Origin of the sequence: Deinococcus sp. NW-56 (assembly GCF_002953415.1) — a bacterium.
Taxonomy (GTDB): domain Bacteria; phylum Deinococcota; class Deinococci; order Deinococcales; family Deinococcaceae; genus Deinococcus.
On sequence record NZ_CP026517.1, the window covers coordinates 283236 to 338758 of the forward strand.

The 55523-nt window shown below is 69.7% G+C and carries 58 protein-coding genes and 1 pseudogene (2 of these 59 cut by a window edge); 24 read left to right on the forward strand and 35 right to left on the reverse strand.

All coding sequences use genetic code 11. The annotated features are described in order from the left end of the window. The 10 genes and pseudogenes from C3K08_RS18620 to C3K08_RS15260 form a co-directional block, all read right to left on the reverse strand. Positions 1 to 304, reverse strand: partial view of a hypothetical protein gene (locus C3K08_RS18620; RefSeq protein ID WP_234009243.1) — the 5' portion only. It extends 266 nt beyond the left edge of the window; only the first 304 of its 570 coding nucleotides appear in the window; it begins with the start codon at positions 302 to 304; its stop codon lies off the left edge, out of view. Positions 305 to 359: 55 nt separating this feature from the next. After that, a pseudogene (locus C3K08_RS18625) lies at positions 360 to 710 on the reverse strand (DUF4158 domain-containing protein); the annotation flags it as partial. 120 nt (positions 711 to 830) lie between these two features. Beyond that, positions 831 to 2072, reverse strand: a complete 1242-nt coding sequence (locus C3K08_RS15225; protein ID WP_104992308.1) for a S41 family peptidase — start codon at positions 2070 to 2072, stop codon at positions 831 to 833. Further along, positions 2069 to 2887: a hypothetical protein gene (locus C3K08_RS15230; protein ID WP_104992309.1), complete on the reverse strand. Its 819-nt coding sequence runs from the start codon at positions 2885 to 2887 to the stop codon at positions 2069 to 2071. The genes C3K08_RS15225 and C3K08_RS15230 overlap by 4 nt, the downstream gene beginning before the upstream one ends. A 75-nt stretch (positions 2888 to 2962) precedes the next feature. After that, positions 2963 to 3586: a hypothetical protein gene (locus C3K08_RS15235; protein WP_158680003.1), complete on the reverse strand. Its 624-nt coding sequence runs from the start codon at positions 3584 to 3586 to the stop codon at positions 2963 to 2965. Then, positions 3583 to 4200, reverse strand: a complete 618-nt coding sequence (locus C3K08_RS15240; protein WP_104992311.1) for a hypothetical protein — start codon at positions 4198 to 4200, stop codon at positions 3583 to 3585. The genes C3K08_RS15235 and C3K08_RS15240 overlap by 4 nt, the downstream gene beginning before the upstream one ends. Next, complete coding sequence (locus C3K08_RS15245) at positions 4197 to 4949, reverse strand: outer membrane beta-barrel protein (protein ID WP_104992312.1); 753 nt, start codon at positions 4947 to 4949, stop codon at positions 4197 to 4199. Before C3K08_RS15245 ends, C3K08_RS15240 begins: the two co-directional genes overlap by 4 nt. A 2-nt stretch (positions 4950 to 4951) precedes the next feature. Continuing rightward, positions 4952 to 5554 (reverse strand): C39 family peptidase, encoded by a 603-nt coding sequence (locus tag C3K08_RS15250; RefSeq protein WP_158680005.1) that lies wholly within the window; start codon positions 5552 to 5554, stop codon positions 4952 to 4954. A 1-nt stretch (position 5555) separates the two neighbouring features. After that, complete coding sequence (locus C3K08_RS15255; RefSeq protein ID WP_158680007.1) at positions 5556 to 5957, reverse strand: DUF4279 domain-containing protein; 402 nt, start codon at positions 5955 to 5957, stop codon at positions 5556 to 5558. 76 nt (positions 5958 to 6033) lie between these two features. Beyond that, positions 6034 to 6591 carry a polymorphic toxin type 33 domain-containing protein gene (locus C3K08_RS15260; protein ID WP_104992315.1) on the reverse strand — a complete coding sequence of 186 codons (558 nt, stop codon included), beginning with the start codon at positions 6589 to 6591 and terminating at the stop codon, positions 6034 to 6036. Between the two features lie 153 nt (positions 6592 to 6744). Here C3K08_RS15260 and C3K08_RS15265 point away from each other — a divergent pair, with 153 nt between their 5' ends. From C3K08_RS15265 to C3K08_RS15330, 15 genes are all read left to right on the forward strand, one after another. Then, positions 6745 to 7980: a sensor histidine kinase gene (locus tag C3K08_RS15265; RefSeq protein WP_104992316.1), complete on the forward strand. Its 1236-nt coding sequence runs from the start codon at positions 6745 to 6747 to the stop codon at positions 7978 to 7980. Next, on the forward strand, positions 7947 to 8627 hold the full coding sequence (locus C3K08_RS15270; protein ID WP_234009244.1) for a response regulator transcription factor: 681 nt from the start codon (positions 7947 to 7949) through the stop codon (positions 8625 to 8627). Before C3K08_RS15265 ends, C3K08_RS15270 begins: the two co-directional genes overlap by 34 nt. A 605-nt stretch (positions 8628 to 9232) precedes the next feature. Then, entirely contained in the window at positions 9233 to 9676 is a 444-nt protein-coding gene (locus C3K08_RS15275) for an acyl-CoA thioesterase (protein ID WP_104992318.1), read from the forward strand. Next, positions 9666 to 9890 carry a hypothetical protein gene (locus C3K08_RS15280; RefSeq protein ID WP_104992319.1) on the forward strand — a complete coding sequence of 75 codons (225 nt, stop codon included), beginning with the start codon at positions 9666 to 9668 and terminating at the stop codon, positions 9888 to 9890. Before C3K08_RS15275 ends, C3K08_RS15280 begins: the two co-directional genes overlap by 11 nt. 4 nt (positions 9891 to 9894) lie before the next feature. Continuing rightward, positions 9895 to 10314 (forward strand): class Ib ribonucleoside-diphosphate reductase assembly flavoprotein NrdI, encoded by a 420-nt coding sequence (nrdI, locus tag C3K08_RS15285; RefSeq protein WP_104992320.1) that lies wholly within the window; start codon positions 9895 to 9897, stop codon positions 10312 to 10314. After that, the gene (gene nrdE, locus C3K08_RS15290; protein ID WP_104992321.1) at positions 10293 to 12380 is read left to right on the forward strand and encodes a class 1b ribonucleoside-diphosphate reductase subunit alpha; all 2088 of its coding nucleotides are present in this window, start codon (positions 10293 to 10295) and stop codon (positions 12378 to 12380) included. The genes nrdI and nrdE overlap by 22 nt, the downstream gene beginning before the upstream one ends. 23 nt (positions 12381 to 12403) lie before the next feature. Beyond that, entirely contained in the window at positions 12404 to 13423 is a 1020-nt protein-coding gene (locus C3K08_RS15295; RefSeq protein ID WP_104992322.1) for a ribonucleotide-diphosphate reductase subunit beta, read from the forward strand. Continuing rightward, complete coding sequence (locus C3K08_RS15300; RefSeq protein WP_104992398.1) at positions 13416 to 13697, forward strand: thioredoxin; 282 nt, start codon at positions 13416 to 13418, stop codon at positions 13695 to 13697. The genes C3K08_RS15295 and C3K08_RS15300 overlap by 8 nt, the downstream gene beginning before the upstream one ends. Positions 13698 to 13764: 67 nt before the next feature. Then, positions 13765 to 13962, forward strand: coding sequence for a hypothetical protein (locus tag C3K08_RS15305; protein ID WP_104992323.1), 198 nt, complete (start codon positions 13765 to 13767; stop codon positions 13960 to 13962). Positions 13963 to 13998: 36 nt separating this feature from the next. Next, positions 13999 to 14217 carry a hypothetical protein gene (locus C3K08_RS15310; protein ID WP_104992324.1) on the forward strand — a complete coding sequence of 73 codons (219 nt, stop codon included), beginning with the start codon at positions 13999 to 14001 and terminating at the stop codon, positions 14215 to 14217. 116 nt (positions 14218 to 14333) lie between these two features. Continuing rightward, positions 14334 to 14480: a hypothetical protein gene (locus tag C3K08_RS18075; RefSeq protein ID WP_158680008.1), complete on the forward strand. Its 147-nt coding sequence runs from the start codon at positions 14334 to 14336 to the stop codon at positions 14478 to 14480. Continuing rightward, the gene (locus C3K08_RS15315) at positions 14477 to 14974 is read left to right on the forward strand and encodes an FtsX-like permease family protein (RefSeq protein ID WP_194165374.1); all 498 of its coding nucleotides are present in this window, start codon (positions 14477 to 14479) and stop codon (positions 14972 to 14974) included. Before C3K08_RS18075 ends, C3K08_RS15315 begins: the two co-directional genes overlap by 4 nt. A 61-nt stretch (positions 14975 to 15035) precedes the next feature. Beyond that, positions 15036 to 15755, forward strand: coding sequence for an ABC transporter ATP-binding protein (locus C3K08_RS15320; RefSeq protein WP_104992325.1), 720 nt, complete (start codon positions 15036 to 15038; stop codon positions 15753 to 15755). A gap of 352 nt (positions 15756 to 16107) precedes the next feature. Further along, positions 16108 to 16734, forward strand: a complete 627-nt coding sequence (locus C3K08_RS15325) for a recombinase family protein (RefSeq protein WP_104992326.1) — start codon at positions 16108 to 16110, stop codon at positions 16732 to 16734. Between the two features lie 45 nt (positions 16735 to 16779). Next, a protein-coding gene (locus tag C3K08_RS15330) for an IS630 family transposase (protein WP_234009264.1) occupies positions 16780 to 17803 on the forward strand; the annotation gives its coding sequence in 2 pieces (ribosomal slippage) (positions 16780 to 17235 and positions 17237 to 17803; 1023 coding nt in all). A 32-nt stretch (positions 17804 to 17835) separates the two neighbouring features. On the opposite strand, the gene C3K08_RS15335 is transcribed toward C3K08_RS15330, so the two are convergent. The 8 genes from C3K08_RS15335 to C3K08_RS15365 all read right to left on the reverse strand — a co-directional run bounded on the left by C3K08_RS15335 (position 17836) and on the right by C3K08_RS15365 (position 22624). After that, positions 17836 to 18246: a hypothetical protein gene (locus C3K08_RS15335; protein WP_104992327.1), complete on the reverse strand. Its 411-nt coding sequence runs from the start codon at positions 18244 to 18246 to the stop codon at positions 17836 to 17838. A gap of 147 nt (positions 18247 to 18393) precedes the next feature. Next, positions 18394 to 19014: a hypothetical protein gene (locus C3K08_RS15340; RefSeq protein WP_104992400.1), complete on the reverse strand. Its 621-nt coding sequence runs from the start codon at positions 19012 to 19014 to the stop codon at positions 18394 to 18396. A gap of 120 nt (positions 19015 to 19134) precedes the next feature. Further along, positions 19135 to 19395 (reverse strand): hypothetical protein, encoded by a 261-nt coding sequence (locus tag C3K08_RS15345; RefSeq protein WP_104992328.1) that lies wholly within the window; start codon positions 19393 to 19395, stop codon positions 19135 to 19137. Between the two features lie 133 nt (positions 19396 to 19528). Beyond that, complete coding sequence (locus C3K08_RS18080) at positions 19529 to 19681, reverse strand: hypothetical protein (protein ID WP_158680009.1); 153 nt, start codon at positions 19679 to 19681, stop codon at positions 19529 to 19531. Positions 19682 to 19740: 59 nt separating this feature from the next. Continuing rightward, positions 19741 to 20205: a hypothetical protein gene (locus C3K08_RS15350; RefSeq protein WP_158680010.1), complete on the reverse strand. Its 465-nt coding sequence runs from the start codon at positions 20203 to 20205 to the stop codon at positions 19741 to 19743. 296 nt (positions 20206 to 20501) lie between these two features. Continuing rightward, complete coding sequence (locus C3K08_RS15355) at positions 20502 to 21443, reverse strand: DNA adenine methylase (RefSeq protein WP_104992330.1); 942 nt, start codon at positions 21441 to 21443, stop codon at positions 20502 to 20504. Beyond that, complete coding sequence (locus C3K08_RS15360; protein ID WP_104992331.1) at positions 21440 to 21961, reverse strand: hypothetical protein; 522 nt, start codon at positions 21959 to 21961, stop codon at positions 21440 to 21442. The genes C3K08_RS15355 and C3K08_RS15360 overlap by 4 nt, the downstream gene beginning before the upstream one ends. Positions 21962 to 22039: 78 nt before the next feature. Then, positions 22040 to 22624 (reverse strand): hypothetical protein, encoded by a 585-nt coding sequence (locus tag C3K08_RS15365; RefSeq protein WP_104992332.1) that lies wholly within the window; start codon positions 22622 to 22624, stop codon positions 22040 to 22042. A gap of 149 nt (positions 22625 to 22773) precedes the next feature. Between C3K08_RS15365 and C3K08_RS15370 the strand changes: the two genes are divergently transcribed. Next, positions 22774 to 23547, forward strand: a complete 774-nt coding sequence (locus C3K08_RS15370; RefSeq protein WP_104992333.1) for an IS982 family transposase — start codon at positions 22774 to 22776, stop codon at positions 23545 to 23547. Here C3K08_RS15370 and C3K08_RS15375 read toward each other — a convergent pair. Together C3K08_RS15375 and C3K08_RS15380 are read right to left on the reverse strand one after the other, a co-directional pair. Beyond that, a complete protein-coding gene (locus C3K08_RS15375; RefSeq protein ID WP_104992334.1) occupies positions 23544 to 24548 on the reverse strand; it encodes an IS4 family transposase in 1005 nt (334 codons plus the stop codon). The two genes, C3K08_RS15370 and C3K08_RS15375, sit on opposite strands and share 4 nt — an antisense overlap. Positions 24549 to 24587: 39 nt before the next feature. Beyond that, a complete protein-coding gene (locus tag C3K08_RS15380) occupies positions 24588 to 25067 on the reverse strand; it encodes a BTAD domain-containing putative transcriptional regulator (RefSeq protein WP_104992335.1) in 480 nt (159 codons plus the stop codon). 421 nt (positions 25068 to 25488) lie between these two features. Here C3K08_RS15380 and C3K08_RS15385 point away from each other — a divergent pair, with 421 nt between their 5' ends. Continuing rightward, complete coding sequence (locus C3K08_RS15385; RefSeq protein ID WP_104992336.1) at positions 25489 to 26796, forward strand: hypothetical protein; 1308 nt, start codon at positions 25489 to 25491, stop codon at positions 26794 to 26796. 243 nt (positions 26797 to 27039) lie between these two features. Here C3K08_RS15385 and C3K08_RS18840 read toward each other — a convergent pair whose 3' ends face one another. The 4 genes from C3K08_RS18840 to C3K08_RS15405 all read right to left on the reverse strand — a co-directional run bounded on the left by C3K08_RS18840 (position 27040) and on the right by C3K08_RS15405 (position 32613). Further along, on the reverse strand, positions 27040 to 30081 hold the full coding sequence (locus tag C3K08_RS18840) for a hypothetical protein (protein ID WP_104992337.1): 3042 nt from the start codon (positions 30079 to 30081) through the stop codon (positions 27040 to 27042). A 75-nt stretch (positions 30082 to 30156) separates the two neighbouring features. Beyond that, positions 30157 to 30729: a hypothetical protein gene (locus tag C3K08_RS15395; protein ID WP_104992338.1), complete on the reverse strand. Its 573-nt coding sequence runs from the start codon at positions 30727 to 30729 to the stop codon at positions 30157 to 30159. Beyond that, positions 30726 to 31622, reverse strand: coding sequence for a hypothetical protein (locus tag C3K08_RS15400; RefSeq protein ID WP_104992339.1), 897 nt, complete (start codon positions 31620 to 31622; stop codon positions 30726 to 30728). The genes C3K08_RS15395 and C3K08_RS15400 overlap by 4 nt, the downstream gene beginning before the upstream one ends. A gap of 112 nt (positions 31623 to 31734) precedes the next feature. Further along, positions 31735 to 32613 (reverse strand): hypothetical protein, encoded by an 879-nt coding sequence (locus C3K08_RS15405; protein ID WP_234009245.1) that lies wholly within the window; start codon positions 32611 to 32613, stop codon positions 31735 to 31737. A gap of 581 nt (positions 32614 to 33194) precedes the next feature. On the opposite strand from C3K08_RS15405, the gene C3K08_RS15410 reads away from it, so the two are divergent. Further along, positions 33195 to 35402, forward strand: coding sequence for a hypothetical protein (locus C3K08_RS15410; protein WP_158680011.1), 2208 nt, complete (start codon positions 33195 to 33197; stop codon positions 35400 to 35402). A gap of 181 nt (positions 35403 to 35583) precedes the next feature. Further along, entirely contained in the window at positions 35584 to 39252 is a 3669-nt protein-coding gene (locus tag C3K08_RS15415; protein WP_104992342.1) for a protein kinase, read from the forward strand. Positions 39253 to 39294: 42 nt separating this feature from the next. Here the strand turns inward: C3K08_RS15415 and C3K08_RS15420 are convergent, their stop codons facing one another. The 6 genes from C3K08_RS15420 to C3K08_RS15445 all read right to left on the reverse strand — a co-directional run bounded on the left by C3K08_RS15420 (position 39295) and on the right by C3K08_RS15445 (position 46390). Next, positions 39295 to 39717 (reverse strand): universal stress protein, encoded by a 423-nt coding sequence (locus C3K08_RS15420; RefSeq protein ID WP_104992343.1) that lies wholly within the window; start codon positions 39715 to 39717, stop codon positions 39295 to 39297. A gap of 56 nt (positions 39718 to 39773) precedes the next feature. Beyond that, positions 39774 to 40619, reverse strand: coding sequence for a universal stress protein (locus C3K08_RS15425; RefSeq protein WP_104992344.1), 846 nt, complete (start codon positions 40617 to 40619; stop codon positions 39774 to 39776). A gap of 63 nt (positions 40620 to 40682) precedes the next feature. Further along, positions 40683 to 43493 carry a cation-translocating P-type ATPase gene (locus tag C3K08_RS15430; protein ID WP_104992345.1) on the reverse strand — a complete coding sequence of 937 codons (2811 nt, stop codon included), beginning with the start codon at positions 43491 to 43493 and terminating at the stop codon, positions 40683 to 40685. Between the two features lie 35 nt (positions 43494 to 43528). Beyond that, positions 43529 to 44443 (reverse strand): hypothetical protein, encoded by a 915-nt coding sequence (locus C3K08_RS15435; RefSeq protein ID WP_104992346.1) that lies wholly within the window; start codon positions 44441 to 44443, stop codon positions 43529 to 43531. Positions 44444 to 44478: 35 nt separating this feature from the next. Beyond that, positions 44479 to 45480, reverse strand: coding sequence for a universal stress protein (locus C3K08_RS15440; protein ID WP_158680012.1), 1002 nt, complete (start codon positions 45478 to 45480; stop codon positions 44479 to 44481). A 295-nt stretch (positions 45481 to 45775) separates the two neighbouring features. Then, positions 45776 to 46390: a MarC family protein gene (locus C3K08_RS15445; protein ID WP_234009246.1), complete on the reverse strand. Its 615-nt coding sequence runs from the start codon at positions 46388 to 46390 to the stop codon at positions 45776 to 45778. A 547-nt stretch (positions 46391 to 46937) separates the two neighbouring features. Between C3K08_RS15445 and C3K08_RS15450 the strand changes: the two genes are divergently transcribed. From C3K08_RS15450 to C3K08_RS15460, 3 genes are all read left to right on the forward strand, one after another. After that, positions 46938 to 47408 carry a MarR family winged helix-turn-helix transcriptional regulator gene (locus C3K08_RS15450; protein ID WP_104992349.1) on the forward strand — a complete coding sequence of 157 codons (471 nt, stop codon included), beginning with the start codon at positions 46938 to 46940 and terminating at the stop codon, positions 47406 to 47408. A gap of 64 nt (positions 47409 to 47472) precedes the next feature. After that, positions 47473 to 47904: a DoxX family protein gene (locus C3K08_RS15455; protein ID WP_104992401.1), complete on the forward strand. Its 432-nt coding sequence runs from the start codon at positions 47473 to 47475 to the stop codon at positions 47902 to 47904. Between the two features lie 64 nt (positions 47905 to 47968). After that, the gene (locus tag C3K08_RS15460; RefSeq protein ID WP_104992350.1) at positions 47969 to 48832 is read left to right on the forward strand and encodes a VOC family protein; all 864 of its coding nucleotides are present in this window, start codon (positions 47969 to 47971) and stop codon (positions 48830 to 48832) included. 32 nt (positions 48833 to 48864) lie between these two features. Here the strand turns inward: C3K08_RS15460 and C3K08_RS15465 are convergent, their stop codons facing one another. The 5 genes from C3K08_RS15465 to C3K08_RS15485 form a co-directional block, all read right to left on the reverse strand. After that, positions 48865 to 49926: a GAF domain-containing protein gene (locus tag C3K08_RS15465; protein ID WP_104992351.1), complete on the reverse strand. Its 1062-nt coding sequence runs from the start codon at positions 49924 to 49926 to the stop codon at positions 48865 to 48867. Between the two features lie 142 nt (positions 49927 to 50068). Then, complete coding sequence (locus C3K08_RS15470; protein ID WP_158680013.1) at positions 50069 to 52369, reverse strand: PAS domain S-box protein; 2301 nt, start codon at positions 52367 to 52369, stop codon at positions 50069 to 50071. Positions 52370 to 52519: 150 nt separating this feature from the next. Continuing rightward, positions 52520 to 52999: an Rrf2 family transcriptional regulator gene (locus C3K08_RS15475; protein ID WP_104992353.1), complete on the reverse strand. Its 480-nt coding sequence runs from the start codon at positions 52997 to 52999 to the stop codon at positions 52520 to 52522. A gap of 96 nt (positions 53000 to 53095) precedes the next feature. After that, positions 53096 to 54010 carry a ParB/RepB/Spo0J family partition protein gene (locus C3K08_RS15480; RefSeq protein ID WP_104992354.1) on the reverse strand — a complete coding sequence of 305 codons (915 nt, stop codon included), beginning with the start codon at positions 54008 to 54010 and terminating at the stop codon, positions 53096 to 53098. Continuing rightward, positions 54007 to 54777, reverse strand: coding sequence for a ParA family protein (locus C3K08_RS15485; RefSeq protein WP_104992402.1), 771 nt, complete (start codon positions 54775 to 54777; stop codon positions 54007 to 54009). The genes C3K08_RS15480 and C3K08_RS15485 overlap by 4 nt, the downstream gene beginning before the upstream one ends. Positions 54778 to 55193: 416 nt before the next feature. On the opposite strand from C3K08_RS15485, the gene C3K08_RS15490 reads away from it, so the two are divergent. Then, positions 55194 to 55394, forward strand: a complete 201-nt coding sequence (locus C3K08_RS15490) for a trypco2 family protein (protein ID WP_158680014.1) — start codon at positions 55194 to 55196, stop codon at positions 55392 to 55394. Positions 55395 to 55424: 30 nt separating this feature from the next. Next, positions 55425 to 55523, forward strand: the beginning of a protein-coding gene (locus C3K08_RS15495; RefSeq protein ID WP_104992356.1) for a hypothetical protein. The gene runs 132 nt beyond the window's last position; the window shows 99 of its 231 coding nt (coding positions 1–99); the start codon lies at positions 55425 to 55427; its stop codon lies beyond the right edge, outside the window.

Below are 55523 nucleotides of genomic sequence, written 5' to 3' on the forward strand. Positions count from 1 at the left end.
CCTCGCGCACGGGGTCCGGCTGTCCCCCGATCAGGAGCACCCGGCGACCCTGGAGGAGGGTGCGGGCCTGCTGCACATGCGCGGGGTCCGGCGCACAGGGCGGGGGATCGAGCGGGACCGGACGGGGAGCCTCGTGCGCGTGGTCCTCACCCCCCGGTGCGTCCGCCTGCGGGCGGCTCAGGCGGAAGGCGTGTTGCAGGTCCCGCAACTCCAGCGAGAGCGCATGGCACGCCTCGGGGGTCAGCGGTTGGGAGGGGGCCAGTCGGCCTCCCGCCAGCGGCAGGATCAGGTCGTGCGCGGGCACCTGCAGCGACCGTCACCAGCCAGTCGCGCAGCTCCGCGCCCTGGTGCCTGGAGAGCTCGCTATATCCCAGCCGCTGGCACAGGGCCGCGAAGTGCTCGCGCCTTGTGGGGTCGCGGGCCGCGTACTGGGTGTAACAGGCCGGGTCTACCCGCAGTTGCTCAGCGAGGAACGCAAGCACTTCCCCAGGCGGTGTCTCACCGGGGCGCAGGGCACGCCCCAGGTGCCGCAGCACGGTGAGCTGCACGGCAAAGCCCAGCTTGTTGAAATCTCGCCGCCGTTCCCGCACGAGTCGTAGATCGGCGGCGTCGAGCAGGTAGTGTCGGGAGAGGAGACGTTCGTCCGTCTGCGGGAAACGGGTGAACTGGTTGCGCTGAGCCGCCGTGAACAGAGGAGAAGGGTGGGCCATTATCCCGCTTTCAGGTCCGGCGTCAGAGAAGTGCCTATCAGTGGCAGACCGCTGCCGCTGGACACGCGGAACCCCATGGAGCCATCTCCAGGATGGTGGTCAGGCCCGCCCAGTGAAGTGCTATCTGTTCAGCAGCGTGGCGGCCTGCTCCACCACGCTGTCCTGGCCCGTGCGGGCGAGTCCGGCCAGATCCACGCTGGCCCCCACCCGCGGCGTGATGCGGGTCCCCAGCGGCTGCTCTCCGGCGTCCAGCATCCGGGCGAAGGTCAGTTGCAACCCCGAGCCATCGGTCAGGGGAATGAAGCGGGTTGCGGTGTCACCCACTCCGGCGGTGGCCTCACCGATCACCTGGGTCGAGGGGCGTCCCAGCAGGGTCCGGGTGAGGAACTCGGCGGAACTGGCCGTGCCTTCGTCCACCAGCACCACCAGCGGTCCCGTGTACCGGGCCGGAGTCTTGATCCTCGGCTGTTCCTGCGCCTTGCCGTTCACCAGATACCGGCCCGCGCCGTATCCGATCTTCGCCGCATCGACACGAGTTTTCAGGAACAGCGGCGCGGGGTCGGTGAACGCCCCGGCGCTCAGCAGGAACTCCTCGACGCGCCCGCCACTGTTCCAGCGCAGGTCCAGGATGACCCCCTTCGTTCCCGCCGCCTGCACTTTCCGCAGGGCGTCGTGGACCTGCTGTCCCACGCCCGGCGTGTTGAAATGCCTCAGACGCAGTACCGCCAGCCCATCAGCCCGCAGACTCAGGCTGACCGGCGTGACCTGGAGGGACGCTGCCGTGAGCGCTGTGTTCATTGCCTTTCCCTGCCGCGTCCCCTCGAAGCGGGCGGGTGTGCCCCGGGCCGACGCCCGGCCCAGGGCAGCCTGTCCAGCCTGACCGTCCAGCGCCACCCCGTTCACCCTCCGCAGCACGTCCCCCACACGCCACCCGGCCCGCTCGGCGGCGGACCCGGGCAGCACCTCCAGCACCACGCGTCCACCCGTACCCAGGGCCTCGGTGACGGCCCCGAAGGTCCGGCGCTGTCCCTGTTCACCCAGCAGGAGCTTGCCGACCTCCTCCAACTGGGACGGCGTGTAGAAGTTGGTATGCGCGTCCTTCAGGTCGCCCAGCATCTGCTCGATCAGCCCATAAGCTTGCTCCGCCGCACACTCGGTCTTGCCGCCGCAGAGTTGCTGCACCTCCGGCAGGTACTTGCGGCGCAGGTCGCTGGCCCGCAGGTCCGACGGCCCGTTGTAAAAGGAAGCGAGCTGGTAGATCACCTCGTCGAACAGGTCCTGGGCGGTGACGGTGGGGGCGGGCGCAGCCTGCACACTGGCGGTTAGCGCGAGGCCCAGGGTCAGGAGGCGCTTCTTCCTCACTCCGGCACCTTGAACGTATCGGCGGGCAGCGTCACGTTGATCTGGGTATCCAGGTCCTTGATGACGTAGAGCAGGGTGCCGTTCGGCGCGAGGCCCAGCGTCATCCCCGGCACCTGCACGCCGCCGATCTCCTGGAAGTTGCCGTAGACCGAGATGACCTCGCCCAGGCCCTCAATTGGGTACCGCTCGGCCACGATCAATCCCTGAGAGTTCAGCAGGTATGTTGCCTTGACGCTCCTGGTCACCACCTCCAGCACAGTTCCCCGGATGTCCCGACCCTCCACCTTGAGCCAGGTCTGTTCACCCAGGTTCTTCACTGAATCACGGCCCTGGTTGCCCAGCCGCAGGCCGGGGGCGCCATAGAAGAAGGAATCGGTGAGGCTCTTGGCTTCCTGGCGGGGCAGCGGGACCGTGCCCGACTGGGGTGTGAACACGAACGCGCCCTGGGGCGTGAGGAACTGCTCGTTGACGACTTGCCCGCCCTGGGAGGTGGTGGCCCGCGCCCAGCCGTTCGCGTAGTCCACGCTGCTGCTGATGGGCAGCACCAGCACCGGCTGGCCCTGGGCATCCACGAAGGTCATCTCGGACCGCTGCTGCATGGTGCGGAGTCCCCGGAGTGCCTCGCCCCCGTTGGCCTTCAGTGCCTTGTCTAATAGGGCGCGGCCATCCTGAGACTGATTCTGGGCGGGTTGCACGGCGGGGACAGCGGGACGGGCGACGGGCGGCGCACCGGCTCCCCCGGCCTGCACAGCACCGGAAAGCAGCAGGACGGAGAGGGTAGCGGCGGACAGCCATTGACGGGCGATCATCTTCATCCCCTGACGCTACCGGGCGGCGTGCGCCCCGCCTATGCACCAACGGCCTATATCGAAAGACATAGGCCGCGAACTTCAGGGAGCTGGACGAGGTGAGCCGTGACGGGCCAGACGCTCCAGTTTCGCCAGTTTGCCCCGGTCGGGCAGGACAAAGCGTGCGCCCACGGACAGAACACCCAGGCCCAGCGCCCAGGACCACGCCCAGAGCGCAGACGTTTCGGCCCGCACGGCCAGTGCCACGAACGTCAGCGGCACGGCCCATGCGCCGCTGGGCGAGAACGCCAGCCACCAGCGCAGAGGTAGATGTCGGCGCACCCAGAGCAGCGCGAGCGAGATCAGCAGGCCGCAGATGGGAATCAGGGCATTCCAGGCCGTCACCTGTCCCTTTTTCGAATGCTCGATCAGCAGGGACAGCCCCATCAGGATGAGGGAACCGAACAGCGCCCACCAGGGACTCTCGGTCAACTGGTTGCGCAAGCTGCTCTCCTCGTCCGCCCGCACGAATCTCCTGGCCAGTGCCGCTGCCGTCGCCTCCGCGTCCCCCAGCCGGGCCACAATCTCGGCGTGGCCGAGGCCCTCCTCGCGCCAGCGGGCCACCCTTGCCCGGAAGGGTGCCTGCGCCTCCTCCCGCTCGAAGGGCGCCAGCCGGGCCGTCACGAAGGTCAGCCAGTGGTCCGGGCTGCTGAAGGTCAATTTCAAGGCGTCTTGTCCTCACTGACCTGCTCTCGACGCTCCAGCTTCTGCCGCGACGGGGCGAAGGCGTAGGCCAGGCCAGTCACCAGCAGCATTAGGGCAAAGAGGACGGTGGCCTCTCCCGAAGTGGTGTCGTGGTCCCGGATCTCGGCAGTCATGAGGATCAGGGGGACCAGCAGGGCGAACGGGCTTGCCCCCAGTGAGGCCCAGACCCAGGGGGAGACGCGGCGGCGCAGCCACAGCAGGGCTGCCGTCACCGCCGCGGCGTAAGCCACCACCAGCAGGTTCCACGGGGACAGGCTGCGGTGTTCCCAGAACTCGAAGCCCAGGGAGAGGACCAGCACGGTGAGGCAGACCAGGGCTACCCGCCAGGGATTCCAGCCCAGCAGAGGACGAAGCCGGGCCTCCTCCTCGCGGGTCAGGTAGATGGCCTCCAGGCTTCGCGCGGCCAGACCCGGATCGCCCAGACGGCGCATGATCTCAGCGTTGTCCAGGCCCTCCCCGCGCCACCGGGCAATGCGGTCACGGTCGGCGGCCAGCGCCTCTTCCTGCTCGCTGGGGACTACGCGGGCCGACACGTAGGCGAGCCACTGCTCCGGGGAGGGGAGGTACGGGGTCAAGGGCGGTACAGGTAGCTCACGCTCAGACCGCTGGTCGTGCGGCCCCCGGTGACGTTCAGGGTCGTGCGGGCCTGGAGGCTGTTCTGCTCGTCTATCTTGTATGCCCCGCCCAGTCCCAGCGTGGTCGAGGGAACGGTCAGGGTGCCGAAGGTCAGACTCTGAATGGCATCCGCCCGCAGCGTCACGGCCTCGTTCACCACGAAGCCGACGCCCAGCCCAGCGCTGAGGGACGGCGCCCCCTCGCTACGCCAGGTCGCGGCCAGCGTGCCGTCCAGAATCACCGGGTCACGCAGCAGCGAGGCGGACGTGCTCCCCGTGACAGCCCAGCCGCCCCCCGCCAGAGGCAGCGCCACGTCCAAGCCCACCGCTGGGGCATACCGCCCGCCGAAGGTGTACTGCGCCCCTACATCCAGGCCGTTCCAGTTCACGTCGGACGCCGCAGCCACCATCTCCCCATTCAAGGTCCGGGTTCTGGCTCCCCCGATACCGGTGGACGCCGTGACAGCGAAGCGGTCGGTCACGTTGTAGGTCGCCGTGATGCCCAGGCCACCCGCCACGCTGGAGGTCAGTCCCTCCAGCGTCTGCTGGAGGTCGGGGGCATATCCGGCGCTGACGCTGAAACTCGCGCTGCCTGCCCCCGTCTGGGGCCGTTGAAGGGGGTCAATGGGCTGGAGGTTTTGCGCTCCCGCTGCGCCGATGGAAACGAGCGAGGCCAGCAGCCCCGCCCGACAGAGGTTGTTCTTGAACATGGTCAGGCTCCTGTCTTGAGGCGTTCGAGGCGTTCTCTGTATTTGGCGAGTTGCTGCGCCACCTGGGTCCGGGCCTGGGCGGCCTCGGCGTCCGAGGGTTCGGGAATCAGGATAACGCCGTTCCAGGCGTTGAGGAAATTGGCGATGGGCTGCGACCGCACGCCCCAACTGGGATCGGCCAGCAGCACGTTCTGCTCATCCACCGCCAGCACGAGGTAGTAATGTCCCCTGGGATAGACGACGTTCGCCACGACGGGGAGGCCCGCTTCCATCACGCCGCGCAGTTGCTCCAGCGTGAGCTTGTACCCCGCCGAGGAGACGCTCTCGGTGGTCAGGGCGTTGCGGAGCGAGAGCAGGGTGAGGCCCTCCACGACTTCCTTGCCGCGTGCCTGCATGTCCGCGACGGAACGCTCGGTGAACGTCTCCTCGGACACAGGCCGTCCGTAGTAGTGGGTGAGCAGAGTGGCGAGGGCCGCCGGGCCGCAGGTAAAATCGGTGGTCTGGCCGACGACAGCCTGGTAGCGGAGGGTGCGGTAATCCGAAGGAGCTGCTTGAGCATTTAAGCCTAAGGCATAACATAACAGCAAGCCCCATTTTGTTAGCATTCTAATTCTCAATAATATCGACATCTATATCAAACCTTAGGCGACTTAGAGAACTTAATGTCTCAGATGTCAGAAACACGGATGGCATAGGCGAATCTTTAGACTTGTCAAAATAACATAAAACAGTATAAGTAATATCACATTCTTCTTTGAATCTAGCTATTGCTTTTTCATTTGGGGTAAATACAGAGGTCAGCTTGGCAACTTGTTGGTCAAGATCCATGTCAGAACCATCTCTGGGAAGAGAGTACTCCCAACGATTTTTCTCTGAAATTCTCGGTATTTTATTGCTGAATCTCTCGCCCTTCTCAATGCAGCGTGTTGGAGAAACTCCAGCTATAGATGTAAAATCCTTGACGTTGAACTCGCCAGAGGCAACGAACTTAATCGATAGAGTAGACATAGTTGACTCCCGAATCATTTAGGCTGCATACACGTAAAGGTCATCGGCGCAAAAATCCTACGCCGATGACCTTATTTCAAGGAAGGTCCTTCAGATTGACACCCGTAGGCTCGCCTGGGCCTTTTCCTCCCTTGGGCTTGACATAGACATTGCCATCTCGATCCTTGTAGAGATCCTTGTCTGACACGCGTCCTCCAGACCCCGATTGCTTGAGTTCATGGGGATCAATGTCATTCTCCTTCAGCGTCCGAATATCGCCGCTGGTGAGGGGTTTTTGCTGAGCTGAATCGGATGTGAGGATAGCGCCAAGTGCTGCACCGGCTGCGATGCGGGCAACAGTTGTCACCACGACTTCCCCAATCACCGGAACAGCAGGTGCGAACCATAATAATTCTCCCTTCACCTCATCCAGCTCCGCATCACTGAGCGCCTGGGGCAGGTTGGACTTGGCAAAGGTGGTGGGCGTGGTGGCCTGCGTGGTGCTGCCGTAGCTCACGCGGAAGTCCTGGGCAGGAGCCGCCAGAGCCTTACCGGTCTGCACCCTGAAGTCCTGCGTGGAAGCAGACTGCGCGGCGGCAGCGCCAGCGGTGGGGGCGAGGATCAGGGCGGACAAGAGCAGTGCTTTCGTTTTCATACGTCAGCAATCTACTCAGCGTCCTCCCATCTACCATCTCCCAGAAGACATAGGCCGCCTATATCTTTCGACGTATGCCCTCGGCAGACGCGCGGCATCATCCTGGACTTTAAACTGTCCTGTCATGCCGTCCTTCCACCTCTCAGAATCACCATGACGGTGCGCGCGTATCTGAACCGCCCGGAGGTCCAGGCGTTTCTCCAACGTCCCCGGGTAACCCCCATCGTGCTGTTCGCGGGCCTGGGCATACTGGTCACCTTCCTGCGCAGCCTGGTCCTCAATCCAGCGGAAACGGCCACACTGCCTCTGCTGGACGCCGGGAGTGTGTTGCTGCGCCTGGTGGTGGCGGTGCTGTGGTTCGCGGCAGTTCTATGGGCCATCCGGCCCGGTGAACGTGTGCGGGCAGAGCAAGCCCTGCTGATCCTGGGCACGCTGGCGTTCTCCATCCTGGCGGTCTGGGTGGACCGCCCGGCAGCGGCCCTGATGGTCACGCCCCTCGTCGCCCGCTACTGGCTGACCCTGCGCCAGACCCTCGGCCTGTTCACGGCCCTGTTCGTCGGCAGCCTGCTGATCTACACCCTGATTCCCCCGCTGCCGACCCTCGCCAGCCCGCAGGAATGGTTCGGTCTGCTGGGGCTGGTGGTCGTCACGTTGACCCAGGGCGGCTTCACCTACGCGGCGTTCGAGTTCATGCTCCAGAACGAGGAGAAACAGGTGTCCCTGCGCCGAGCCTACCGTGAGTTGCATGCCTACCGGGCGCTGGAGTTGCAGCACGCGGCCCTGGAGGAACGCGCCCACCTCTCGCGGGAGCTGCACGACACGTTGGGGCATCAACTGACCGCCCTGCGACTGGAGGCCCAGCGCGTCCGCAAGCTCCAGCAGAAGGCGGGCGGCACCGAGCCGCAGATCACGGCTTCCCTCGATAACGTCATGGCGCGCAGCGGCGAGGCCCTGGAACAACTTCAGGAGGTGGTGTCCACCCTGAAGGTGCCGCAGCTTGACGGCACGCTGCACCAGGCCTTACGTGATCTGGTCCAGACCTGGCCTGTCCAGGTAAACCTGAGCCTGGCGGGCGAGGAACCCGAGTTGCCGTCCTCGCATAAACTCGCCCTGTACCGGGGGTTGCAGGAGGCCCTGACCAACGCCCAGAAGCACGCGCCCGGGCAGCCCATCGCGGCCCGGCTGTCCGGGGACGACCGGCAACTCTCCCTCTCCGTCCGCAATCCCCTGAACCTCGCCCGGCACGGCTGGAGCGAACACCGACGCGGGGGCGCGGGCCTGGCCGGACTGCGTTCTCGTTTTGAGGCGCTGGGCGGTTCAGTTCAGGTGACTCAGGACAAGGAGGTCTTCGAGGTATGTCTGACCCTGCCTATCCCCACCCAGGCGTGATGCCCCTGCGCGTCCTGATCGTGGACGACCAGCCCCTCGTGCGACAGGGTCTGGCCTCGCTGCTCGACCTGGAAGATGACGTTCAGGTGCTGGCCCAGGCTGAGAATGGACAGCAGGCCCTGCACCTCGCGGATGAGCTGCGTCCCGACGTAGTGCTGATGGACGTGCGGATGCCGGTGATGGATGGCATCCAGTCCACGGCGGAGTTCCGCCGGAGGAACGGCCCCCCGGTGGTGCTGCTGACCACCTTCGAGGAGGTGGAGGACATGACAGGCGGCCTGAATGCCGGGGCGGCGGGCTACCTGTTCAAGAGTGCGGAGATCGACGAGATTCTGGACGCGCTGTGGCGCGTCCACCGGGGCGAGAAGGTCATCCATCCCCGCGTCGCCCAGGCGCTCGCGCAGCAGTTGCGGGTGCCCGCCCGCCTGGAACCCAGCGGTGCCCTGACCGAGCGCGAGGTGCAGGTGATCCGCGCCCTGGCCGCCGGACAGCCCAACAAACGCATCGGGCAGCAGATGGGGATCAGCGAGGGGACCGTGAAGGTCCATGTAAGCAACATCCTGGCGAAGCTGGGCGCGGGCAACCGCACCGAGGCGGTGCGCCGGGCGATGGAACTGGGGCTGCTAGGGGATGAGACCGGAGGCTGAACCCACTGAGACCCGCAGCGTGGGGTGGCTACGGATGGATCGTTCGCCAGGAGAGGATCTCGGCTGCTCAGGGGCCGTGTTCTCAGCCGACTGCTGTATGGGGTTGTGTCAGGGAAGCACCGCCCACGCGCAAGAGGGTTAGACAGGATCGCCGGGCCTGTCCCCTGCTGGGCCTCATCCGCCAAAGGGGCACCTCCCCTGCGAGTGATCCTTGCCATTGATTGGGGCCTCCGGGTGTCATGCTTCTCTTCCAAGTCAAGGTCTGGACCTCTTGATCCAGAACGGTACAACATCTAGTATCCACTAGTGCTTTCACCTTGAAAGCCTCCGCAGGAACCGAGGGAAGTCCGGTCACGCCCCCAAGCCGTGAAATGGGGGTTCAGTCCGGCACAGTCGCGCTACGGTCACAGTCCGAACGCTCGCCTCGCGGAGAACGTCTTCTCGCGTGCCCCCGCGTCAGGGGCGTCAGGCGGATCCATGCTGCAAAGTTGACCTTGAACCTCACGTGCCCTGGGCGGGGTACGTCTTCTTTATTGGCATCTCTTGGCACCGGCCACCCGCCGGTGCTGCCGTCACCTTTTGCCGCTTCCACTGGAGCCGACCTGATGACCGAATTGCCTGGCAGTGTGAATGCCACTGCTATTCACCCGCCCCACTCCGCCCCGAACGAAACTCGGATTACGCATGTCGTGTTTCCAGGCACCACCAACCACCACGGCACCCTCTTTGGCGGCGAGGCGCTGGCGTACATGGACAGCGCCGCCTTTATCGCCGCCACGCGGCACTGCCGCCGCAAGGTGGTGACCCGGCACCTGGGCGCGATGGAGTTCCGCCGCCCCATTCCGCAGGGTACCCTGGTCGAACTGATTGCCCGCGTCGTCGCCACCGGGCGCACGAGCATGACTGTGCGGGTGGACCTGTTGATTGAGCAGATGGACAGCCCGGCACGTGAGCTGGGCTGCACCGGCACCTTCGTTCTGGTGGCCCTGGGAGACGACGGCCAGCCCACAGGCGTGCCACCCTTGGAGGGCGCGACCGATGGCCGCTGACCACCCTTGGCCCCTGCTGCTGACCGGTGTGGCCCGTGGTCGGGGCGGCACAGCGATGATGCTCGAACTGCTGGCCGTGCTGCACGAACGGGACCTTCTGACAGAGGAGGACGTGCGGCGGGTGGTGAATGCGCTCGCGGCCGACATGCGGGCCTTCGACGCGGAACTCGGCCAGCCCGCCTCAGCGTTGCCCCCGGCACTCCTGAGGGGTTGACCCCATGCAACTGGTCTTCGACTCCCTGACCGGGAATGTGCGCCGTCTGGCCGGGCGGGTGGCCCGGCAGGTCGGCGGTCTGGAGGTGCTGGACCTTCGCCAGGGCGAGCCCAGGGGCAGGTTCCTGCTGCTGACGTACACCTTCCACCGGGGCGCGGTGCCCGACTCCACCCGCGCCTTTCTCGCCCGGCATCACCACCACTTGCTGGGCGTGGTGGCGAGCGGCTCGTATCACTGGGGAGACCACTTCGCCCGCGCGGCGGACCTGATTGCCACGCAGTACCACGTGCCCGTCGTGGCGAAGGTGAACAAGAGCGGCACCGATGCCGACGTGACCCAGATTGCCCGGTGGGTGCTGGCCCACCAGCACGCCCCCTCCCCACTCACGCTTACGGAGAACGTATGGACCCCTGGACCGAACTGAACAACAAGGTGCTGGCTGGCACCCAGATCGACACCCGGCACGACCTCGGCGCCTTGCAGGTCTTCTTTCAGGAGAAGGTCAACCCGAATACCGTCTTTTTCCACGACCTGAACGAGAAAATCCGCTACCTCACCGAGCATGGCATTTGGGACGCCAGCGTCTTCGAGCGGTACGCGCCGCAAGAGGTGCAGGCGGTCTTTGACCGCGCCTACAGCTACAAGTTCCGCTTCCGGGCCTTCATGGGTGCCTACAAGTTCTACAGCGAGTACGCTGGCATGACCCCTGACCGCAGCCGGTGGCTGGAGCGCTACGAGGACCGCATGGCTGTCACGGCGCTGGCCCGCTCGGAAACCGCCGAGGACGCCCTGGAACTCGTCCATCACCTGGTGACTCAGACCTTCACTCCAGCCACGCCCACGCTGATGAACAGCGGCAAGGCGAACACGGGCCGCCTGGTGAGCTGTTTTCTCCTTCAGGACTGCACCGACAACCTGAATTCCATCACCAAGACGCTGTCCTTTGTGGCGGAACTCAGCAAGGGGGGCGGCGGCATCGGGGTGGACCTCAGCAACCTGCGAGCCCGGGGCGAGAGCCTGCGGGGGATTCAGAACGTCACCAAGGGCGTGATGGGCGTGGCGAAGATGCTCGACAACATGCTGCGGTACGCCGATCAGGCGGGGCAGCGGCCGGGGGCCGGGGCGATCTACCTCAGCGTCATGCACGCCGACTTTCTGGACACCCTGAACGCCAAGAAGATCGCCACCGACGAGGACGCCCGGCTCAAGACCCTCTCCGTCGGAGCCACCATTCCCGACGTCTTCATGGAAAAGGTCCGCGCGGGCGAAGACATCTACCAGTTCTATCCCCACTCGCTGGCGCAGGAGACCGGACAGGACTTCACGGACATCGACTGGACGCGCGACTATCAGGCGCTCGCGGACAACCCGCGCGTCCGCAAGAAGCGTGTCTCGGCCCGGCGGGTGCTGGAGGACATCGCCCTCACCCAGGGGGAGAGCGGCTACCCCTACCTGCTGTTCGAAGGCAACGCCAACCGCGCCAACCCCATTCCGAACGTGGGCAGCATCAAGATGAGCAACCTCTGCTCGGAAATCCTCCAGCCCACCCTACCCAGCACTTTTCATGCCTACGGCCAGGAGCACAAAGACCGGATTGGCCTGGACGTGTCGTGCAACCTGGCCTCGCTGGTGATCGAGCAGGCCATGGACAGCCGTGACCTCGGGCGGGTGGTGGGCGCGGCGGTGCGGCTGCTGGACAACGTGGCCCGCTCGACCAGCGTGCATGAAGTTCCCGCTGTGAAAAAAGCCAACGACGAGATGCGCTCCATCGGCCTGGGGGCGATGGGACTGCACTCCTTCCTGGCAAAAAGCGAGATCGTGTACGGCAGCCCCGAGGCGCTGGAGTTCGTGGACGTGTTCTTTGCCGCCGCGCACTACCACGCCCGCAAAACCAGCATGGAGATTGCCCGCGACACTGGCTTCGTGTTCGAGGGATTCGGGGGCAGCCGCTACCAGAGCGGCGAGCACTTCGCGCAGTACCTGGAGCGCGATTTCCTGCCGCAAACGCCGGAGGTGACTGCACTGTTCGGGGGCCACACGTTGCCCACCCGTGAGGAGTGGCGACAGCTCGTTCAGGACATCCGGCAGTACGGCCTCGCCCACTCCTTCGTGATGGCGGTGGCCCCCACCGGGAGCATCAGCTACGTGTCGCACGCCAGCGCCAGCCTGATGCCGATCACCGAGAAGGTCGAGACCCGCACCAGCAACAAGGCCCGCACCATCTACCCCATGCCGCACCTCAGTGAAACCACCGAGTGGTACTACGAGGAGGCCTACGACATGGACCAACGCCGCGTGCTGGATACGGTCGCCGCCGCGCAGCGGCACGTGGACCAGGGCATCAGTTGCACGCTCTTCGTGCCGAGCACGGTCACCACCCGAATGCTGCAAAGCTATTACCTGTACGCCTACCGCCTGGGCCTCAAGACCCTGTACTACACCCGTCTGCGCAAGACGGGCGTGCAGGACTGCCTGAGCTGCGTGGTGTAGCCTCCCCGACTTCAAGGAAACCCATGTCCCAAATGCCCTTTTCCGCGACCAACTGGTCCGACCCCGAAGACCACTTTTCCGCGACCTTCTACGAGAAGTACACCTCTCAGCTCTGGTTCCCCGACGAGATTCCCCTGACGAACGACGCGCTGGTCTGGCAGAGCCTGAGCGACGACGAGCGCTGGACCTACATTCACGCCTCGGCGGGGCTGAACGCGCTGGACACCCTCCAGGGCGAGGTCGGAATGCCCACGCTGCGCGGGCTGGTAGGCGGCCACATCCGCAAGGCCACCCTGCAATTCCAAGGGATGATGGAGGACATTCACGCCCGCAGCTACAGCCTGATGAACAAGACCTTCCTGACGACCAGCCAGGAGCGCGAGGTGTTTGGGTGGGTGCGGACCCAGCCGCACCTGCAATTCAAGATCGGCTTCATCGGGGACGTGTTCGCCGATCCTGACGTGTCCCGGCTGGGCCTCTGGAAGAAGCTGGTGGTGTCATGCATGCTGGAAACGGCGCTCTTTTACAGCGGCTTTTTCTACCCCCTGTACCTGGCCGGGCAGGGCCGCATGGTGTCAGCGGGCGAGATCTTCAACCTGATTATCCTGGACGAGGCGCTGCACGGGGTGTATGTGGCCCTGCTGGCCCAGGAGCAGTTCGACGCCATGAACGGGGCTGAGCAGACTTACGCGAAAGCCTGGTACCGCCAGGCCCTGGACACGCTGTACCAGAACGAGCTGGCCTACACCGAGGTGCTGTACGCCCGTGTGAACCTCACGGACGAGGTGAAACGCTTTCTCCGTTACAATTTCAACGTGCTGGCCGACAACCTCGGCCTAGAGCACACCTTTCCTGACGAGGAGATTCATCCGGTGGTCCAGAACGGCATCCGGGCGCAGGGGACCACGCACGACTTCTTCAGCGCTAAGGGCAGCAGTTACGCCAAGATCGGCGTGGAACCCCTGACGGACGGGGATATCGCGGAACTGTGGGGAGGCGGCTTCCCCGGCCAGTCGGCCAGTGGGCGGGTGTCGCATGACTGACCCGCCCTTCGTCCTGCTGACCCAGGACCACTGCCCCACCTGTGAGCGCCTGGAGCGGATGCTGGCTGGCCCCCTGAAAGGGCAGTTCATAGGGCAGATCGAGGTCGTGCACCGCCAGCAGCACCCAGCGGAGTTCGAGGCGCTCGCTCGGGCACACGGCCTGCGCACCACGCCCGCGCTAATTCATCGGCCCAGCCGTGAAGTGATGACCGCCCCGGCCGGGCTGGGCGAAGTGCGCCGCTTTCTCGACGCGGGGACGAAGCCCATCCCGTGAGCGACCTCACTGTCCTGCTTGACCGCAGCGCGGCGCACACGGTGTGGCTCCCCTGAAAGCCGTGTAATTGCTGGACCCCGTAAGCGTCCAGCTCAAAGCCACCGGCTGGACCCTGCTGAACAGGAGTACGACGGGCAAGACCGTCACGAGCCTCTGGCGTTTCGCGGACCAGGACAAGAACGAGCTGACCGGCGTGCTGACCTTACAGGAGACCGCTCCCGGCCGGTACTCGGCCCAGCTCGCCAGCCTGGCGTTCAGGAACTGACGGTCATTCCCGTGACAGCGCGATGAAAGGCATGGAATGAGCGAACTGCTTTCAAGTTGGCCGGTCAACCTGCCCCGTCTGGGCACTGACCCGGTGGGGAAGTTTCTGGGGCTGTCGGGTCTCTCGCAACGGATCTACCTGACAGCCCTGCGGGAGGTGGAGGGCAGTGGCGCGGGGGAGCTTGGCGAGCTGCTAGACCAGTTGCGAACCGACGAACGAAGCCGCGAGCTGATCGCCCGGCTGGAGCACCCCTGAAGGTCCATGAAAGGAGATTTCATCCTCGTCATGGTCTACCCCGTCGGTCTCAAGGTCGATGAAGCAGGCGGCATGACTCCACGGGAAGCGGACGCTGGAGTCTTTCTGCTCAAGGTGTGAACTCCAAGCTCCTGCTTCTGACCGCCGCCTTCGTGGGGAGTGCCAGCGCCGCTGCCCCGACCTCTATCAGTGACCGCACCTTCTCCCACACCTGCACCGGTGCCAAGAAGATCAGCGTCTGCTCCATACGGGGAGCACCGTGAATGCCGTCGCCCTGAAAACGGACGCGCCCACGGCCGACCGGCTCGCGCAGGTGAACGGGCTGGGTGTCCTGACCCGCGCCCAGACCCTCCAGGTCCTGCCCGGCTACAAGGAAGAGCAGGGCAGCCTGACGATGATCCAGGTCTTCCTGGTGGTCGTCGCCGCCTTTGTAATGGCCGTGTTCTTCTACGTCCTGACCCTGCAAAAGACGCCGCAGTTCGGCCTGTTGAGGGCCATCGGGGCCAGCACCCGCACCCTCGCGGGCAGCCTGGTCGCGCAGATGCTGCTGCTCACGACCCTGGCCGTCGCCCTGGCCGCGCTGATCACCCTGGGCCTCGTGACGCTGCTTCCGGCGGGGATTCCCTTCGCCCTTACGCCCTCCGTCCTGCTCGCCGCCTCGGCCCTCCTGATCGGTGTCGCCGCCCTCAGCAGCCTCTTGAGCCTCCGCAGCATCGCCCGGGTCGATCCCCTGATCGCCATCGGCACCGTCGCCTGACCCCCCCGGCCGGGAGACCCCCTCCCGGTCTGATCCTCTCGCCGCATTTCAGGAGCCTGACATGACTGCCACGTCCCAGCGCCCCCGCATCACCTCCGCGCCCCTTACCACGCCCGTCTTGTCTCTTTCCGAGGTCAGCAAGACCTACGGCGACGGCGAGGGCACCATCACCGCCCTGCACCCCGTCACGCTGGACGTGCGCCCCGGCGAGCTGGTCGCCGTGAATGGCCCCAGCGGCAGTGGCAAGAGCACCTTCCTGTCCATCGCGGGTGCGCTGCTGCGCCCCACCACCGGGCAGGTCAAGATCGCCGGGCAGGAGGTGACGGCGCTGCCTCAGGGGGCGCTGTCCGCCTTCCGCCTGGAACACCTCGGCTTCGTGCTGCAAAGCAGCAACCTGATTCCCTACCTGAACGTCCGCGAGCAACTCACCCTGGTGCCGCACCTCGCGGGGCTCCGTGGCCGCGACGTTCAGGCGCGGGCGGACGACCTGCTGGGGCTGCTGGGCCTCTCCGGGCGTGCCCGTCACCTCCCGGACGCGCTGAGCGGCGGGCAGCGGCAGCGGGTCGCCATCGCTCGCGCCCTGATGAACGACCCGCACCTGATCCTCGCGGACGAACCCACCGCCAGCCTGGACAGCGCCCGTGGCCGGGAGGTCGTCGAGTTGCTCGCCGGGCAGGTGCGTCAGCGGGGCAAGGCCGCCGTGATGGTCACGCACGACGAGCGGGTGCTGGACCTCTGCGACCGCGTGGTGAGCATCGTCGATGGGCGCCTGCGCGAGTAAAAGCACCCTACCTCTTGCGGGAACCTCACAGCAATCGCTCTTCCACGCCAACGCCTGCCACTGTGTAGTCAGGCGCTTTTCGATTCGGTCTTGGGAGTTGCACGGCGCGTGAGGACGCGAAACAGGATGAAGAAGAGACTGGGCACGCCGGTCAGCTCCAGGTGAAGAATGGCAGGTGGTGTTAATGAGGTCGCCGTCAGCGAACCTAACGTAGAGCCGCATGAGGCGGGCACAGTCAAGCCGCATTCCGACCTGCAGGTCAGCGTGTCCCAGTTGAACAGTCCTTTAAAGGGGACAGCTCACGGGTACGATGAACACGAGCAAAAACAGCTCTGAACTTCAGGGGGTTCAAATGGGACAGCGCGTCGCCATCTACTGCCGGGTCTCCACGGGGGACCAGTCCTGTGACCGCCAGGAACGGGACCTGCGAGCGTTCGCCGAGCGCGGCGGGTATGAGGTCGTGGGTGTGTTCAAGGAAACGGCGAGCGGAAGCAAGGACCAGCGGGCGCAGCGGGGCAAAGTGGTCGCGCTGGCGCGCGACCGTCACATCCAGGCGGTATTGGTCACGGAACTCACCCGCTGGGGACGCTCGACGACCGACCTGCTGCACAGTCTGCGGGAGTTGGAGGCGTGCGGCGTCTCGGTGATCGCGCAGACGGGCTTACAGTTTGACCTGAGTTCGCCCCAGGGCAAGCTGTTCGCGTCGCTGATGGCGGCACTGGCCGAGTTCGAGCGGGACCTGCTGCGGGAACGGGTGAAGTCGGGGATCGCGGCGGCACAGGAGCGCGGCGTGCAGTTCGGACGTCAGCCGGGTCAACGGGTCAAAGCCGAACGGTACACCGCGCGAGTGCTGCGGCTCCGTGCCGAGGGGCGGTCGTACCGGGAGATCGCTCGCGAGCTGCATCTGAGCAAGAACACCGTCATGGACATCGTGAAGCGCGCTTCAGCCGTTCGTCCGCGGGAGGACGAGGCGGCTTAGCGTACTACTGATCTTTGCGTAAATATGTAGCATATCCGTGTGACCGTGCCTCCCTGGCGGCCCAGCCGCCTCACCCGCAGTCAACTGGAAGAACGACGGCTCGCCGCTCAACCCGCCCTGAATGACCCTCGTCGCACAACCCGCGATCTGGCAGACCAGTTCGGCGTCGCTGAAGTCACCATCCGCGCTTGGCGAGCCCGGCTCAGACGGAACGGCGAGGAAGCGCTGCGCGCTTCCCGCGCCACCGGCCGACCCGAAAAGCTCACCGCCGCACAGCAGGAGGAGATCGGCCTGATCCTTGATGGTGATGCCCGATCACATGGCTTCGACACCAGCGGGTGGACCACACCGAAAATCCGGCATGTCATCGGCGTGACGTACGGCATCTGGCTCGATCGCGCGCACCTTTCCCGGAAACTGAAACGCTGGGGGTTCTCGTATCAGCGGCCCGCGGGGCGGGCCGTGGAGCGCAACGAAGACGACATCGCCACCTGGGTCCGCATCCACCGTGAGGCGCTGGGAAAAAAAAGTCACTGAGGGCGCCACGCTGGTGTTCTTGGATGAGAGCGGCTTCAGTCTGAAAACGACGAAGGTCCGTGCCTGGGGCCGGTGTGGACAGACCCCCATCATCCCGACCAGACTTCGCTGGGAGCACCTGTCCGTGATCGGTGCCATCACCACGGGCGGACAGTTTCTGCACCACACGCACCGCGGCGCGGTGCGTTCACCGCAGGTCGTGGACTTTCTCGAGCATGTCTTGCGTCACGTGGCCGGCGAAGTCGTGGTGGTGCTGGACCGGGCCATGATCCATCGATCGAAGGCCGTCCAGGCGTTCGTGCAGGAGCACGAACGCCTCTCTCTGGTCTACCTGCCGCCCTATGCGCCGGAACTGAATCCGATTGAGTTGATCTGGGCGGATCTCAAGCGGAACGTGGTGGGGAACTTCTGCGCAACATCGGTGACAGCGTTGAAGAAGCGATTGACAGTCGGGTGGCAGCGCATTCGGCGCAAAGGTTTGCCACTCGCCTTCATCCGAGGGACGCCCTTCTCGGCATCGTTACTAACTTAAGCAAGTATCAGTAAAGTTGCTGGATCTTGTAGTCACCCCAGCTTGATCAGGCGGTCGGGGGCGGGAATGGCAAAGGTGGGGAAGACGGTGAGAAAGAGGGCGCTCGGGCCACCCACCACTTCGAGGTACCCGTCCAACACTTCGAGGGAGTACCTCCGGAAGCCTGGGTGACCTTCGATGCTCGTGGTGTAGAGCTGTGCGTTCAGGTGTCCGAACGGGCACTCGCCCAGTTCGCTCAACCCGTCGACCAGGGAACGTCGAAGGGCGGCGGGGACCTCTGGAGGGAGACCGGGCGTGATGGGCAAGTTCCCCCGGACGTACTCCAGGCGGAGGTGTGGCGGGCGGTAAATGACAAATTCGGTGCAGTGGGGGGCAGGGGTACCCAGCGGGTGGACGCCAGTGCTCGCTTCAAGCAGGCTGGCGGTGGAATCGAACTCAGCCACTTGCTGATAGCCACATTCGTAGCATCCGACCGCTTCTCTCGGTGCATCCGACGTGCCGCGAGACGACCAGCAAGTGAGGGTGTGGCAATGGGGGCAGGGCACCGTGAGATCGCTCATGCCTTCAGGGTGCGGGCAGACCGGGTTGGTTTATGCGCTGAGCAGGGTGGGCAGCGGTTCCGGGGCCAGCCAGGAGGCGATTTCACTCAGGCCGCGTTCCAGGCCCCGGAAGCCGACGTAGGTGCCGTCCACGGTGTCCACTCCGAGGGAGGCGAGGGCGCGGACGCGGCGGGCGCTGTTCACGCGGCCCACGTGGACGGGGAAGCCTGCTTCTTTCGCGCGCCGGATCATGCGGGCGCCCTGGCGGGCTCGCCACGGGTCCGTGCCGCCCAGGAACGCGACCCCCATGCCGTCCGGAAAGGGCAGGTGCTCCGCGCCGTCTTGCAGGACGTACGCGAGCGGGAAGCCCCGCCCGATCAGGTGGTGCGCGTGGTCGAGGAAGCGCTGGAAGGTCAGGGGGCCGTCGCCGGGATGGTCGGGGACCACGACGAACAAGCAGGTGTCCGCGTAGGGGTCGAGGCGGTCGAGGTGAGTGGCGTACTCGTGGGGGCAGTACTGTTCCTGCCCGCTCGCGGAGTAGACGCCGCAATCGGAAGCCCAGGGGCGGCCGTGCTTGATGCTGCCGAGGCTGCGGTAGCCGGGGCCGGTCATCAGGCCGATGGTGGAGGGGGCAGAGCGGATATCACTCCCGGTCGAGGCGAGGTAGAGCATGCCTGGCCCGCTGCCCATGTGGGGGCGAGGGTCAAAGGCGAAACCCCCCGGTCTGCCGGGAGGGGCAGCCGGGGGGCTGGGGGATCATGGGGCGTCTGACGGGTGGGGTGCCCGTCCGGATCACTCCAACAGGAGGACGCTCAGTGAGGGGGCGGGCGTCACGTCCTCCTCTTCTTCCCGGTCGGGGTTACGCGGGAGGGCAAACTGGCGGTGGTAGTCCGAGTGCTGCACGGTGCGGGTGCTGATCTCCCGGACGGGTTCAGCCAGGGTCGTGCCCCAGTAGTCGCGGGCAGGAACGGCGACGCACACGGGCATGTCGTCCGGATGACGTGCGAGCTGGTCGATAAGTTCGCCGACGGTGAGGGTACGCAGTTCAGGCATGGGGGTCTCCTTCGGGGGGACGGGGGGTGAGTCTGACCCGGTCCTGCTGTCGCCCGCCCTCACAGGGCCAGGGTCACACGCGGAGCCGCCCCCGGTGGGCCAAGGTCGGCCGGGAGCGGCAGCGGTGCGCGGGTTACGGGTTCAGGCGTGCGATGCTCGTGGCGACCGTGTGGGAGATGAGGATACTGACGCCCGCCACGACGAGGGCTTTCAGGCCGTGCATGACCCAGGCCACACCGGGTGAGGGCGCCTCCCCATGCAGGAAAAGGAGGATGCTGTACGCCACGATCGCCGCCGCGATCAACGGCTTGAAGCAGGCTGGGGGGGGCGCATGAAACCAGTATCTCAGCTTTGTGGGAGGTCTTCGAAGCCTTCCCCGAGCTTCCAGATGCGCCGTAGAGGGGGCGAGAAGCTGTGGGCGGACTGCGCGACTTGCTCCGGGGTAAACAGGCCCTTGAGCTGGTAGGTAATCGGGGCCTTCAAGGTGTCGGCGACGTCCGGGTCCGACTGCACGATGGTGCACTTGCGGCTGGACTTGTCGTTCTGGTGCGCCTCTATGAGTTGGAGCAAGAAGACGGCGTCTGCCTCGGGATCGGTGCCCACGCGGCGCCTGACGACCTCCATGAAGGCGGCCTCCGCTTCGCGCGAGTCGTAATAGAACCACACGGCCCCACCGTCGCCCCGGTCTTCAGCCTGCGCGACGAGCTTCTTGTTGTGCATGATGCGAACGGAGTAGGCGGTGCCGTCAGAGGTTTCCATCTGCTGGAGTTTCTGGAGGTAGTAGCCATCAAAGCGGTGTCGACTGGGCATGAGGGTCTCCTTGAGGGGACAGGTCGAGGGTGTTCGGGAGGGGAAGCCCACGCTGCCGAGCGGCGTCCAGGGCCGCTTGCTGAGCGCCAGCGAGGGATGGGGCGTAGCCGTGCGCGGCCACCCCCAGGCGGGCGAAGCGGGGGTAACACGGGTTGTTCCCGGGTGCGTGGTCGTACACCCACCACTCGCAGTGCCCGCTGGCACCGCGCTGGATGTACAGCCAGCCGTCCCGCAGGGTGGGACCGAAATTGAGGATGTGCGTATCCAGGATGCCGCGCAGCCAACATCCCACCGGCCTACCCACGGGTGCTCCGGACGTGCGGCGGCACGTCGTCTTGCGGGAACAAGCTGGGCATGCGGGCAGGTGGCGGGGGAGCAGGCTGTTCCGGCAGATCGGCCCAGGTGAAGTCGCGGGCCACGACCAGCTCCTTCGCGGTCACGCCATGACCGCTGGTCATCTTGATGGGCCGCCACGCGAGACCGTGATCCCACGCGAGGGCCATCACCGCCTCGTCGTGTTCGTGCGTCATCAGCCACGGCACCCGCAGCGTCGCGCACGCGGCGAACAGTCGGGCGTGGTCGAGCTGGTGGTGCGTGTACAGGCGTTTGCCCGCGCTTTTCTTCCCGGCGGTGTAGGGGGGATCGACGAACACCACGGTGCCAGGGTGAAAGGGCGTGCGTTCCAGGATGCTCAGGGCGTCCCCGCGCGTGACCGTGACGCGGTGGCGGTGCGCGTGCAACACGGCAATCCGGCCCGCGAGCGTGGCTGGGTACCAGCGTTGCGCGAGGCCCTTGCCGTTCTCGCCCTTCTTCACGAGGCCTGCGCCGGGCGCGAGGATGCCGCCCCGGTTCACGCGGTTGCGCACCAGAGTTCGGAAGGCCCGGTCGAGCGTGGTGCGCGGGGTCGCGTGCAAGACCTCCAGTACGGTCTCACGGCGGAAAGGGAAGTCGAGGATGCGCTGCGCGAGCTGGGGAGCGTGATCGCTGTACACAGTGGCGTGAACCGCGTGAACGTCGGGGTCGAGTTCATTCAGCCAGACGCGAGCGGGCGTGTGCTCCAGCACCGTGGCGCTGAGGGCCGCGCCCCCGGCGAAGGTTTCCACGAACAGCTCCGGGGGGTGGGCCTGAAAGAAGCGCAGCAGCGAGGGCGCAAACCACGTTTTCCCGCCGGGGTACCGGAACAGCCCGCGCGTTTTCACGCGGGCGATGTTCTCCGGCTTCGCGGTAGGCAGGGTCATGGCGCAGCGTCGTGCTGACCCTCAGCGTCGTCCGGGTCGCCTGCGGCCTCCAGGTTCTCCACAAAGGTGTTCAGGGCGAACTCCACGGCCAGGGTGCCCACGAGGGTGTCACGGCCGAATTCTGCTTCCAGGGCCGCGAACGCAGCGGTGCGTTGCTCGTCCGTGAGCCAGTCGGCGTTCACGTCGCAGAGGGCCTGGACACGGCCAGGCGTCAGGGGGCGGGGCAGGCCGGAGATCCACACCCAGGCACTCACGTACGCGCCGTCATCGGTGCTGTCGTCGTCCACGCTGAGTTCCATGTCGTCGTCGATGGCGATGCTGCTAGACGTGGAGTTGCGGGCGTACGTGACCTGGGCACTTTGCGCGAGGTCACGCGCAAGGACGCGGGCCTGTTCGGTGCCGGGGAGTCCAGTGGTTTTCAGGGCTTCTTCCAGGGTCTGCTGGAGCCGCTGCACGTCTTCGGGGCGGAGCGCGGTAGGGAGATCGATGCGGAGTCGGGTCTGGGGGGGCTGGGTCATGGTGGGGCACGCTCCTTATGGGGCGGCCCGGCCCTGGCGGTGGCCTGCGTTCAGGACCGGGGGCCGGGCGGGGGAAGGTCAGGCGTAGGTGAGCATTTCGGCGAGGTCGGCTTCGGGCCAGGCGCCGTCCCCGGTGACGCGCAGCATCCGGGGCGAGTCGCCGGGCAAGCGGATGTCCCAGCTTCCGTCGTCCTCCCGCCACGCGGAGAGCACCCGGTACCCGGCGTCCCCGGTGTGGCTGCGGGTGTACAGCGCGGACTGCACGAGGGCATGCGGGACTTCCCCGTGCGGCGCGAGGGCGGCGGTGAGGTGCGCCCAGGCGGCCTCGGTCATGTCTCCGCGCCCGGTGTTCGGCTCCCCGCGCAGGAACTCGGCGCGGTACAGGGGGGGCACGCGCAGGGTGGCCGATGCGAGGGCGTCGTCGCGGGGAATCTCCGTGCGGAGCGTGCTCAGGTCCACATGCCCCAGGAAGCACACCTGGGTGATTCCGTCTTGCACGCTCAGCCGGAGCACGCCGCTGGGTACCTGAACCGCGCTGGCCGGGCCGTCCGCCTCGTCGTGGTAGTACCCGCAGCGGTCGCAGAAGGTGGTGGTGTCCCCGGTGCGGGTCTGGAAGTCGGTCTGGGCCGGGCCGCCGCAGTGGGGGCAGGGGGTCGTATCCATGACCTGACTACCCTTCAAAACGCGGCATGAGAGTCGCGAGGGTGTGCCAAGACGACCGAGAGGGATGCAGCAGCAGATCTTGAAACGCCGTTTAGGGCTTGAGTGACACGGCCTCGGGCAGCGTGGAGACGCGAAAAAATGGAGACGGTATGGCTAGATACCGTCTCCACCACAGTTTAGGTCGGCGAACCGTCATTCGTCAGCTTCACCGCTGGGCCAAGCGGCATTTCAGCGACCACAAGCGGTTCAGGCACCAGAAGCTCAGCGATGCGCTGCTGGTGGCCTTGCTGCTCAGCCGTCTCGTCTTCAAGCATCCGTTTCCGTCCATTTGGTGGCAGATGCTGAGGGAAGACCGGAGCGGTCTTCCCTCATACACCCAGGCTTACACCCGTGGCCTGCGGTTGCTCGACCGCCTCGAAACTGTCGCCAGCCCAGCCAGACGCTGCACAGAGGTCATCATCGACTCGATGCCGCTTCCGGTCTGTCGTCCCAAACGAGGGAAACGCTGCGCGTTTCCTGGCGCCAGGTGGGGCTTTGGGACGCAAGGTGACGTGTACGGCTACAAGCTCCACGCTTGGGTGACGCCGGAGGGTGAAATCGTCCAGTACCTGCTGAAACCTGCCAACCTCCACGACACCACGGTGAGCTACGAGCTGAACCACAGATGGCCGGAGTTCGGGGGGCCGAAGATCATTGGGGATAAGGGCTACTGCTGCCTGGGATACGTGTTTCCACCGAAGAAAAACTCCCGGTATGACACCGGGTGGCGGGAAGACCGCCACCCGAAGTTGCGCAAGCGAATTGAAACCGTCTTCTCCCAACTTGTTGAAGCCCAAATTCGCTCCGTTCAGACGAAGACGCTGGTCTCACTTCGCTTCCGTGTCGTCCTGGCCGTCCTCGCCCACAACCTCGCCCAGCCCTAAACGGCGTCTTGAAGATGGTCGAGGCCAAGCCGGAACACGGACACCGCACGGTGTCCGTGTTTCTTGATCCGTACGCCGTTCTCGGTTACCAGCAGCTCCCCAGTTACACAGGCCCAGATAAACGCCACACCGACCACCGTCAGCAGGGTGGAGACCCGTTCAGCACGGGTTAGCCCGGTGTCTTCCAGATTGAAGCCCCTCGTTTTGAGCGCGGAGTGCAAGTTTTCTGCCTGCCAACGCTGGGCATACCGTCGGAGATTCGGTCCCACGTGCCCCCGATAAGCGAGGTACAGCGTCTCCCCGGCCGCGTTCTTCGTCGCGGCCACCCGGAGTGACACACCGTAGATCAGGGTCTGGCGTCGCCAGACCCTGACTTCGCCCACTTGGAGCTTGTTGAACACAGCCCACACGGGCAGACGGTGTTGGCCGATGGTGGCGCGTGCAGGCAAGCGAATACAGGGAGCGATGCTGTGCTGATCGAGGAAACGAAACCAGTGCTGGCCGATGAATTCTCGGTCTGCCAGCAGGCACCGGACCTGCCGATCCGGGCAAAACGTCAGGAAGCGCAACACGAGTGATTCCCGAGTACGGGAATCACTCGCCCCACCATGTGGGAGCAATGCCCACATGAGGGGCAGACTGAACCCGTTCCACACAGCAGAAAGCAGCAGGATGTTCACGTCCTGCTGGCCGAGTCGCCAGTTGGTCCGGTCGAGGATCAGATCGACGGGACCGTCCGGCAGGAAGGACAGCGCAAATCTGGGAAACAAACCCTCGGGGAAAGGAAATTGGACGAAGCGACAGAGTCGCTGGTAGCGAGCTGTGAGCGTACCTGGCAACGGAACATGGGTCTTGAGGGTGTAGAGGACGACCGTGCGAGCCTGAATGACCGCCAGGACCAAGGCGGTGAAGACCATCAAGCGGCGGGCATCAAGGGGGAAGGCAGACCGCAGAACGGTCTGCAAGGTATCGTGAGGGGGTCGGCTCTTGGGTGCTTTCATCGCAGAAACACCGTATAAGAGCCGACTTTCTGCTGCCTGTCATCCGTTTTGAAGAGTAGTCAGGCCCCGGTGTTCCTCGCGGGCCTGCACCGCCCAGTCGTCCGCGCACCCCGCCAGAAAGTCCCCCCGGTACAGCTCCAGCGCCTGTCGGTAGGCCAGCAGGCGCGTCTCCTCGTCGCCCGCCCGCTCGGCCCGGCGCAGCGCGGCGTACAGCCGGTACACGTCCGAGGCCTGCAGCACCTCGTCCGAGAGCCGGAAGCGGCCATGCTCCTCGACCACGGCGTCCGGCCGCCCCAGTGCCCGGCGCAGGCGGTGCAGCGTGACCCGGAAGCGGTTGCCGCTCTGCTCGCCCATGTCGGTGTGCCACAGGTCGTTCAGGATCTCGTCGCGGCGCCGTCCCTCGGGGTGGGCCAGCAGGTAATGCAGCAGGTGTTCGGCGGACGCGGACCCCCAGTGGACGGGTTCGCCGTTCAGGGCCGCGTCCGTCTGGCCCAGGGTGAGCAGAAGCAGGTGCGTCATGACCATTCTCCTGAATGGGGGGGGGCGAGCACGCGGGACAGGCCGGGAAAGCGGGGGAAGCGGGAGGGGGGCCTTCCCTCCCGCATAGTCCTCCGCTGGGGGCGGGCGCAGGGAGTCCTGTCACGCGCTGAACAGGGCAGGCGGTGCTGCATGGGGTCGGGGTGTCCCCCCTGCCGGTCCGCTTCCCGGTCCCTGGAACGGCCGCCCGGCCCAGCGGCCCGCGCCTAGTTCCGGACAGCCTTCATGCGCCGTTCATGCCAGTGTCAGGAAGGCGGCCCGCTCTCCATCTGACGTTCATTTCCGAGTCACGGCCTCCACCTCACAGTGGGAAAAGCCAGGGCTCCCCGGTGAGCGGTGGGGCCGGAAGGCGGCGGCCGGGTGACGGTCACCCGCGGCCGCCGCTGTGGAGGAGGGAGACGCTATGAAGTATGCGAGTGCCTTGCTCGGACTGTCTCTGCTGCTGGCGGGCTGCGGCCAACAGGGGCCGACCCCGCCCGCGGTGCTGCGGACCCAGACCGCCGTGCCCTCGGGGCCGACCCTGAACCTGTCCCTGGCCGCCCAGCGCGAGCAGGTCCGTGACACCCAGACGACCTACAGCTGGACGCTGACCAAGCAGGCGGTGCCCGACGGCCGCGACGACACGGCGGTCTTCAAGGTCACCGCCGACCTCACGACCACGGTGGGCACCCCACAGGTCCGCTCGACGCGGACCACGGTGTCCAGCGGCGCGTCCCCCCTGCAACTGTGCAACACGAGCAGCGCGGCGATTCCCGTCGCCGCGCTGAGCCTGCAGGTCGTGGGGCTGGACGCGGGCGGCGCTCCCCTGGCCGACGCGATCGACGTCAGCGGCCTGTTTGGGGCGCTGCCGCTCTCCATTCCCGCCTCCGGGTGTCTCAGCGCGGCCCTGCTGCTGACGAGCGACGACGCCGCCCTGACCGCCGGGCAGCGGGCCATGCTGAACGCCGCCGCGAGCTTCCGGCTGGCCTACGCTGTGACCGCAGGCGGGAGCCTCAGCGGGGTGCAGGGGCCAGTCACCCCGGCGCTCTCCACGACCGACACCACCTCCAGCGTGGGGGACCGCAGCGTGACCCTGAGTGACCCCCTCTTCGGCTACTCGGAGACGGTCACCGGGGACACCACGAAGACCTTCACCAAGACCTTCTCCTGCGCGGACAAGGCGGGGCTGGTCGCGGTGCCGGGCAGCACGACCGAGTACACCTACGCCAACACCGCCTCCCTGAAGGGGAACACCACCGACCTGGAACGCAGCGCGAGCGACACCGTGACGCTGCGCTGCGCCGTCAGCGGCTGCACCTACACCCAGGGCTACTACAAGACCCACGCCGAGTACTTCCAGGGCAAGCTCAACCGCAAGTACGACCCCGACGCCTGGGCCGGAGCACGCAACTGGGTCGGCAACGAGACGCAGCTGCGGATCGGCAACCGCGACTACACCCAGCAGGCGATCACCAGCCTGTACGACACGCCGCCTGCGGGCAATCCGGCCATCGCCCTGTTCCACCAGCTCGCCACCGCCCGCCTGAACCAGCTCAAGTCGGTCCCGGCCCTGCCGCACCCCGACACGCTCGCGGCCATCAGCGCCGCCGACGCCTGGTTCGCCGCCAATCCCGACTGGGCCAGCGGCACCTTCGGCACCCGCCCGCTTGGCGAGTGGACCGGCATTCTGGACGCCTTCAACAACGGCGCCGACAGCCGTCACTGCGACTGACCGCTGCCGCCCTTCCGCCTCTGCATGACAGCTGAATGCCCTGTGACCCACGGTAGGCTCCCGGTTCTCCTGGGAGCCTGCCGTGCGCTGGGGGCGGGGTCCTTCAGGTCGTGGGGTTCCCGCTGCGGGGGGCCACGCTGGGACCTGGCCGGAAAACAGTGTTCCCACCCGGAGAGCGGGGGTGGGAACACGCGTTGGACGGGCGCTGGGGGCAGGGGAGCGGGGTCAGGCCCGGCCCTTCCCTCAGCGGGGGGCCACCACCACCAGCTTGAGGGCCGTGGTCCGGCTGCCGCCCTCGCCGCTCACGGTGACCACGACGTCGTAGCTGCCGGGGGCCGTTTCGGCGGGCACGGTGAAGGCGGCCTCGGCGCGGCCCTGGTCCAGCGCAGGGGTCAGCACCTGCCCGAAGGCCTCGATCCGCAGCTCGCGGGCCGCCTGGGTCTGCACCTGCACCCGCACGCGCGTTCCGGCGGCGGCGGTGCCGGGCGACAGGCGGCCGAACACCGCCAGTGTGCCCGCCGTGTAGGTGGTCACGGCCTCGCGCGGGGGCAGCGCGGCCCCCAGGGTCAGGGGCGCGGGCCGCTCGCCGGGCTGCAGGGTGATCGCCTGCGCAGGCTGGGTGGGCGTGTAGCCCTCCGGGAGCCGCGCGGGATCGAGGGCCAGGGTGTACTGCCCGGCGGGCAGGCCCCCCAGCCGCGCGGTGCCGCGGGCGTCCGCCTGCGACTGGCGCGACACCGGGCCGCTCAACACCACGCCGAGGTACGGCAGCGGCTCCTCGCCGGGGTCCACGGCGCCGTTGCGGTTGGCGTCGTGAAAGACCAGCGCCTCAAGCGCCGTCACGGGGGCGAAGGCGACGTTGCGCTCGGCGCGGCCATTCTCGGTCACCTTGACCCCGGCCGTCTCCAGCGCCTCGACGGTCGCGGGCAGCCCGGCGGGGAAGGTCAGGGCGTGGTCGCCCACCGGGGCGCGCACCCGGTAGTTGCCCTGTGCGTCGGACACGCCCCTCGCGCCCCCGATCTCGACCGTCACCCCGGCGAGTGGGGGTTCGTCCGGGTCGCGGGTGCCATTCAGGTTCACGTCGCGGTAGAGCGTGCCCTGCACCTCGCCGCCGATTCGCCCGCCGAACAGGTTCACCACGGCGTCCGGGGTGGCGAAGGCCCGGCGGAAGTCGTAGCTCACGCCCAGGCGCACCCCGTGGGTCAGGTTGCCCGACCCCAGGCCCTGCGGGGCCTGCAGGCGGTAGCCCGCGCTGAGGTTCAGGCCGCTCACGCCCACGTCGCGCACCCCCAGGGTCACGCCCAGCAGGTCGGCGGTCGCCAGGCTCTGCGGCTGCACTGTCCAGGTGCGGGCGTAGTCGAACGCGGTGCTCAGGCGCGGCGTCCACTGCCGCTCCCAGCGCAGGCCCAGGCCGTGGGTGGTGAGGGGATCGGCCCCGCCCTCCACCCGGCGCTCGAAGACGTAGCGCACCGCGAAGTCGTCCCGCCCCGGACGGTAGTCGACCTGCAGCGCCCCGGACAGCCGCTCGTCCGGCGGCTCCCCCGGCTCGGGGTCGCGCCGCCAGGCCACCTGCCCGGTGGCCTTCACGGGGCCACGAACCAGCGCCGCGCCCACCGCCGCCTGCTGGGCCAGGGCACCCGGCGCGTCGTCGTCCGAGCCCACCGTGTAGAGGCCCGAGGCCCGCAGCGACGCGCCCGCGACCTCGAAGGTGGGCGAGACGATTCCGGCCGACACGCTCCACTCCAGCTCGGAGTCGGGGAGGGTGCCGCCCTCCACCCGCCCGGACAGGCTGGCCCCCAGGCCCCGGGGACCGCTGTAGAGCAGCACCCCCGAGCCGTTCCAGACCACCCCGCCGGGCTGCAGCTGCACCGCCGCCGCCGCCCGCACGCCGAAGGGAGCCAGCCGGGTCAGTCCCCCGGTGATCCCGAAGACATGCACGCCGCTGAGGCTGCCGCTGTAACTCTGCGTGACGTCGAAGCCGTCGCCCTGGTAGGCGAGCTGCTGGGTCCAGAAGAGGCTGCCCTGGTAGAGGCCGTTCTCGCTCTGGCCCACGCCCGCGACCCCCAGCGACAGGCCCAGCCCCGGACTCAGCAGCCGGGCGTAGCGCACCCCGATCAGGTCGGTGCGCCGCTCGTCGTCGCCCCGGCTCACCAGCGAGGTTCCGGCGTCCAGCTCCAGGTCACCGCCCGCGACCCGCGTGCTGGCCCGTACCCCGGCGCCCAGCACCCGGCCGTCCGGCAACCGGGTGTACTGCACCCGGGGGCTGACCCGCCACGCCCCCCACAGCACGGTGCCGTCCAGCTGCCCCCCGCCCGCGCCCAGCGACAGGTTGGCGACCCAGCGCTCGGCGCCCAGCTGAATGCCGAAGGAGGTGCCCTGCGGCAGCGGCGACTCCCGGTCCCCCGTGAGGCCGGAGATGCCCGCCGTGCCGCGCACGTAGTCGGAGAGCGCCCCGCCCACGGTGGGCTGGAGGGCGTAGCGCACCGTCCAGTCGGTGCCCTCAGGCGACCAGGTGACCCCGACCTCGGCGGAGGTGCGGACCCGGAACAGCAGGCTGGGGCCTTCCAGCGCGGCGGCCTGCTGCCCGGCGGCCGTGCGGTACACCGCGTCGGTGCGGGTGGTCGCCCGCACCTCCGGGTCACGCGCCGACGCCGCCTCCACGAACAGCACGTAGCGGTAACCCTCCGAGACCTGCCCCGAGTCCAGCGAGACCGTCACGGTCGTCGCCTCGCCGGGCGCCAGCCGGACCTCCGGCACGCTGAGCTGCGGGCGTTCATCCACGTTGGTGACCCGCAGCCGGATGGTGTCGGGTTCGTTGCCGAGGTTGCGGACCTCCACGGGCACGCTCAGCGGCACGCCGGGCGTAGCGTCCACCCCCAGCGGGCTACGCAGCGCCACCCGCGCCTGGGCCAGCACCTGCACCGAGGCCTGGGCGCGGGCGACCTCGCGCTCGCCCTGCATCACCCGCAGGGTCAGCGGCGGCGAGGCCCCCACCGGGGCCAGCCCCGGCACCCGGAAGGTCACCGGCACCAGGGTGCGGCCCCGCAGGGTCAGCGTGCGCCGCCGGGTGACGGGCACCCACTTGGGCGGGCTGTCCACTTCGAAGACGTAGTCACCCTGGCCCTCCACGGCGAAGGTCAGGGTGACGTAGGTGTCCGGCGCCGCCTCGCGGGGGCCGGGGGCGCTGACCGTCGGTGGCCCCGACTGGGCCAGTGCCAGGGGAGCCAGCGCCGGAAGGACCGGGGGAGCCAGCAGCAGCCAGGCAAGGAGGAGCAGGGGGCGGGACATAGGAGGGCCTCACCTTCGGTGGGGAGCGCTTGCGGCTCCGGACCAGCACCAGGGATTCAGAGCCGGGGCGGGGGGTCAGGGCAGCGCCAGGGCGGTAAAGGTCATGTCGAACAGGTAGCCGCCGCCCACCTCCGCGCCGGTCAGGTCCAGCGCGAACTCGATGTTCAGCGGGAGCCACCCTGCCGACGGGCCGGTCCCGCTCAGGACCACCTGCGGACCGGGGGTAACCTGGGTCCAGGGACCGCCGTTGACCCGGAAGTTCAGCCGTGGCAGCGGCAGCGTGCGGCCCTGCACGTCGGGCTGTGCCCGGACCTCCAGCTGCACCGTCCAGGGCCGCGCCGAGCTGGAAAACACGCCGAACGCCTGCGCCGGGGCGAAGTAGCGGGCCGGGAACTGCGCGGGAGGATAGTTGTTCGGCCCCAGGTCGAAGGCCACCTCGGTGACGGCGGGCCGCCGTAGCACGATCAGGTCGGGAATCAGCGGGCGCAGCAGGGCGTCCGTCTGGGCCGGGGCCGGGCTGGGCAGGGGCAGCGCCGGAAACGGCACGCCCCCCTGCGCGGCCGCGCCCCCCAGCAGCAGGGCGGCCAGCAGGGCAGCGGGACCGGCGCGGCTCCTCCGGCAGCCCGGCGCTTGCGAACGGGAAATCATGGTCGGCCTCCTCCGGACCCTCCGGCACTGCCCGCACCGGGGGGAGGCGGCGGCGATGTCGGCGTGGCCGAAGCGGGCGCGGCCGCCTTGAGATCGAAGGGCAGCGTCACCACATGCTCGGCGAGGATGTCCTTGTTCTTCTGACCGTTGTTCAGGATCACGAGGGCGGTGTACTGCCCCTTGGGCACCGGCCCGGCCCACGCGGAGCGCAGCAGCAGGCTGCGGCCCGGCAGCGCGACCGCGATGTCCAGCGGCAGGGTCGCCACCAGGGTACCCGCCGCGTCGCGCAGCTCGACCCGGCCCTGCACCGCCACCGCCGAGTTGCCGGAGTTGGTGTACTGCACGGCCAGCTCATAGGCCCCGGTGTCGGTCTTGGGCACGTTCTCGAAGATGCCCGTGACGCTCCCGGCGGTCGTCATGGGCTGCACATGCACGTACATGGTGTGACCCACCCGCAACCGGAAGCTCGCCAGCGTCTTGCCCGGCACCGCCGCCGGTTCCTGGCCCTCGAACATCAGCACGGCCCAGTGGGTTCCGGGCGCGGCGTTGGCAGGCACCTGGATGGTGTAGCGCACCTGCTTGGTCTCCTGCCCACCCAGGTCCAGCTCGCTCGGCGACACGGTGGTCCAGGGACCGCTGCTTTCCTTGACGCTCCCGACCGGCACGAACTCGCTCTCGCCCACCTCGCTGATGTTCATGTCCATCAGGTAGACGGCGACCTTCAGCCGCAGGGCGGTCTTGTTGGGGTTGTAGATGTTGAGTACCTGCGTGACCGTCTGGCCCGGCGTGACCGTGTAGTGCCGCGTGATCGGGTCCACACCAATCGTGCCCTGGGCCGAAGCCAGGGCCGTCAGTGCCAGCAGGCAGGCGAGCAGTCGGGCGAGAATACGCATAGGGGGCAGCCTCCTGGGGCGGGGGGTGGAGCTGCGGCGCGGCACCGGGCACGGGAAAAGAGCAGGGCAAAGGGGGCAACGCGGTCACTCCTCGCGTTGCCCCCGCCGAGGCTCAGTTGCCGGTGGCGAAGCCGGTGGTGTTGGAGGTCAGGGTGTAGGTCAGCGTGGCGATGTTGTCGCCCGCACGGTCGCCGTCGACTACGACGGCCACGACCACCAGGTCATCCAGCCAGCTGGTGTTGGCGCGGCAGGTCGGCGGACGCGACGGAACACTCTTGTCCGTGCTGGAGGTGCTCTTACTGGCCGCCGCCGCCCGCGCTCCGGTGGTGCCCACCGTCATGCGGCGGGGAATCAGCTCGCGCTTCGCGCCGGGGGGCAGGTCGTACAGGCCAGTGCCGCCCTCGTCGCCCCAGAAGTCACAGGGGTTGTCCTGGATGTACATCAGCTGGTTGCCCTGGGCACCCGCACCGGGGTTGTCGCGCTGAACTTGGAGCTTGAAGCCGCCCACGTTCGAGAACTTCTGAATAATGAAGCTCCGGTAGCAGACGAAGTAGTCCTTGCTGCCCGCGACCAGTTCGCCATTTTCCCCGGTCCGCACGGGCGGGTACTGGGTGACCTGGGCGCCCGCGTTGATGGTGATCTTGCCGAACTCACCCGCGACCGGCGTGTAGGAGGTGCCGAGGGGCAGTACCTGGGTCTGGTTCCAGAACTCGTTGCCGAGCTGCTGGCGGACGTCGGTTCCCGTTCCCCGACCGTACGCGCAGTACCAGGTGCCATCCTGGTTCTGCTGGCCGATCTGGCTGATGTCGAAGACCAGCTGGCTGGCGTCGAGGTGCAGCGCGGTGGCTTCCGGCAGCCTCAGGTTCACCGTCTGGGTAACAGAGGCGGTCCTTCCGTTCTGGATGTCCACTTGGTCCGGTCCCGAGCCGGTGGTGGGGTTAATGGTCTGCGCTCCGGCAACACTGGCGAGCAGCATCAGAGTGGCGGTCATCCAAGTACGCATAGTGGCTCTCCCTTGTCGTGCGTCTGTGGTGCGTCGGGCGGTGGGCCGAAGTTCTGGCTTGCGGTTGGTGGGCCAACAGTCCTCCTGTACCGAGTGGGTGGGGCACGCCCCCCTGACTTCGCCGTGCAGCCGCACTGTAATAAGAGTTGCGTTACAGCAGAGTGAAGAATCGATGGGAGCTGTCACACACCGTCTGAGAAGCCGGTCCCGCTCCCGGTGCCCTGCCCGCCCCCGCCACAGCGCTCCGCCCGGCCGGGCTTTTCTGATCACTGGATGAAGGCCAGGGGAGAAGAGAGGCTGAACTGTCCATCCGTCATCCCTCGGCCCGAGCTGTGGAGCAGGCCCCCTTGTTTTGCCCCGCCCAGCCGCCAACTGCCACCTGACCTTCACCTCGCAGACACGCTCTGTACATGCCCCCTTCACGAAAGGCGCCGCTGGGGGTACGCTGGGGTGGAACATCCCGAACAAGTCACGGGGAGTCGCTCTCCCCGGGCGGTGATGGGCACGGCTCCGATTGGCTTTTCCCCGTGTGGCCGACCACGGACCCCACACGGTCCCGGGGGTGGAACGTGACAACGTCGCTACAGGGTCCCGCGAGTGCTCTCCCGACGGTGGGAACCCAGACCTGGCGCCTTCAGGTGTTGGGGCACGTCGCCCTGTGTGACGGCGACGACGTGGTGCCGCTGTTTCACAAGGGGCTGGCGCTGGTGACCTACCTCGTGCTGGAGGGCCGCGCCCACCACCGCGAACATCTGGCCGCCCTGCTGTGGGACACGCCGGACGCGCTGGGCAACCTGCGGGTCGAACTGCTGCGGCTGCGGCGCCGGGGCGTGGGGCTGCTGCCCCCGCGCCAGCCCATGCTCTCGCTGCGCTGCCGCACCGATCTGGACGACTGGGAGGCGGCCCCCGACGATTTCCGCAGCGAGTGCGAGGTGCTGGAGTGGCTCTCGCCGCTGCGCGGCCCGGCGCTCAGCGGGCTGGAAGACCTGGGCACCACCGCCTTTCACGACTGGCTGGACAGCCAGCGCAGCGCCCTGCACGACCGTGTGGAGGCGCGGCTCGCGCGGGCCGCCTCGGTGCTGGCTGCGCGGGGGGACCAGGCCAGCGTGCGGTTGATCGCCGCGCGGGCCGAGGCCCTGGGCCTGGAACTGGGCAGCGTGCGCCCCGCGCAGGAGACGCCCGTGCTGTGGCCCGCCCAGCAGGCCCGGTGGCGCGAGGTGCTGGGCCGCGCCCGGCACCAGCCTCAGCTCGTGCTGCTGCACGGCGAGGCCGGGACCCGGCGCGAGATGCTGGACACGCTGGTGCGGGGCAGCGCGTGGCAGACCGTGCAGGTTCACGCGGGCAGCGGCGGCCCGCTGTGCTGCGCGGCGCTGGGGGTGCAGCTGCGCCGCCTGCTGCCCCCGGGGAGCGGGGTGCCCAGACGGCCGGAGCCGGACAGCCTGCTGGAACTCGCCGAGTTGCTGGGGGCCGTGACCACGCCGCTGCTGCTGGTGCTGCACGACCCCTCGCCGGACGACCCCTGGTGGGTGGCCCTGATCGGCACCGCGCTGGATCTGCCCTCCGCGCTGACCGTGGTGGTCACGGACTCCGCGCCCACCCACCTGAATCCCCGGCCCCTGGCGCCCCTGCTGCGGCGCGTCGCCGGACCCCGGCTGCACGTCCTGGCCCTGCTGCCCCTCGGCGTGGAGGAGGTCTCCCGGATGCTGCAGGCGCGGGATTCCGGCCCGGAGGCTCCTGCGCCCGATGACGGGCTGGCCGCCCAGCTGGTGCAGTGCACGGAGGGGTCGCTGCCCTACCTGCAGGCCCTGCTGGAACGCGACCCCCCGGTGCCCGACTACCGGCTCCCCGCGCCGGTGGCCGAACTGCTGCTCGCGGGGCTGGCGGCCCGGCCCGCCGCTGAGCGGCACGCCCTGGCGCGGCTCGCGCAGGTGTACGGTCCCATCACGCCGGACCTCGCCGCTGCCGTGCTGGGGCCGGAGGCGGACGACCGCCTGGCCCTGGGGGTGAGGCTGGGCCTGCTCGTGCCGGTCGAGGCCACCGAGACCCTGCACCTCCCCGACCTCAGCGTGCGGACCCCGGACGGCGCGGCGGCGCTGGGCTTTGCCCACGAGCTGACCCGCTGCGCCCTGGCGGCCACGCTGCCCGCCCACGAGCGGGACGCGCTGCGCCGCGACCTCGCCCGCGCCCTGCTGCCCGGCGACCCCGCCCGCAGCCTGCTGTACGCCGAGCGGACCGGCGACCCGGAGCTGCGGGAGCGGGCCAGGGCCGCGCTGCCCGCCCTCCCGGCTTCCCCGCTGCGGGGGCAGGGGCCATGTCCGGTGCCCGCCACGTCTCCCCCACCGGGGGACCAGCCCCGGCAGGAACACCGGACCCCCGGCGGCTACCGGGTGCTGGCCGAACACGGCCTGCTGCGGGTCCTGCGCCGGGGACACCCCGGTCCCTCGCCGCTGCTGGTCCTGAAGCTGGGCGCGGGGGACGCGGTGCCGGGCGTGGTCGCGCGGGTGGACCTGCTGCCCGCTGCTCCGCGCCCGGACCAGTGGCCGCCCGAATTCGCCCTGGGCCTGCGGGTGGAGGGCGGCCCCCGGCTGCTCTACACGTCCGGCCCCGTCCCCCCCCACGAGGTCGGCGGCGTGCCCCACGTCTACGGGGGCCTGCTGCCGCTGGGCCGCTGGGTCTGCCTGAATGTCGCCCCGGGCCGCGTCACCGAGCTGAGTGTCCGCAGCCAGCAGGTCGCCCTCACGCTCGCGGCCCCGGCCCTCACCAGACACCACCGCTAGAAGCGGGCGCGGCCGGGTTCCTTGCCCAGGACGTCAGGGCGTCACGGGACACGGCTATCGGGCGAGGTGCGGAGACTCGCCTGCACCGGGGCCAGGCGGACCAGCGCCCGTGGAGCCGAGGGGTCAGAGGGGCCTTCAGAGCGGGTTCTTCTCATGGGAGCCGGGTCACAATGTGGGGCGCATGAACCGGAAGTGGCCGAGACAGCTCGAACTGATGGAGCGGGTGGGGGAAGGCTGGCTGGGGGAAATCTACCTCGGGCGGGATCAGACCTCGCCCCAGCAGGTGTATACCCGGGTGCTGGGGGACGCCGCCCTGCCGCTGCTGGCGCCGCTGACGGCCCAGCTGCTCTTTCACGCGACGGCGACGCACCCGCATATCCTGCCCACCTCCCTGCCCGAGGTGAGCGGTCCACACACCTTCTACTCCATGCAGCCTGCCGAGCGCGGCTCGCTGCGGACGCTGGTGGAGCGCTCCCGGGCCGACGGGGAGCGGCCCGATCCCCTGACCGCGCTCGACCTGATCCGGCAGGCGGGCGAGGCCCTCGCCTACGCGCACGCGCAGGGCACCCCGCACGGCAACCTCAAGCCCGAGAACGTGCTGCTGCAACCCGGACGGGCGCTGCTGGGCCGCGAGGGCTTCCACGTGCTGCTGAGCGACTTCGGACTGAACACGCTGCGGGCACCCGCGGAGAGTCCCTATCTCAGTCCCCGGCAGCGGCGCGGCGAGCCGGGGGACGTGGCAGGCGACCTCTACGGGCTGGGGGCGCTGCTGTTCTTCGCCCTGAGTGGGGAGGACCCGCCGCTGACCCCAGTCCCGGACACGCTGCAGGCCCTGCCGCTGGAGCAGCGCCCGCTGGTGGCCCGCGCCCTGGGGCTGCTGGCGCCCTTCCCGGATGTCCCGGCCTTGCTGGAGGCGCTCTCGCGGCCGCTCGCCGGGGCCGGAGCCGCGCCCGCCGTCACCCTGCGGCCCGAGCAGACGCGACTCGTGCTGGTGCCGGGGGAACCCTTGGTCACGCGGGTGAGGCTCACGGCGCAGGCTCCCCTGAGCGCCGCGCTGCAGGTCGAGGGCCTGCCGCCCGAGTGGGTCACCCGGCCGCCTGGGGTGCAGCTTCAGGCCGGGCAGGAGGTGACCCTGCCGCTGGAGTTCCGGGTGCCGCGCCACTCGGAGGCCCGCAGCGGCGAGCGCGAGGTGCGGCTGCGGCTGGTGCGCGGCCGGGCGGGTGCGGGGCCGGGGCCGGGCGAACTGCTGGCGCAGGGGGCGCTGGTGGCCGAGGTGCGGCCCTTCCACGCGGGGACGCTGAGCCTGCACGGCCCGGCAGGGACGGTCGGGCGACGGGCACGGCTGGAACTGGACCTCACGAACACTGGCAACCACCCCCAGCGCTACGACGTGCGGACGCAGGTGCCGCCGGGGGGCCGCCTGATCGGACCGCCGCCCGCGTCGCTGACCCTGGCGCCCGGCGAGCGGACCCGCGCGGCGCTGGACGTGCATCTGCCTCCCGCCCGGCTGCGCGGCGCTCGGCGCGAGGTGGGGGTGACCGCGCGGGAGCTGGACCGCGAGGGAAGCTCCCCCGGGGGCGTCCTGCACGCCGGACTCACCCTGCGCCAGCGCCCCGCCGTTCCGGGCTGGGCCACCGCCGCACTGGCGGGTGCCCTGGCCCTGGGAGCCTGGCAGGCGGCCCGGCCCCCCAGCATCGGCGCCTTCACGGCCCAGGCTGCGTCCAGCGCCGTGCCCACTCCCGGCGAACCCCTCACCCTGAGCTGGGACACGGCGGGGGCGCGGGAGGTGGTCATCCGCGAGCTGCCGGGGCAGGCCCTGACGCCGCGCGGCGCCCTGGAGTTGCCCGCCTCCCCCGGCACGACGACCTATACCCTCCAGGCGCGGGGGTGGCTGCGCTCGGCCGAGCGGCGGGTCACCGTCCGGACGCGCCCGCCCGCGCCCAGGATCACCGCGCTGAGCGTGACCCCACCCACGGCGGCCTACGGCGAACCCGTCACCGTGCGCTGGGAGGTCCGCGACGCGCCGCCGGGGGGGCAGCTTCAGCTCAGCCCGCTGGGAGAGGTCCCGGCGCGGGGCGAGCGCCGCCTGCCCCTCACGCGCGACCTGACCTTCACGCTGACGGTGCCTGCCAGCGAGGCGGGAGAAGCGCGGCAGGAACGGGTCCGGGCCACCCTGCGCCCGCCCACCATCACCCGCCTGACCGTGACGCCGGAGCAGGCGCGGCCGGGCGAAACCGTCACCGTGCAGTGGCAGGTCCGCGGAGCGCGGCAGGTCCGGCTGAGTGGTCTGGGCACCCTGCCCGCCCAGGGCCGCCGCCCCCTGACCGTCCCGGCGGACGCTCGGGCGCCCCTGCGCCTCGTCCTGCGGGCCAGCAACGGCCAGCGCGAGGTCACGGCCGCCGCCGAGGTGGGCGTCACCCTCCCGCCGCCGGTGGTCACCGCCTTCCGGGTGGTGCCCCAGACCCCGGTCGTGGGCCAGCCGGTCAAGGTCTTCTGGCGCACCAGCGGGGCCGAGGGGGTGGAGCTGCGCTGGAACGGGGAGCAGCGGCGCCTGCCCGCGCGGGGGCAGTTCACCCTGACCGCCACCGCCGACCTGCGCGAACTGGGGCTCCAGGCGCAGGCCGGGGGCCGCGCCTCCGCCGAGCGCCGCCTGACGCTCACGCCGACGCCCCCGGCCCCAGCCCCAGCGGCCCCAGTGGCGCGGGCGTCGGCGCCGGCCGCGCCAGCCCCGGCCGCACGAACGCCCACCCCCCCCACGCCTTCCCCGGTGGCCCGTACCCCCGGGCGGACAGCTCCCGCACCCGCGAGGCCGGAGCAGGCGCCCCCGGTCCCCACGGAGCCGCGAGGGACCGCGGCGCTTCCCCCCGGGCCGGACCGCGTGCCCACTCCACCCGCCTCTTCCCCACCGCGCCCGGCCCCGACCTCTCCGGCAGCGGCACCCCCGGCCGCCGTCCCGGTCAAGGTCCTGGGGTTCCGCAGCGAGACGGCCGTGCCCAGGGCCGGGGCGCCCCTCACCGTGCGCTGGAACGTGCGCGGGGTGCAGCAGGTGGTCCTCTCCAACGGGGCGGGGCAGCGCATCGGCGTCTATCCGGCCCGGGGGACGGCGACCCTGCGGCCCCGGCAGGCGGGAGCGTTCCGGGTGGTGCTGGGAGAGCCGCAGAGCACGCGCCCGCTGGCCGACCTCTCGCTGACGGTCGGGCGCGGGGAGGCCCCGCAGTCCCCGCGCTCCGTGCCCCCCGCCCCGCGCCCGGCCCCTGCCGTGACGGTCCTCGACTTCCGGGCGGCCCCGGCGCAGGTACAGGCGGGCCAGGCGACCACCCTGGTCTGGCGGGTGACCGGCACCCCCAAGGTCTTTGTGGCCGGGCTGAGCGGGCCGAATCCCGACGGCTCGTTTCCCCCCGCCTACACGGTCCTGACCCCCCGGCTGAGCCGCAGCGTGACCTACGTCCTGCGGGCCGGGGAGGTCACCCGGACCGTGCAGGTGCCGGTGGGCGCCGCCGCAGCCCCGCCTGCCCCCCTTTCCCCCGGCAACGAGGCCGCCCCCTCCCCCTACCGCGCCCTGGCGGGCCGCTGGACACATTCGCTGGGGCAGCTCAACTTGCAGGTCACGGGCCACCGCGTCACAGGCACGCTGCTCTCCTCGGACGGGAGCCTGCCCAGCGGGACCCTGCGGGGCACCCTCCAGGGCGCGCCGGAGGCCGCCAGCTTCAACGGCTACCTGACCGCCGGGGAGCGCCAGGTGGCGGTGATCCTGAGGTTCACGGGCGCGGCGACCTTCGAAGGGGTCTACGCCGGGGAGCGGCGGCAGGCCTGGTGCGGCGGGCGGGGAGAGGCCGCGCCCCGCTGCTGACGGGGGGGCACGGGCAGCGCCGCTTCCCGCCCAGCCCGCAGGTCAGGCTGGGCCAGAGCGTGGGCCAGAGAGCCGCACCGTCAGCACCGGCACCGGGGAGCGCCGAACGACCGCCGCCGCCACCGACCCCAGCACGAGCTGGGACAGGCCCTGCCGACCGTGCGTGCCCAGCACGATCAGGTCTGCCTCCCGGTCGTGCGCGGTCCTCAGAATCTCGTCCACCGTGTTGCCGACGCCCAGGACAAAGCTCTCGCGCGGCTGCAACTGATCTTCCACGTCCCGCAGGGCCTGCGCCTCCGGGTGTTGCGTGGTCCCCAGCAGGGCCAGCGGCGACGGACGGCCCCGGCCCGGCGGCTGGACATACAGCAGCGTCCGGGCCGATCCCGGAAACCGCGTCCGCGCGGTCTCCAGGGCCAGCCACGCCGAGCGCGAGAAGTCGAGGGCCACCAGAATTCGGTCGAACATTCCAGCTCCTTTCCGGGTCCGGTCCCGGTGCGGCGCTGCCGGGCCACCCGGCGGGTTCAGGCGGGGCTGACCGCCACGTCTGCGCCGCTGCCCACCAGGGCACGCCGCGCCGTGAGCACCGGCAGGGGCGACTCGCACACGACCCGTCGAGCGACCGAACCGAACATCAGCCGGTCGAGGCCCCCCTTGACGCTGGCGCCCAGCGCAATCAATCCGTAGCCGCCGCCGCGCACGCGCTTCAGGGCCTCCTCGGCCGGGGACCCCCAGGCGAGGTCTCCCCCACCCAGCCCGTCCAGGCGGCGCCGGGCCTCGGCCTCCCACAGGGCATTGCGCTCCTGCAACGCCCGCGAACTCGCGCTGCGCAGCGCCGGGGTCCGCAGGGCGGGCAGGGGCAGCGGCATGTCCAGCGCCGAGGGGTCAATCACATGCAGGTGCTCGAGTGCCGCACCGGGCCAGCCGCGCGCGACAAAGTCCGCCGCCCGCCGCGCCCCGTCCGAGAAGTCCATCAGGACCAGCACCCGGGGGGGCAGCGGCACGGAGCTGCCCACCGGCACGGTGAGCACCGGCACCGGGGCTTCCCGCAGCACGCGCTCGGCGACCGCCCCGAGGCGCCCCCGCTCCGGGCCACGCGGCCCCACGCGTCCCAGGGCGATCAGGTCGAAGTGGCCCTCGCGCGCGCAGCGCAGGATTTCCGGAGCCGGGGCGCCGAAGGCCAGCGGGCCGCCGCCCAGGGCGCCGAGCTGCTCCCGCAGCGCCCCGGCCTCCTGGGAGCGGTCCCGGCTCCGGTCGGGCGCGACGTGCAGCAGTTCGGTCCGGGCGTCCGGGAAGGTGGCCCGCACCACCGCCAGGGCGGCCCCGGCGGCCGGGGAAAAGTCGGTCGGCACCAGAATACGCAGGGTCATGAGGCAACTCCTTTCGGGACCGGGGGTCCGGAGGGAAGGGGGGGAGGCGGCGGAGCGGCGAGGTCACGCGGCCCGCGTTCGGCGGCGGACGAACCACTTCTCCAGCTCGATGGCGAGCAGCAGCGAGAAGCCCAGCAAGGCCGCGAGCAGCAGCTCGGCGGGCGAGAGCGGCACCAGCCGCAGGAAGGTCGCCTGCAGCAGCGGCACGTACAGCGCGGCGAGCTGCAACGCCAAGACCACCGCGACCAGGCCGACGAGCAGGCGGTTCGAGAACAGTCCCACGCGCAGGACGGACTCGGTGCCCGACCGGATGGCGAGGGCCTGGAACACCTGCAAGAAGGCCAGCGTGGTGAAGACCATCGTCTGCCACTGCGGCAGCTCCAGGCGGTAGTACCACAGGCCCACCCCGAGGGCCACGGCGGTGATGTAGGCGCCGACCCACACGACGTGCCAGCCCATGCCGCCGCTGAAGATGCCCTCGCCCGGGGCCTGGGGCGGGCGGGCCATCACGTTCCGCTCGGGCGGCTCCACCCCCATCGCCAGGCCCAGCAGGCCGTCGGTCATCAGGTTGAGCCACAGCAGTTGCAGCGGCAGCAGCGCGATGGCCGAACCCAGCGGGAGGCCCGCCCCGGCCAGCAGCAGCGGCCACAGCAGCATCACCCCGACCTTGCCCACGTTGCCGGTGATGGCGAACTTCACGAAGCGGCGCAGGTTGTCGTAAATGGTGCGCCCTTCCCCCACCGCCGCCACGATGGTGGCGAAGTTGTCGTCGCGCAGCACCATGTCGGCCGCCTCCTTGGACACGTCCGTGCCGGTGATGCCCATCGCCACGCCGATGTCGGCCTTTTTCAGCGCGGGCGCGTCGTTCACCCCGTCGCCGGTCATCGCCACGACCTGCCCGCGCCGCTGCAAGGCCCCCACGATCCGCAGCTTGTGCTCGGGCGACACCCGCGCAAAGACGCCGACCTCCGAGGCGGCCTGCTCGAGTTCGGCGTCGCCCATCCGGGCGAGGTCCACCCCGGTGAGCGCCCGCCCGTCCACGGCGATGCCGAGGTCACGCGCGATAAAGCCCGCGGTGAGGGGGTGGTCCCCGGTGATCATGACGGGCCGGATGCCCGCCGCCCGGCAACGGGCGACCGCCTCGCGGACCTCGGGGCGCGGCGGGTCGATCATGCCCACCAGCCCCAGAAAGGTGAGGTCGCGCTCGGCCCGCTCGTCGGCCAGGGGCGCGTCCAGCAGCCGGAAGGCGACCCCCAGCACCCGCATCCCGTTCCGCGCCAGGGCGTCGTTGGCCCCCTCGATCCGGCGCCGCCACTCGGGGCCGAGGGGCTGCACCCCGGCCGGGCCGTACACTCCGCTGGCGAGGTCGAGCAGCCCGTCGACCGCCCCCTTGGTGACGGCGACGAATCCCCGCTCCGGCTCCAGCCCGCCGCGGCCCAGCACGGACCCCAGGTCGTCCGGCAGCCTCCCGGCCCGCGCGTGGACGGTCGTCATGCGCTTGCGGTCGGAGTCGAAGGGGAGTTCGGCCACCCGGGGCAGGGCCGCCGTCAGCTCGCCGGGCGCGAGGCCCGCGTTCGCCGCCGCGACCAGCAGGGCGCCCTCGGTGGGGTCGCCCAGGGTCTCCAGCCGCCCATCCTCGCCCATCCGCACCTGCGCGTCGTTGCACAGCGCCCCCGCCGCGAGGGTCAGGCGCAGCAGCGGCGGGCTGCCCAGCAGGACCTCGGGCCGGGCCTCCCCGCGCTCCAGGGCGGGCATCCGGGCGTGCAGCGTCTCGCTCAGGTCCACCCGCTCGCCCGCCACGTCGAGCACCGTGACGGTCATGCGGTTTTCCGTCAGGGTGCCCGTCTTGTCCGAGCAGATCGTGGTGACCGACCCCAGCGTCTCCACGGCGGGCAGCTTGCGAATCAGGGCGCCCCTGCGCAGCATCTTCTGGGCACCCAGCGCGAGCGTGAAGGTCACGACGGCGGGGAGACCCTCCGGCACCACGGCGACCGCCACGCTGATCGCGGTGAGGACCATGTCCTCCAGCGGCTCTCCCGCCAGCAGGCCGAGGCCGAGAATCAAGAGGGCCACGCCCACCCCGGCGGCGGCGAGGCCCTTGCCCACCCGGTCGAGCCGGGCCTGCAGGGGCGTGAGGCCCACCGGCACGTCCTGAATCAGGGTGGCGATGCGTCCGAGCTGGGTGCGCATCCCCGTCTCCACGACGACCGCCGTGCCGCGCCCGGAGGAGACGGTCGTGCCCAGGAAGGCCAGGTTGCGGCGGTCGCCCAGCGGGGCGTCGGGGCGGGTCAGGGGGGCCACGTCCTTGTCCACCGGCTCGGACTCGCCGGTCAGGGCCGCCTCCTGCACCCGCAGGTTGGCGCACTCGATCAGTCGCACGTCGGCGGGCACCACGTTCCCGGCTTCCAGGGCGATCACGTCCCCGGGCACGAGGTCCCGGGCGCCGAGTTCGCGCCACTCCCCGCCGCGCCGAACACGCACCCCGGGCACCGCGAGCTTCTTGAGGGCCGCGATGGCCCGCTCGGCCCGGTACTCCTGCACGAAGCCCAGCCCCGCGAACAGCACGACGATGGCGAGAATCGCGCCCGCCTCCAGCCACTTGCCCAGCAGCGCCGAGAGTCCGGCCGCCGCGATCAGGATCAGCACCATGACGGCCGTGAGCTGCTCGAGCAGGATCTTCCAGGGACTCTTGGCTCCCCGGTCGATCAGCTCGTTGGGACCCAGCCGGGCGAGCCGGTTTCCGGCTTCCTCGTCGTCCAGGCCGCGCTCAGGAGGCGTCCCCAGGGCGGCGAGGGCCGCGCTGGCCTCCAGCAGGTGCCAGGGCGGGTCTGCGGGCGCGGGAGCTGGGGACGCGGGGCGGGAGCGGGTGGTCATGGGGGCCTCCTGGCGCAGGGCCGGTGGGCGGCGGGTCAGAGGGCGCGGCCTGGCCGGGACGTGCTCCGGCGCAGCGAGATCAGCACCGGGACGAGGATCAGGGCCGCGTACACGGCGAGGTAAAGGGCGGTCGGCATCGTCCACACGGGCGCGAGGATCAACTTGACGCCCGCGAAGATCACGCCCAGGGCCACCCCCAGCGGGACGTGGGTGAGGCGGTCGGTCAGCCCGGCGAGCAGGAAATAGAGGCTGCGGAAACTCAGCAGGGCGAGGGCGTTCGCGGCGAGGAGCAGAAAGCCGTCGGTGGTGATCGCCAGCACCGCCGGAATGACGTCGAGGGCGAACACCACGTCGGTGATCTCGATCAGGACGAGGGCGAGCAGCAGCGGCGTGGCCCGCCAGCCTCCGCCCCCCCGCACGAAGAAGCGCTCGCCCTGGGCCTCGGCCACCCGCAGGGCGCGCCGCAGCCTGCCCTGCAGCGGCGTGAGGTCCGGAGCGTGGGGTGCCCCGGCCGCGCCCAGGCGCCGCAGCCCCACCACCAGCAGCAGCGCCCCGAAGGTGGGCAACACCCACGCGAAGGCCCCGACGACCTGGGCGCCCAGCAGGGTCACCGCCGCGCGGGCGGCGAGCGCCCCCAGCACTCCCCACAGCACCACCCGCGCCTGCAACTCGCGCGGAATGCCCAGCGCCCCGAACACCGCCGTGAAGACGAAGATGCTCTCCACGGGCAGCAGCTTGAGGTAGGCGGCCAGGAAATCGCCCGCAGCCCCCGGCGGCCCCGAGCGGTGCAGCGCGGCGGCCAGCAGCAGGGCGAGGGCCGTCCAGCCCAGCGTGCGGCGCAGGGCGTGCCGGGGCTGCAGCGGGCCGCGCCGCAGGCCCCACAGGTCCAGCGCGAACAGCCCACCCAGCCCCAGGGCAAAGCCCAGCCACACCCAGACGCCCAGTTCCAACGCTCACCCCCCCTTTCCGCGCCGCTGCGGCCGGGTTATCCCGTGCCGGTCCGGGGCGGCTCCCCCGGCTCCCCGGCAGGGGCGGACGGTCCGGCCAGGGCCGCCGCGCCGGACCCCAGCGGAACGAGCAGCACCGGCACCTCCGATCGGTGCGAGATCCACGAGGACACGCTGCCCAGCAGCCAGCGGTCCAGGCCCCGGCGGTTGTGGGTGCCCACCACGATCAGGTCGGCCTGGACGTTGCTGGCCGCCTGGAGGATGGCCTGGGCGACCGGATGCCCACGGGCCTCGTACAGCAGGGGCGTCATGGACACGTCCTGCGCCCGGCGCGCGGCCCCGGTCAGCACCTGCCGCCCGTCCCGCCGCACCGCCTGACGGACCACCTCCCAGTCGGCCGCGCGGCTGCGCGGGGTGTGCAGGTGCACGAAGGACTCGATCACGTGCAGGACGTACAGGTGGGCACCCAGCGCCCCGGCCAATCCAGCCGCCTGGGCGAGCGCCTCTTCCCCGCTGGGCTGGCCGTCCACCGCCACCAGGACCCGCGTCAGGGCGAGGTCGGTGCTCCCGGGGGGCCAGGGCGACAGTTCCTGCGGCAAACGCTGCGGATGAACCACCCAGGCCTCGGGGGCGCTGTCTCCCCGCAGCAGCAGGACCGGGCACGGCGCGAGCCGGGTGACCCGCTCGGCCACGCTGCCCAGCAGCCGCGTGGGGCCGCGCTGACGGCCGTGGGTGCCCATCACGACGGCGCCGCACCCGAGCTGCCGGGCCACCTGCGCGATCACGTCCGCGACCGGACCCTCCAGCACCTGCGTGTGGGCGTCCACCCCGGCGCGGGCCGCCTCTCCCGCCCAGAAGTCGAGCAGGGCGCGGCCATACGCCCGGGCCTCCTCACGGGGCGCCTCGGCGTACACCTGGGTCTCGGGGACATGCAGGAAGGCAGCGCGGGCGCCCAGCCGCCGGGCCAGGGTGAGTGCCCGGTGCGCCGCGCGGTTGCTGGTGCCCGAGCCGTCGACAGGAATGAGGAGCAGCTTGTACACGGAGTTCACCTCCCGAACGCTGCGGAAGCCCCTGGAAACGCCGCGTGGGCGCCCCTACGCCTCCGGCTGGGCAAAGGTCAGGGCCAGTCCCGACGATCTGGATGCACGTCGCACCTCCTCGTCTGGGTCTGGCCCTCGCTGCGTGCCCCGGAAAGCGCTGCTTTCGGATTGACGGCGCACACACCTGCAGTCAGGCGGCTACTCCCCCGTGTTGACGTCTTCAGCCTAAAGGCGGGACGTGTGAACACCGTGACGTCCGCCACCCTGCGCGGGCGCCCGAGGCCACACTGAACGCTCAGCGGGGCCACCCCACCGCCTGAAGGATGAAGTCGATCGCCAGGGCCGCCAGAATGACGCCCGTCACGCGTTCCAGTACGGCCGCCCCGTTGAGGCCGATGACCCTCAGGATCGGCTCGGCCAGCAGCATCAGCCCGTAGGTGATCGCCAGAACGACGACGACCACCCCGGCCGTGACCAACTGGGTCCCGAGCGGGTAGACCTGATTGTCCGTGAGCAAGACCACCGCCATGATGGCTTCTGCCCCGGCGATCGACGGAAGCGCCAGCGGAAAGACCGCGATCTCGTGGCCCTGTTCAGGCCTCGCGGACGCACCGTACGAGAACCCGAACACCATCTGCAGGGCGAACAGCAGCAGGATCAGGCCGCCCGCGATCTGGAAGGAGATCAGCTGGATGTCCATCGCCCTGAGCAGGGCCTGCCCCACCACGATGGACCCCAGCAGAATCCCGGCGGAATACATCGCCGCCTTGCCCGCAACCGCTCGCCGCTGCGCCCGGGTCATCGTGGCGGTCAACGAGGCGAACAGAATCAACGTGCCGATAGGCTCGACCGTGACCCACAGGGTGAGAAAGTCTTTCAGGGCTTTCTCGAACATGGTTGATTGTTCCACACGGCTCCAGACTGCCCGCACGGCCGAGCTGCGCTGGTTCCTGGCCCGGGCGAGGCGGTGGCGATTGGCGGCCTGACCGCTAGGGGCGTGCCGGAGTCAGGCGAGGCTCGGCGGGCAGCGTCCAGAAGACGTGCGCTGGCCCGTGGCCCCGGGGATTCGCGGGCGGGCAACATCGGACCGCAGACCGCGTCCCTGATCGGCTTCTACGCTGTCCTGGGGGCCTGGGGCGGCTCCCGGCCACGCTACCCCCTAACCATGCGAGAGCGGGCGGACTGTGAAGTTACCCACAAGGGACGGGCGGGGCAACTGGCGAGCCGCCGCGTTTAAGCTGGCCTCTCCGACCCACCTCCATCCGCGTGAGCCGAAAGGACCTCCAGACGATGGTCCATCCCTGTTCCATCACCGTGGGCGTGCTGACGCTTCGACCGGCGGAGGAAGGACGGACCGAGCGGAAGGACGACTCGGAGGGCAACGTTCCCCGTCTTGACAATAGTTGTTGGAACAAGTATTCTTCCTCCATCGCCCCGTGGCGAAGAGGAGTGCCCGCATGTCCCCCACCCTGACCGAACGCCCTGAGACCCTTTCCAACCTGGAACATCAGGTGTACCTGACCGTTCAGCGGCTGGCCGCCGACCTGGGGCACCAGACCGCCGAACTGCTCAAGGCGTCGGGCCTCAGCCCCGCGCAGTTCAACGTGCTGCGCATTCTGCGGGGAGCGGGCGAGGACGGGCTGACCTGCGGGGAGATCGGCGAGCGGCTGATCACGCGCGACTCGGACGTGACCCGGCTGCTCGACCGACTGGAAAAGCAGGCGCTGGTCACCCGCGTCCGCAGCACCAAGGACCGCCGGGTGGTGCTCACCACCCTGACCGAGCGGGGGCGAACGCTCGTAACCGACCTCGACGCCCCGCTCGCGGCGCTGCACCGGGCACAGCTCGGAGGGCTGGGGCCGCAGAAGCTCACGCAGTTGCTGGTCCTGCTGGGCGAGGCCGCCGCGACGAGCCAGGAGGTCGGCTGAGCGCTCTCCTCTTCCTCCATCCAATACTCGTTTGAACGACTTCCCGCCGCACAAGGGGATGCCCATGACCACCCTGCCCTCGACCTCCGTTTCGTCCTCCCGCCTCGACCTCGGCCTGACCGTGCTGCGCGTGCTGATCGGCGTGATCTTCGTGGCGCACGGCCTGCAAAAGTTCTTCGAGTTCGGCATTTCTGGCACAGTGGGCGCCTTCACGCAGATGGGCGCTCCACTGCCGGGGCTGACGGCGCCGCTGGTGGCGGGGCTGGAGCTGCTGGGCGGCGCGGCGCTGATCCTGGGCCTGCTGACCCGCCCGGCGGCGGCGCTGCTCGCGGTGAACATGCTGGCGGCCCTGCTGCTGGTGCATCTGGGCGGCGGCTTCTTCGCTCCTAATGGCATCGAGTTCGTGCTGGCGCTGTTCGCGGCGAGTGTGGCTCTGGCGCTGACCGGGGCCGGACGCTATTCCCTCGACGCCGTGATCGCCGGTCGCCGGGCCTGATCGCCTCCCGTCCCTGTCCACGCTCCTGTCAGCCCACCCCCACTCACCACTTCCCGGAGGACCCATGACCCCCACGTCCACCTACCGCCTGCACCCCGACCTCTCCCTCGGCGCGGCCGAGCTGACCGTCTCTGACCTGGGCCGCAGCGTCGCCTTCTACGAGCAGGTGCTGGGCATGACGGTGCTGGCGCGCGGGAACGGGAGCGCCCACCTGGGCACGGCCACCCGCCCGCTGCTGAGGCTGACGGAAGTCCCCGGCGCGGCGCCCGCGCCCCGCTCGGCCCCCGGCCTGTACCACTTCGCGGTGCTGCTGCCCACCCGCGTGGACCTCGCCCGCTGGGTGCGGCACGCGGCGGGACTGGGGCTGCGGGTCGGGCAGGGCGACCACCTCGTCAGCGAAGCCTTCTACCTCAACGACCCCGATGGCCACGGCATCGAGGTCTACCGTGACCGACCCCGGGGGGACTGGCGCTGGAACCTCGATCAGGTGGAGATGGCCTCCGACCCCATCGATATCGCGGGGCTGCTGGCGGAACCCGGCGCCGAGGAACTCTTCCGGGGACTGCCGGAGGGCACCGTGATGGGCCACTTCCACCTGCGGGTGACGGATCTCGCGGCGACCGAGGCCTTTTACCGGGGCGTGCTGGGCTTCGACGTGGTGGCCCGCTGGCCGGGAGCGCTGTTCGTCTCCGTGGGCGGCTACCACCACCACTTCGGCCTGAACGCCTGGCAGAGCGAGGGGGGCCGCCCCGCGCCCGAGACGGCGGCCCGGTTGCTGGGCGTGGAGCTGGTGCTGCCGAGCGACGCCGAGGTCGAGCGGCTGGCCGGGCATCTGGAGGCGGCGGGCGTGGCGTTCACGCGGGACGGCAACGGTTTGGACGTGGGCGACCCAGCGGGCAACCGGTTGAGGTTCAGGGCGACAGCGTAGGCGGCGAGCAGCTGCGGCGGGTGACCTTTCCCTCAGGTCGCCCGCCGCAGCGCTTCCCGCTCCAGCGCCACCCGCACGCTGCTCGCCGCTGCCTCCAGCAGGTGGCGGTCGGGAGCACTCCAGGGGGTACCTGGCAGCCGCACCGCCAGGTACACGAAGGTTTCCTCCCCCAGCCGGGTCAGGGGCACCGCCGCCGCCGACCCCACCCCCACCTGGGCAAACAGTTCGCCGGCTCCCAGCGTTCCTGAAGGCACGTCCACGAAGAGGGGTGCTCCCCGCTCCAGCGCCCGCTGGGTCAGGCTGCCCCCCAGCGGAACGCCCTGGCGCGCGGCGTGCAGCAGGGCGTCCCCGGCTGCCGGGCTGTGCCAGACCGTCCGGGCGTGGACCCAGCCCCCGCGCACCTGCGCCAGCCCGACCCAGTCGAGTCCGGCCTGCCGGGCCACCTGCTGGGCCGAGAGCCGGGCCGCCTCGATGGGCAGCAGTTCCACCTCCAGCGACGCGAGCAGCACCGACAGCGTCTCGGCATGGGCCTGATGCTGCGAGAGAAGTTGCAAGGCCCGTTCGCGCACCGCCACCTCCTGCTCGAGTGCCCGCCGGACCCGGCGCAACTCCAGCTCGTCCACCACCATCGCCGCGAGTTCGCGCAGCGTCTCCCGGTCCTCCCCGGTCAGCTCGTGCGGCACCGGGCTCGTGACGCACAGGGTCCCGATGCGGTGCCCGGCGGGCGTGACGAGGGGCGCACCCGCGTACAGGTGGATGTGGGGTGCCCCCGTCACCTGCGGGTTGTCGCGGAAGCGGGGGTCGGCGGGGGCGTCGGGCACCACCATCACCTCATCTCTCAAAATCGCCCAGGCACAGAAGGAGTGCTCGCGGGGGGCCTCGGTGCTGCCGGTGCCGTGGGTGGCCTTGCCCCACTGGCGGTCCCCGTCCACGAAGTTCAGGATCGCCACGGGCACCCGCAGCAGCCGCGCCGCCAGCCGCACGATGCGGTCAAAAGCCTCCTCGGGGAGGGTGTCGAGAATCTCGTAGCGCAGCAGGTCGGCGAGGCGCTCGCCTTCCCCCTCGGGCAGCGGGGCAGTCCCAGGCCCGCTCATGGCCGTTCCCGCTCCCAGGTGCCTGCACTCGCCGGACGGTCCGGGACCTTCCGCACGGCCCGGCTGAACCCGTCCCACCCGCTGGGCTTGAGCTGTGGGGCGGGGCGTTGCGGCCGGGTCAGGTTCAGCCGCCCCCGCCCCGTCACGGCGTTTCTCCAGCGGGCAGGGTGAAGTGGAAGGTGCTGCCTCTCCCGGGAACGCTCTCGGCCCAGACCCGGCCCCCGTGGGCCTCGATGATCCTCTGGCAGATGGACAGCCCCAGCCCGGTGCCCTCGTAGCGGTCCCGCGTGTGCAGGCGCTGGAACATCAGGAAGATGCGCTCCAGGTACGCCTCCTCCATGCCGATCCCGTTGTCGGTCACCCGGACGTGCCACTCCCTTCCCTCTGGGGCAGCGCTGATTCCGATCACGGGCGGCACCCCGGGGCGGCGGAACTTCAGGCCGTTGCCGATCAGGTTCTGCAGCACCTGCGCGAGCTGGCGCCGGTCCCCCAGCACCACCGGGAGTGTGCCCCCGACCTCGACCCGGGCGTCCGCCGCCCGCAGCGCCGCGTCCAGACCCGCGAGCGCCGTTCCTAGCGCCTCCGCCAGCGGGACCGGAGCCTGCGCGGGGGGCGTGACGTTCAGGCTGGCGTAGGCGAGCAGGTCGTCGACCAGCGCCTTCATGCGCCCGGCGCCCCCGGTGATAAAGGACAGGTAGCGCTGCGCGCCTCCCTGCAATTCCTCGCCGTGCTTGCGTTCCAGCAGCTCGGCGTAGCTGACGATGGTCCGCAGCGGTTCTTGCAGGTCGTGGGCCGCCACGAAGGCGAACTGCTCGAGGTCACGGTTCGACCGCCGCAGTTCCTCGTTCGTGCGCCGCAGGGTCTCCTCGGCCTGCTTGCGGGCCGTGACGTCACTGAAGGTCACCACGGTCCCCTGAATCTCGCCCCGGCTGCCCCGCAGGGGCGTGGCGATGTACGCCACCGGAAAGCTGCTGCCGTCCCTGCGCCAGAACACCTCCCCGTCGCTGCGGCGGACCTGCCCGTCCAGCTGCGAATGCCGAATCAGGCAGTCGTCCTCCGGGTAGGGTTCGCCGCCTGCCCGGGTGTGGTGCAGCAGGGCGTGCTGGGGCCGACCCAGCATCTCCCCCAGGCTGTAGCCCGTCATCGCCAGCGCCGCCGGATTGGCGAAGGTCGTGTGCCCCGCGAGGTCCACCCCGAAGATCCCCTCCCCGGCCGATTCGAGCAGTTGGCGGTTCAGCGCCTGAAGCTGGGCGTTCTGGTTGTTCAGGGCCTGTTCGGCGGCCTTGCGGTCGCTCAGGTCGAGCACGTAGGCGATCAGGGTGTCTCCCTGCAGCTCGGCGCGGGCCAGCGCGACGAGCAGGGGAACGCGCGCGCGGCCCGGACGCAGGTATTCCTTCTCGTAGGGGTCGCTGTACCCGCGCTCCTGCACCTGCGCGATGGCCCGCTCGTCGGCCGGGAGCCACTCCGGGGGAGTGATGCTCTGCCAGTTCACCGCTCCCTGCTCCAGCGCCCCTCGGGTCAGCCCGGTCAGGCGCAGGTACGCGTCATTGGCGTAGGACAGCCGACCGTCGGGGTGTCCGATCACCACGCCGATGGGGTTGGCGTCGGCCAGGCGGCGAAAGTGCGCCTCGCTGCCGCGCAGCCGCTCCTCGGCCCGCACCTGATCGGTCACGTCCCGGTTCGTTTCCAGCACCGCGAACTCACCGGGACGGTTGCCCGGCACCAGCACCTGCCGGGAGTCCACGGTGACCTCATGTCCCGCGCGGGTGGTGTGGGTCAGGCGACCATGCCACTCGCCCCTCGCCCGCAGAACCTCGTCGGTGGCGGCGGGCGCCGCGTTCCCGTGGGGCCGGGTTCGCAGCAGCGTGCGGGGGTCCTGCCCCAGCGCCTCCTCAGGACCAAAGCCGTACAGCTCGGTCGCCGCCCGGTTCCAGAAGGTGACGCTTCCCCCCAGCGACGACACGATCACCGCGTCGTGGGTGAGGCCCAGCAGTTCGGCCTGCCGCCGGGCCGTCTCCTCGGCGGCCTTGAAACGGGTGATGTCGCGCGAGACAGCCAGCAGCCGGGTGACCGTCCCCCCCTCGTCCCGCACCGGGCTGACAGTCACGTCCCACCAGCGGGGCGTGCCGCGGAACGTCGGGCAGAAGCCCGAGAAGTGCCCGGTGTGCCCCGCGCGGGCCGCCGCCAGCGCCGCCATAACCTCGGGCTGCGTGGCCTCCGGCCAGAAGCTCGGCCACAGCGCCCGCTCGCACACGCTGAACTCGTCGATCTCCATCACCCGCTGCCCGCCCGCATTCATGCTCAGCAGGTGCGCGTCCAGGTCCAGCACCTTGATGCAGTCGGCGCTCTCCTCCACAATCTGCCGCAGCAACCGCAACTCGTCGGGCGCGGCCCGCAGGCCGTCCGTCTGACCGGGCCTCTGCTCGCCCGCCTGCGGCGTCACGGGGTCCGCCCCGCGTCCGCACCCGCCGGGCACCTCATGGTCCCTGGCCCTCTGCCCCCTGGGCGTGTAAAGAAGTGGACATGACGCCCGCCATGGTACACAGCGGCCGCCCGGGCACAGGCCCGGCGGGTGCGTGCAAGCCCCCCCACCTCACGCCGACGCGGCCTCCCCCGCGGGGCCGTCGTCGCACAGCTGCCCCAGGGTGATGTTGCCCAGAATCTCGCGGATGCCTAGCGAGGCCGAGAGCCATGCCCGCTTGAGGTTGCACTTGCCGGTGCGCTGCTGGGTCGCGCAGCGCGGCTTGGTCTGGCAGGGGTCGAGAATCACCGGGCCGCTGACCGCCTCGATCACGTCGAGCAGGCTGATGCGGGCGGGGTCCACCCTGAGGGTCACCCCGCCCCCCCGCCCCTTGGTGCTGGCGATGAAGTTCATCTCCGCGAGGCGCCGCAGCACCTTGGCGAGAAAGGGGTAGGGCAACTGCAACTGCTCGGCGATGGTCGCGGCGTTCGTGCCGGGATTCTGGGCGATGTTCAGCAGCGCGTGGATGGCGTAGCTCTCCTCACGCTTGAGCAGGCTGCGCCAGGGATCACCGGGCAACTCGGTGGGGCCAGCCGTGGGCAGGGCGGTCATGGCCGCAGTTTATCTGGACCGAAGGGTCCAATTCCAGGAAGGAAGCCAGGTTCTGCTCCGCCACAGCGGGCGGCTGGGTGCGGCCAGCCATCGCGTTCACGGCTTCGTCATTTCCTCCTGCCCTCTGTCCTTCAGCCATCCCGGCATCCGCTCCAGCCACTTTCTCAGTTCGGCTTCCTGGCCACGCCCGAGGTGCTGCAGGAACCGGGGACTGCCCAGGGTCCGGCGCACCTGTTCCAGCTGCCGCGCCATCAGCGGGTCGGCTGGGCTGGCCGGGCGCAGCGCGGCGACTTCCTCCCGCAGTTCGCGCCCAGTGGCTCCCCCCAGGGCAAGGTCCAGCAGCCGCTCCCGATGCTCTGCCGGGGCCGCCGCCACGATCCCGGCGAGGCTGTAGGGCAGTCCGCGCGTCCGCATGGCCTCCAGCACCTCCGGGGGCCACTGCAGCATCCGCAGTTTGTTCTTTGCGAAGCTCTGCCAGGTTTGCTGCCCGACGAGCGCGAAGACCTCCTCCAACAGCCCCACCTGCGCCGGGTCTGGACGGCGCAGGTTCGCCATCAGGGCCTGCCGCGCTTCCCCCGGCGTGAGGCCCAGGCGCAGCGCGACCAGCCGCAGCAGTCCCTCGGTCTCGTCGATGGGCGACAGCCCCTCGCGCTGCAGGTTTTCGACCAGCCCGACCTCGATCATCTGGAGGTCGGTGAGGGGCCGCACCAGCACCGGCACCTCGGTCAGCCCCGCTGCCAGGGCCGCGCGGTAGCGGCGTTCGCCCGCCGCGATCTCATACCCCTGTCCTGAGGGGACGGGGCGCACCAGCAGCGGTTGCAAGATGCCCTGCTCGCGCACGCTGCGGGTCAGCTGTTCCAGTTCCTCCCCGCCGATATGGCGCCGGGGCTGGCCCGGGTAGGGGCGCACCTGCTCCAGGGGCAACCGCTGGACCTCCGAGCCTGCCTGGGTCAGGGCCTGGGCTCCTCCCAGCAGGCCCCCGAGGTCGCGCTGGGGACGCTTGCGGGTCATGCCGCGCCTCCCCTGACCTTCAGCCCCACCGCCTGCGCCACGTCCTCGGCCAGCCGCCGCACGTCCCCATGAACCGGGGACCCCGGCGCATAGAGTCCGACGGGCTGCCCCGCCGTCGTGCTGTCGAGCCAGACCGCCTCCCGCTGCGGCACCGGGCGGGCCAGGGGAGCGAGGTTCTCCTGCAGAGCCGCCAGCACCTCCCGGTCATGCAGGCGCCGGGCGTCGTACAGGGTGGGCACGTAGAGCGCCACTGTCAGGTCCGGCCGCACGTCCCGGTACTCCTGAAAGGCCTCGGTCAGCCCCGGCAGGGCGTCCAGCCCCTTCTGGCGGGTCGGCACCGGCACAATCATGTGGTCAGCGGCGATGGCCCCCAGGATCGACAGTTGCCCCAGGCTGGGCGGGCTGTCGATCAGCACCAGGTCGTAGGTGTCCGAGACTTCCAGCAGCGCCCGGCGCAAACGGGCGTGCGCGCCGACCCGGCCCATCATCTGGTTTTCCGCCAGCGCGAGGCTGACGTGTGACGGGATCAGCGCGAGGCCGTGGGCCTGACGGGGTGCCGGTAGGGAAGCACCGTCCACCGCGACCCCATACACGGTCTCTTCCCGCTCCACCCCGCTCACGCCCAGCCACCCCGTCAGGTTGGCCTGGGGATCAAGATCGATCAGCAGGACGCGCTGTCCCTGGCGGCTCAACTCATAACCCACCTCCCGGGTCACGCTGGTCTTGCCCGCGCCCCCCGCGTGGTTGAAGACGGTGAGGATATTCATGTCCTCCACCATAGCCCGGCAAGCTGTTCTTTTTGAAAAGAACGGACGTGGAATGGTGCTGACCCAATCCCTGGTTGTTCACCATCGGTGCGCTCCGTCCACGATCCGGTCGAGCGAGGTCAGGGGTCGTGCCCTGCGCTACCGGGGCAGCGTCGGGGTCAAGGCTGCGGAGGGAGGTTGCTGGTGCCCAGCCAGCGGAATCACGCGCGCCTTGGGCAGGCATTCCCCTTCTCCACCGCCCGGCTGCGCCGCCGCATCCCCGGATCTCTGCGGGCTGGGTACAGCGAACCTGGGTAGGCCAGGAGGCCGAACTCACCCGGCTCCAGACCCGGCGGCTCACGGGTGACGCCTTCACCCGTTCAGAGCCGCGCTGGGAGGACCGGACGCCGAATATCGCATTGACTGTGCTGGAATCCGTGCAGGCCGTTCGGGCAGCCATCGCTCAGAACTTCGGGCGGGAGGGCCGGGACGGCAACGACATTCTGCGGGTACAGCAGGTGGACCTTGAGCAGCACACGGCCCTGACCCGGAACACTGAGGGCGAATTGATGTGGAGCGTCATCATCCTGGGTGGGAACTACGCACGGAGTCAGCAGCAGACGCTCTCGCTCTCCTGAGGGCGCCGGGAGAGGGCACTGGAATCGTTCTTGGCAGATGACCTGAGCTCTCAGCTGATCACGGGGCTGGACGCGCTGCGGATCGGGGCGGGGCAATGGGCCAGGGTATCGGGCAACCTGCCCTTCCAG

Coding starts and splice junctions, on each gene's coding strand:
- C3K08_RS15230 (WP_104992309.1), bottom strand. CDS start 2,887: ATGAAGATGATCGCCCGTCAATGGCTGTCCGCCGCTACCCTCTCCGTC.
- C3K08_RS15245 (WP_104992312.1), bottom strand. CDS start 4,949: ATGTTCAAGAACAACCTCTGTCGGGCGGGGCTGCTGGCCTCGCTCGTT.
- C3K08_RS15250 (WP_158680005.1), bottom strand. CDS start 5,554: ATGCTAACAAAATGGGGCTTGCTGTTATGTTATGCCTTAGGCTTAAAT.
- C3K08_RS15255 (WP_158680007.1), bottom strand. CDS start 5,957: ATGTCTACTCTATCGATTAAGTTCGTTGCCTCTGGCGAGTTCAACGTC.
- C3K08_RS15260 (WP_104992315.1), bottom strand. CDS start 6,591: ATGAAAACGAAAGCACTGCTCTTGTCCGCCCTGATCCTCGCCCCCACC.
- C3K08_RS15265 (WP_104992316.1), top strand. CDS start 6,745: ATGACGGTGCGCGCGTATCTGAACCGCCCGGAGGTCCAGGCGTTTCTC.
- C3K08_RS15270 (WP_234009244.1), top strand. CDS start 7,947: ATGTCTGACCCTGCCTATCCCCACCCAGGCGTGATGCCCCTGCGCGTC.
- C3K08_RS15275 (WP_104992318.1), top strand. CDS start 9,233: ATGACCGAATTGCCTGGCAGTGTGAATGCCACTGCTATTCACCCGCCC.
- C3K08_RS15280 (WP_104992319.1), top strand. CDS start 9,666: ATGGCCGCTGACCACCCTTGGCCCCTGCTGCTGACCGGTGTGGCCCGT.
- nrdI (WP_104992320.1), top strand. CDS start 9,895: ATGCAACTGGTCTTCGACTCCCTGACCGGGAATGTGCGCCGTCTGGCC.
- nrdE (WP_104992321.1), top strand. CDS start 10,293: ATGGACCCCTGGACCGAACTGAACAACAAGGTGCTGGCTGGCACCCAG.
- C3K08_RS15295 (WP_104992322.1), top strand. CDS start 12,404: ATGTCCCAAATGCCCTTTTCCGCGACCAACTGGTCCGACCCCGAAGAC.
- C3K08_RS15300 (WP_104992398.1), top strand. CDS start 13,416: ATGACTGACCCGCCCTTCGTCCTGCTGACCCAGGACCACTGCCCCACC.
- C3K08_RS15310 (WP_104992324.1), top strand. CDS start 13,999: ATGAGCGAACTGCTTTCAAGTTGGCCGGTCAACCTGCCCCGTCTGGGC.
- C3K08_RS15320 (WP_104992325.1), top strand. CDS start 15,036: ATGACTGCCACGTCCCAGCGCCCCCGCATCACCTCCGCGCCCCTTACC.
- C3K08_RS15325 (WP_104992326.1), top strand. CDS start 16,108: ATGGGACAGCGCGTCGCCATCTACTGCCGGGTCTCCACGGGGGACCAG.
- C3K08_RS15340 (WP_104992400.1), bottom strand. CDS start 19,014: ATGCTCTACCTCGCCTCGACCGGGAGTGATATCCGCTCTGCCCCCTCC.
- C3K08_RS15345 (WP_104992328.1), bottom strand. CDS start 19,395: ATGCCTGAACTGCGTACCCTCACCGTCGGCGAACTTATCGACCAGCTC.
- C3K08_RS15350 (WP_158680010.1), bottom strand. CDS start 20,205: ATGCCCAGTCGACACCGCTTTGATGGCTACTACCTCCAGAAACTCCAG.
- C3K08_RS15355 (WP_104992330.1), bottom strand. CDS start 21,443: ATGACCCTGCCTACCGCGAAGCCGGAGAACATCGCCCGCGTGAAAACG.
- C3K08_RS15360 (WP_104992331.1), bottom strand. CDS start 21,961: ATGACCCAGCCCCCCCAGACCCGACTCCGCATCGATCTCCCTACCGCG.
- C3K08_RS15365 (WP_104992332.1), bottom strand. CDS start 22,624: ATGGATACGACCCCCTGCCCCCACTGCGGCGGCCCGGCCCAGACCGAC.
- C3K08_RS15370 (WP_104992333.1), top strand. CDS start 22,774: ATGGCTAGATACCGTCTCCACCACAGTTTAGGTCGGCGAACCGTCATT.
- C3K08_RS15375 (WP_104992334.1), bottom strand. CDS start 24,548: ATGAAAGCACCCAAGAGCCGACCCCCTCACGATACCTTGCAGACCGTT.
- C3K08_RS15380 (WP_104992335.1), bottom strand. CDS start 25,067: ATGACGCACCTGCTTCTGCTCACCCTGGGCCAGACGGACGCGGCCCTG.
- C3K08_RS15385 (WP_104992336.1), top strand. CDS start 25,489: ATGAAGTATGCGAGTGCCTTGCTCGGACTGTCTCTGCTGCTGGCGGGC.
- C3K08_RS18840 (WP_104992337.1), bottom strand. CDS start 30,081: ATGTCCCGCCCCCTGCTCCTCCTTGCCTGGCTGCTGCTGGCTCCCCCG.
- C3K08_RS15395 (WP_104992338.1), bottom strand. CDS start 30,729: ATGATTTCCCGTTCGCAAGCGCCGGGCTGCCGGAGGAGCCGCGCCGGT.
- C3K08_RS15400 (WP_104992339.1), bottom strand. CDS start 31,622: ATGCGTATTCTCGCCCGACTGCTCGCCTGCCTGCTGGCACTGACGGCC.
- C3K08_RS15405 (WP_234009245.1), bottom strand. CDS start 32,613: ATGACCGCCACTCTGATGCTGCTCGCCAGTGTTGCCGGAGCGCAGACC.
- C3K08_RS15415 (WP_104992342.1), top strand. CDS start 35,584: ATGAACCGGAAGTGGCCGAGACAGCTCGAACTGATGGAGCGGGTGGGG.
- C3K08_RS15420 (WP_104992343.1), bottom strand. CDS start 39,717: ATGTTCGACCGAATTCTGGTGGCCCTCGACTTCTCGCGCTCGGCGTGG.
- C3K08_RS15425 (WP_104992344.1), bottom strand. CDS start 40,619: ATGACCCTGCGTATTCTGGTGCCGACCGACTTTTCCCCGGCCGCCGGG.
- C3K08_RS15430 (WP_104992345.1), bottom strand. CDS start 43,493: ATGACCACCCGCTCCCGCCCCGCGTCCCCAGCTCCCGCGCCCGCAGAC.
- C3K08_RS15450 (WP_104992349.1), top strand. CDS start 46,938: ATGTCCCCCACCCTGACCGAACGCCCTGAGACCCTTTCCAACCTGGAA.
- C3K08_RS15455 (WP_104992401.1), top strand. CDS start 47,473: ATGACCACCCTGCCCTCGACCTCCGTTTCGTCCTCCCGCCTCGACCTC.
- C3K08_RS15460 (WP_104992350.1), top strand. CDS start 47,969: ATGACCCCCACGTCCACCTACCGCCTGCACCCCGACCTCTCCCTCGGC.
- C3K08_RS15465 (WP_104992351.1), bottom strand. CDS start 49,926: ATGAGCGGGCCTGGGACTGCCCCGCTGCCCGAGGGGGAAGGCGAGCGC.
- C3K08_RS15475 (WP_104992353.1), bottom strand. CDS start 52,999: ATGACCGCCCTGCCCACGGCTGGCCCCACCGAGTTGCCCGGTGATCCC.
- C3K08_RS15480 (WP_104992354.1), bottom strand. CDS start 54,010: ATGACCCGCAAGCGTCCCCAGCGCGACCTCGGGGGCCTGCTGGGAGGA.
- C3K08_RS15485 (WP_104992402.1), bottom strand. CDS start 54,777: ATGAATATCCTCACCGTCTTCAACCACGCGGGGGGCGCGGGCAAGACC.